The sequence below is a fragment of the Flavobacterium movens genome (assembly GCF_039581425.1).
GTDB classification, from domain to species: domain Bacteria; phylum Bacteroidota; class Bacteroidia; order Flavobacteriales; family Flavobacteriaceae; genus Flavobacterium; species Flavobacterium luteolum.
Genome location: NZ_JBCPXY010000010.1, coordinates 57,672 through 115,342, shown reverse-complemented (window position 1 = coordinate 115,342; position 57,671 = coordinate 57,672). Strand labels below are relative to the sequence as shown.

Below are 57,671 nucleotides of genomic sequence, written 5' to 3'. Positions count from 1 at the left end.
AGATCCATTTGCCAAACGGCCTCGGCAATGGCAATTCTAGATAAAGCTGTTTCTCTGTTCTTCATAAAAAAGATTAAAAGCTTCAGTTCTCTAGACGAAAGATTGAGTTCTTTGCCGTCTCTAGAGGCGCTTTGTTCTTTCATATTAATTTTGATTCCGGCGTAAGATTGAAAATCTAAAACTCCAGAGCTAAATTCAGTGCGACGAAGCTGAGCATTTATTCGAGCCAAAAGTTCTTCAAATAAAAAAGGTTTTGCAAGATAATCATCAGCTCCAGCTTTTAATCCCCTAACTTTTTCTTGCGGAGTATCCAACGCACTTAAAATAAGTATGGGAACAATTATTTTTCGGTTTCTTAAAACTTCACAGACTTCAAAACCAGAAATATCCGAAAGCATAATATCAAGAATGATAATATCATAAGCATTTTCCATTACTTCATTAATGGCATCAAAACCTTTGCTTACATTTTTTACCTGATATAATTGTTCTTCGAGTCCTCTTGTAATAAAAGAAGCAACCCTCGGATCGTCTTCGACTAATAATACTTTATTCATTGTTTTTGAAGTAAATTAGGTAATATAATATTCGTTAGAAGTTTTCTTTTCAATCGTCTTCTGATCGTTTAATTCTAAAAGTGTATTCTCTATCATCAAAGACATTGCATCCAACGGAAGATCATTTGGCTGCACACCAAAAGGCTCTTCCAATTCGTCGGCAATTGCTTCTAATGCTACAAAAGTGTAAGCAATAAAAACGATAACAAACGGTGTAATCCATCCCAAAGTTTCAACGAAACCAAACGGAAGAATAAAACAGTAAATATAAACCGTTCGATGCAACAATACACTATATGTGTAGGGAATAGGAGTGCTGGCAATTCTTTCGCATCCTCCAACAATATCAGAAAGTTTATTTAAGTTTTCTTCAAATGCCAATTGAGCTAGACCATCAATTTTGCCATCTTCTTTTGCTTTTTTTACCCATAAGCCTAATTCTCTTAGGATAATAATGGGCTTAAAATGCACGTTTTTCAGCTGTTCTTTAAAATCTGAAGGAAGCAAACGATTTAAATCGGCTGTAGCATCAGTATTTCTTAACTGATGTTTTAATGCATAAACAAAAGCAATTAATAAATTAATAAAGTTTTGACTTTCAGATTTGTTGTCTTTGGAATTTAAAAGTGTAATGCTTTGTCTTGCAAGAGATCTGGTGTCGTTTAATAAAGCGCCCCACAGTTTTCTTCCTTCCCAAAAACGATCATAGCTGACATTGTTTCTAAAACCGAGAAATATCGCAAGTGCAATTCCGAACAGAGTAAAAATTGCCGGATTTATATGCAGATTATATTCGAGCAGAAAAGATTTGTAATAGACAATAAGAAAAGAAAACAAAAAGAGTAAAAGTAATCGTGGAAGCAGCTGAGGCAAAACAGAACCTTTCCACTCGAAAAGCATTTTGAACCAGTTTTCTTTTTTCTTAATAATCATTATGCAGGATAAATTGATGCATTAAAAGTAATTAAAAGTATTTATTCACGTGAGTTTTTTGAGAATAAATCTTCTAATTAAAAACGCTAAAAGACTCCTCATTCCATAAGGATGTCTGGTTGTTTGATTTTTTTTCAAAATCCATATCGTAAATCAGGTGTCCCTACAGGACACAATGCTATGCGTTATTTTTTTTCTACCGATCAGATATTCCTAGCGGAATATTTTATTTTGATTAAAATGATATTCTTCATTCCGTAGGAATGTCTGATCGGTAGCTCGTAGCGGAATATTTTATTTTAATACATAATTGATTCAGCTAGATTAATGAGTTCATTTTGTGTTTTCATATCAGAATCATTAGCAAATAGAATAATTCCAGAGTTAGTTTCTGGTGAAAAAACAACGTAAGAACTAAAACCTAAACTTCCGCCTGTATGCGAAATTCGTGTTGGACCATTTTGAGGTTTTGTTATTTTCCAATTTAAGGCAATTGCGCCTTTACTAATATCTCCAAAAGTTGGCTGATGGCTCAGTTTGGCGTCTTTATTTTTTTCATTTAAATGATATTTGATATATTTCAGCATATCTGAAGTTGAGGAAGCGATAGAAGCCGCGACCTGCATATCCTCCCAATCTATAAAAGGCATTTTTCTTCCTTTAGCATCATATCCAAACGCCATTGAAGCTGGTATTTTATTCTCGCCCAATAAAACGGTATTTTTCATTTTAAGCGGATCAGTGAATTGCTTTTTTAGCAATGTTGCAAATTTTTCTCCGTAAACCGTTTCCATAATATGTCCCAATAATTGAGCAGCTGTATTGCAATGTCTAGCCAATGTTCCAGGAACCGTATCTAATTTCACTTGGTGCAAATCGGTATAAAATTGCTGTCTACTGTATTTTCTGTGCAAGGCATCCAATATATAAGCAATAGAATCTGGATTGGCTTTTGCAAAAAGATCTTTGTTGTCGGGCATCCAGTTTGGAAGGGCAGAAGTAAGATTGGCAAGGTTTAAAAGCGTAATTGGTGTTCCTTTAAATTGAAGATTTGGATAATCCTGTTTCAAATATTTTCGAATGTCATCTGTCAGATTTACTTTTTTGTTTAGAACAGCTCTTGCCAGTAAAGTTGAAGAAAATGTTTTACTGTTTGAAGCCAGCTCATAAAGTGTATTTGAGGTTGGAAGAACTTGTTTTTCTTTTTGAGTTGAGCCGTAATTATAGTAATATTCTTTTCCGTCTTTGATAATTCCTATAGAAAGACCAACTCTACTATTATTGGACATGAACGGAAGAACAGATTTATTGACAAGTGAATCCAATTTGGTTTTTAATTGATTGTCTGCAGGAACTGAACCTTTTTGAGAATAAGCCATTACATTACATAGAATTAGGCTTAATGTGATTAGAAAATTTTTCATTTTAAAGAAGCTGTTTTTATGTTAGTGGTAATTCGATTATTTACATTAAAGCTTTGGCGGAACTAAATTGTCTAAATCTGAAAGACGGTAGAATTTCAGATCATTTAGTTTCATATATCTGCAGATAAATTCTAAAGTTTCTATTTTGGTCTGATAGTTTTCGGTTATTTCCTTAACAGGTTTGTGACCGCATAGAATTAGAATTTTATTGTTCTTTTTGGCATAATCTAATAATTCTAATAAATAAGGAATGCTAAAATGGATGTGGCTGTTATCTATATCAAAAGCGAATACAATTTTTGAGTTATTAAAATAACTGTCTTGTTTTTCTGGAAGTTCACCACCAAATGCTCTTCCTCTAATAATTTTAAATAGTGGAGACAATGCCTGATCTAGAGAATCTGATCTTTCGCCATAAGGATAAGCAAAAGAAGTAACGTTGAATCCTTTTTTCTTCATAGAAATAATCATGGGATTGATTTCCTGCTTCATGTATTCTTTGACTCCATACTTTTGCGTAAACTTCACAGCGTTGTAATGATGATAACCATGTCCTGCAATTTCATGTCCGTATTTTTGCATTTCAAGCAATGTTTTAATTTCAGGCGCTCCAATAGAATCTATTCGGCAGACATTAAAAGTAGCTTTCCAAGAATATTTTCGTAAAGCTTGATCTGCTTCCGACCATTCGTCGACATAAGCATCATCAAAAGATAAAATGACACCCGCTTTGTAGGCTGGTTTTGCGACTGGTTTTGCTTTTTTATTTTCGCATGAAAACAAAGAGAATAACAATAAAAGTAGTAGGGTTTTGGTAAAAAATATCTTCATAGATCTCAGATTTCTAATGAATTAAACTTAGAATATAATTCAAATCAAATATAAAGAAATTTCTTAATAAGCGATTATTGGGGTAATCTAAATGATTAAAAAGTGAAAGGATATTTTAAGTTCTGAAAAAATAAGAGTTGTTCGTTATTTTACAATTTTCCGTTTTTGCGATTCTCGTACTTTGTCAAAAAATATATTAAAAATGAAAACAAAACTTATTTTAAGCGGATTGTTGATGCTTACCTTTTGGTGTAATGCACAAACTACAGATTCTAATTTGAAAGAAGCCAGAAAGGCAATTGAAGCCAGTAACGCGATTTTTGCAGATCTCGCCAACAAAAACGACGGATCTATTTTGACAAGGTATACAGAAGATGCTTGTCTGTTTCCTCCAAATGGAGAACCAATGTGTGGTGCAGCGCAAATAGCTAATTTTTTTAAAGCTGCTCGGCAAGTTCATGTCAAGTTCACTATTCAGCATCTTTATGGAGATGGAAAAACGTCTGTAACAGAGGAAAGTTTTTATGAAATGACTAATCTTGAAGGCAAGAAGTTAGACGAAGGAAAAATAATTGTAATCTGGAAAAAGACAAAAGACGGCTGGAAAATGCATCGTGATATGTTTAGCAGCAATCGTCCGTCAAAAGCTTAAAAGCCAATATTTACGGCCTGCTGAAAATCGGAACCATTTTGGATAAGTGAATTCCTTGATGAAGAAGGCGTGATTCCCGTAAATTTCTTGAATTCTTTTATAAAATGTGCTTGGTCGTAATAACCGCATTCATAAGCTATTGTAGTCAGCGATTCTTGGGTGTGAAGCACCATTTGAAGGCTTTTGTTAAACCGAACAACAGCGGTAAATGCAGCTGGACTTAGACCAATATTGGCTTGATAGAGTTTTTGAATGTATCGTTCTGATAAGCCTGAATCTTTTGCTAAAGCAGTTATATTAAAAGGTTGGCTATCGGTTAAAATCTGATGGCTTAACGCTTGTACAACTGTTACTTTTTTTAATCGGGTTTCGTTCTTTTTCAGCTGTTGCAGAAAATGAGATTCTAAAAGACTAATCTTGGAGGTAAGTTCTCTTGCCTCCATTATTTTATGATATAAATCTCTATTTTCGCCCAAAGCTACATCGTACATATCCGTAGCATAATTGGTAAATTCAGACAAAGGATCTGAGAAAAACAATGCGCTCGCGTGCGGATAAATGCGTACAATCAATACCGAAGTGCCTTTTGCAACTGTAAGACGTGTTGGCAACGTAAGATGTCCAAGCAATTCTACGGATGGCGTATCTTTTCGTTTTCCGTTTATAATTGTCGCCGCAGCGCCTCCTGAAATATTGATAATTAGATCGACATAACCACTTGGATAGAAAACTTCGTTGTCTAAATTCTTTTCTATAGTAACAACCGTATAGTTTTTTATATAAGGCGCTAATAGTGGCGAAGGCAAAATCTGCATTGGATTCTAGAATTTTATTTTGGAGTTAATTTATTGATTAATAGCGGATTCTAAATTAATAATAAATTCAATATCAACAGAAGCTTGTCGAATTTTTATCTTAAATTTAAGATGAAACATTGGATACTTAAAAATGAAAACAATTACTATCAAGAGAGTTTACAGCCATAAAGAAAAAGACGATACGTATCGAATATTGATTGATCGTTTGTGGCCACGAGGAATTAAGAAAACAGATTTGGCTATTGATGAATGGAACAAAGAGATTGCGCCTTCGCCTAAATTGCGAATATGGTTCGATCATAAAAAAGAACGCTTTGACGAATTTTCTAAATTATACATAGAAGAATTAAAGTCTAAAACTGAAGAAGTTGAGCATTTAAGGAAAATTGCAGAAAAACAGCCATTAACTTTATTGTATGGAGCAAAAGATCCCGAGATCAATCATGCTGTTGTGCTGAAAGAATTTTTACGAAAGGCATGAAAATTATTTATCAATAATCACCCATTTCTCGAACCTTCCGTGATGACTTTTCGAAATATCGTGAAGCGTATTACCCGCTTTCAAATATGGAATTCCGTTTTCGTCTTTTACAATTTTTTCACCAGCAACTTCAATTACATGATCTATGTTTTCTTGATCATCTACTGCGATTGTATGAATACTTTCTAAAGAAAATATAGTTTTAGTATAATACACATTTTCATTACAACTGACTTTTCCAAAAGCCAAATTAGCACTTAAAGTATCCAATGAACAAGAAAGTTTTTTTGGGCTGTATTCCCGAATTTTAGTCTTACGATTGTAAATTTTATAAGCTGCTTCTTTCATGCTCCATAAAAGCCAAACCATCGTTTCGGGTTGGTCAAACTCTTTTATGTATTGTTGCTCATTTACAGTAAAAAGCTTCTCAACAAAACCGTTGCGCTGCCAACGGCTTTCAACGCGTGACTGTGCAAGATCTATAACATCATTGCCAATCATTTTTGAGCGAGTTTTGTTTCAATAATTTCTAGGGCAGTTTTCACATCGAGCATACGCTCCATATCGGCATTGTCAATTACGATATCAAAATTTTCTTCAAGATCCAGTACAATATCAACCAGATTGGCTGAGTTTATATTGAGGTCCTTTATAAAATCGGTCTCTTCGGTTAAAGTATCATAAGCTTCTTGATTGGTAACAAAAGGCTTTATAATTACTTTTAATCTTGCGGTAAGTTCTTTTCTATCCATTTTTAGTTTTCAAATTTTTTAAATAGTATACAAGCGTTTACATCGCCAAAACCAAAACTGGCTTTAGCAATTATTTTTGGGCTGACTTTAATTGTTTTTAAAAGTACTTTTGAAGAATCAATAAGCGCTGCAATTTCAGGATGAAGATCATCGCAGTTTTTATTTCCAAATATAAATCCTTCATGAAGCTGTAGAACCGAAGCAACACTTTCAATACTTCCTGAAGCGCTTAAACAATGTCCCGTTAGACTTTTTAATGAATTGATATACGGAAAATCAGAACCGCTTCGTTCCAATGCTTTTGTCCAATTTTCAATTTCGAGACTGTCTTTTGTGGTAGCGGTCAAATGTCCATTTATAGCATCAATTTCATTTGGGCTCATTCCTGCATTTTCGATTGCCGTTTTAATGCATCTTTGTACGGCTATACTATTAGGAGCGGTCATGGTTCCACCATCTCTTTGTCCGCCAGAATTGACATTTCCGCCTAATATTTCGGCATAAATTGTAGCTCCACGTTCCAATGCAGTTTCCAGATCCTCAATGACAAAAGCTCCAGCACCGCTTCCAGGAACAAATCCTGCAGCCGAAGCGCTCATTGGTCTCGAACCTTCTTCGGGTCTGTCATTAAATCTAGAAGAACAGACACGTAGCGCATCAAAACCGCCCCAAATATAAGGGCCACTATCTGAAGTGCTTCCTGCGAGAACTCGTTTTGCCTGTCCAGATTGTATTCGGTCATAAGCCATTAAAATAGCTTCTGCACCCGTAGTACATGCCGATGAATTGGTTGTAACCTGATTTCCTAATCCGATTTTACCGCCCAGATAAGCACTTACGCCACTGTTCATGGTTTGTGCCACAACTGTACTTCCTAATTTTCGAGTTTGAAGTTCATCAATTTTATAAATGCTTTCGCGAAATTTGTCTATTCCAGAAGTTCCCGATCCAAAAATAGCGCCGCTGTCCCAATCTGGATTTTCATTTATTGGCAAACCAGCATTATTCCAAGCTTCCATGCCTGCGATAACGCCATATAGAATTCCTGTACTATTAAATCCGCGAAGTTCTAGTTCTGTAAAATACTGCAATTTTAATTCGTCAGATATTTGTGGTTGACCCGCAATCTGACAAGAGAATTGCAATTCTTCTAGTTGTGTATCATGGCGAATTCCCGAAAGGCCGTTTTGCAGCGCATGAGTAAACGCAGGAATGCCAACACCGTTTGGCGCCGCGACTCCAAGACCTGTTATTACCACTCGTTTTTTCATAATTTCTTTGTTATCATTCCTGCTAGAACACCACGGCAAACTTCTTGTCCAGCTTCGTTTTTCATGACCGCATTACATTTTAATTTTCCAAAACGGAAAAACAATTTCTCAGAAGTAACGGTTACTTTTTCATTTGGATAAACAGGTTTTAAAAACTCCATATCGGCAGAAGTAAAAGCAATTACAGTATTTTGACCTAAATCATTTCCTAACAAAAATATTCCGAGACAAACCATTCCAATTTGCGCCATTGTTTCAGTCAGAATTACACCAGGAGTTACGGGATTATCTTTAAAATGTCCTTTGTAAAAATCGAGATCTTCGTTGTATGTATAGGTTCCTGTTACGCCGTTTTCATCAGCATGAAGCAGTTCGTCAACAAACAAGAAGGGTTTGCTGTACGGAAGCTGTGTTATAATATCAGTTAATTTCATAAGTCTTCAAATTACCATTGCAATAAAACTCTTTGTGCCGAGAATCCCGGACCAAAACTCAGCATTAAACCTTTTTCTCCTTTTTTCGGATTTCGATTCATGATGTTTTCTAAAACATACAAAACCGTAGCGCTCGACATGTTGCCGTATTCTCGTAGAATTTCTTTAGTATCATCAATATTTTTCTCCAGTCCTGCAAAAAGCGATTCGACCGTTGTTACAATTTTTTTTCCTCCTGGATGAAATATCATATGATCAATATCTTTAATTTCGAGATTATTCTGTTTAAGAAACGGATGAATTATATCGCCAAAATGAGAAGCAATTGTATCTGGAACTTCAATATCGAGAACCATTTGCAGTCCGCCGTTAGTGAGTTTGAAACCCATCATATGCTCAGCGTCATAAAAATGATACATCTGTTCATCAATAATTTCTGGTCCTGAATCTTCCTCTTTTGAAGACAACAAACAGCAGGCCGCGCCATCTCCAAAAATAGCGGCGCTAACAATATTTGGCATCGAAAAATCATTCAGCTGGAAAGTTGCCGTTGGCGATTCTACTGCAATTACTGCAGCTCGTTTGCCTGGATTTGATTTCAGAAAATTCTTTGCATAAATAATTCCCGATATTCCAGCCGCACATCCCATTTCGGTAACGGGAAGGCGAACAATATCTTGTCGTAATTTCATTTTATTAATGAGATAAGCGTCAAGCGAAGGAATCATGATTCCGGTACAGCTTACCGTAATAATATAGTCCAAACTCTGCGGATCCCAGCCTGTTTTTTCTAACGCTTTTTCCAGAACTTGATGTCCTAGAACAATCATTTCACGGCTGTAAATATCATTTTTTTCCTCGAATGAAGTAGCAGTAAAGACCTCCGAAGGTTCCATGATGGAATAACGTTTGTCTACAGAAGCTCCTTCAAAAATCTTTTTTACTTTTTTGACAAAACGTTCTTCCTGACCTTCGAGCCATAGATCGACAAGCGGAAGTATTTCTTCTGTAGTACGGGAATATTGCGGAAGCTGTTTTACAGCTGTAATGATCTTTACACTCATATTTTTGTAATTATCCACTGGTAGCGAAAAGCCCATTTCCAGTTAATGGAGTAGTTTTTTAAATTTAATTTTTCGGATAAATGCTCCAATTCGTTCTTTTTGAATCCTTTCAAAATAGAAATTAATCCGTCGTTGCGCGACATGTCGTTGAGATTGAAAACAACACCAATAAGTTCAAATAATCGGTAAGCAATTTTACTTCGATGAAGATCGTTTACCACAATGCCTATAACAGCATTTTTGTTTAGCGTATGCATTACATCTGCAATCTGGCTTGTTGTAAAATGATGCAACGTTAGTGTACACAAAACAATATCATATTTAAGCTGATTAAAATCGTCACTAAAAATATCCATACAACGATATTCTATATTCGGAAAATCTTTAGAAAGCTTTTTAGCATAATCAATCGTAAAAGCATTGGCATCGACACCAATAAGTTTAAAATTCAGGTTTTGCTTTTTTCCGTATTTAGACAGCATTCGCAACATATCACCATTTCCGCAACCTATGTCAGCAATAGTAATAGTTTGAGCAGTATCGGCTTTTTTTAAAAGCTGTTTTATGCCATGGAGTGTAAGCTTATTACCGCCAAGTAATTGATTGATAGAAGCAATTTGATCTAAAGCGCCACTGAGTTCTTCGCCTTCAAGCGAAAAATCGTCCATTATTTCAATTTCTTCTGTTCTATATTTAGTGTCTACACTCATTTATTCAACTGTTATTGGTCGGCCGTGTGTTTGTTTTATTATAAGAGAAAGTAATGATGGAGCCGAAGCTGCAATTGTGGTCATTACATGTGTGAAATTTTTGAATGTTAAAGCTTTGGCTAATATTCGTCCAAAGAATAATCTTTTGCTGAAATGCTTTTTCCATTCCTGAATGTATTTTTTCTCCAATTCGTGTCTGGATTTTATCTTTCCATAATAAAACTCAAGTATTAGCTCAGAAGCAATTTTAGCGCTATGAATAGCCATTGCCATACCGTTGCCACACATTGGATGAATTAATCCAGCAGTATCGCCAATCATTAAAATATGGTTTTCTACAGGTTCTTTTTTATCAAAAGAAATCTGGCTTATAGTAAGAGGTTTTTCAAATAGGGAAGTGCTATTTTCAAATATAGCTTTCAGTTTCTTGTTTTTATAAAGAACCGATTTTTGGTAATCTTCAATATTCTTATATTTTTTAAAAGTCTCAAAATCGGCTAAATAGCAAATGTTTATAACGTCGTTTTCAACTTTTGAAACTCCGCAATAACCACCTTGAAAGTTGTATAAGCCAACAAGACTTTCATCAAAATTTCCAGTATAATGTCCTTTTACGGCTAACCAAGGTGATTTTTTAGAAATAAATGCTCTAGATAAATCCTGATCGATATTGGATCTTTTGCCATAAGCGCCCAAAACGATTTTTGCTGTAAGAATCTGTTCGGAAGTGTTTACCGTAAAAATATCATTTTGAAAAGAAATATGAGTAACTGTTTCTGTTAGAATTGTACAGCCTTTTTCTTTTGCTTTTCGAAATAGAAAATGATCCAATTCGAAACGGCTGATTCCAAAACCGCCCAACGGAAGTCTGGTCTTTGCCGTTTTTCCGTTTTGTGCCGTAAATTCGAAATTTGAAATCGCAGTAGGCTCAAGTTTCTTAACATCTACATCAAGCCAGAATAGATACGGAAGAATTTCATTAGAAATATATTCACCGCAAACTTTGTGTTTTGGATAGGCATTTTTTTCGATAAGAACAACCTTTAATCCTTTTTTGGATAAGTGCAAAGCGCCTGCCAGACCAGCAAGACCGCCTCCAATAATAAGTACATCAGGATTTGTTCTCATACTACCAATTTAGTTATTAATTTGGAAAGAACTTTATTAAATTCGATAAGAAATTAACAAAATTTCAACCTTTGTCTTAAAAGAGTAAAAATGTTTGGGCAGAGAAAATCCAGAAGAAAAATCATTTAAAAGATAATCTTTACTTTTGCCAAAAAATAGCAGCATTTATAAATGACGATACAGGATTTAGTTGGAACTTTTTCTATTTCAGGAAGTAATCAGGATGAAAGTAATGAAATTACATACAAAGGTGTTTTGACTCTAACTTTGGATAAAAACAACCGAATAAAAGCAGACTGGATTATCAATAGTTCTAAGCAAAAAGGAACGGGTTTTTTTAAGGATAATATTTTAGTGATCAATTTTAGTTATAAAGGAGATGACAATAAAACCTATAAAGGAGTTGCGGTTTACAGATGCATCACAAAAGATGTTCTAGACGGATTCTGGTCAGAAAAACATGGAAATCCGCTTTATTTAGGAAGTGAGTATTGTTTGAGAATGGAAACTACTGAACGATTAAATTAAAGGAAACTAGAAGTCAACTTTGTCAAAGTTCAAAACTTTGACAAAGTTTAGTGTTAAAAGTTTAAGCTGGATTTGCTACTGTCTTGTATTTTCTGTTATAAAGAATAATAAAACCAATCCATATTACTAGTAAAACCGCAATTAAAATAAGTTCTCTCTCATGCAAGCCATCACGGAAGAAATTGTTTAATGAATGTACTCCTGCAACCGCTAGTAAAGAACCTGTAGAAGAATATACTTTTCCGATTCCCCATGTTCCAAAGAAAATAATTCCAAGGAAAATCATATTGTTTGGCGTCGTTTCTAAATTTAAATGCCAAGCAAACCAAAGAACGGCAATAATTACAATAGAAGTAAACTTAGGAAGTGATTTTAGTTGTTCTTGCAAAAAGCCTCGCCATCCGATTTCTTCCAAAAGTCCGTAAACTAAAACAGTAAACATTAATAAAATTGGGAATTTGCCAATTGTAACGTAATATACACCAGCGATTAAAACTGCTGGAAGTATCCAATATACAGCAAAAGGAATTATTGCGTTTTTGTATATTCCTTTTAAGGACATCGGGTTATGCAAAGAGAATATTTTTATGGCAGCCAGAGCGCCTAAAGCTGGTCCAACTCCGCGTAGCAGAATCACTAAATACGGATTTTCGATTCCGGATAATAAATTGGTTTTTACAGCTGCATATCTGCAGATTACTGCGATTACATAAAAAACTATAATAGCTCCAAAGTTGATTTTATTTTTCATGGTTTAAATTTGTTTGGTTTAGTGAAGCAAACTTATGACGCATAAATGAAAATAAAATTGACTTTGGGTAAGAAATCATTTTTCCATAACTCTTTTTCGAATTCGGCTTAAACTTTCTGCTGTTAAACCGAGATAAGAAGCGATGATTTTTAAAGGCGTTCTCTGAAAAATTTCTGGTCTTCCTTCTATGAGCTTTAAGTACCGCTCTTGTGGAGAAAGTGTCAAAAGATTAATCTGTTCTTGCTGTTTGCGTACGTAGAGCATTTCAGAAATGGCTTTTCCAATTCGTAAACCTGTTTCAGATCTTTGATACAATTCATTTAAATCTGAATGAGAAATGGACCATAAAGTTAAATCTTCCAAAGCTTCAGATTTAATAACAGATGGCTGCTGATTTAGAAAAGACATATAATCGCTTATAAAACTATTTTCATACAATAAATTAATGCAAATATCTCTTTTGCCGTCCCAAACAAATAATCCTGCCGATCCTTTAATGATGATGTTAAGGTATTTCTCGACACCATGATAATCTTTTATGATTTCTGATTTCTCAAATTCACGGACTTTAATTTTCTCCGAGAATCCTTTCCAGATAGTCATATCGGCAGTAAAATAATTTTCGAAAATTCTTTTTACTTCTTCAGGAGAGGGACTTTGTGGCATCTTATTAAATTATCAGTTTTGAAATGCCAATATAAGTTTTATCTCTCAAAAGAAAAACAGCTGGGTTATCCTGTTATTTATATTTTTTTAGAAGACTGTTAAGACAACTTTGTCAAAGTTCAAAACTTTGACAAAGTTTGACATTTATAACCACAATAATTGTCATTTCGACGAAGGAGAAATCTTCGCAAGAAACTCCGTTCCTATTGTTGGCAATCTTTGTCGAGCTACTTGTGGAGATTTGCTTCGCCAATTCGCTATCGCTCGAGTCTCCTTCGTCGAAATGACAAAAATGCTTAAACGAGCTCTATAGTTTATCTTTTGGGAAGGCTCATTAAATTAAAGAATTTGGCTGTAATTCATTATCATATTTTTCAGGATCTGATGCAGCATATTCATTCTCTGGCTCTGGAATAACGTGAATTTTAGAATCACTAATCGAAATTACAGCCGAACAGACATAAATGCCAATTTTCCCTTCGTTGTATTTAAAATCCAATAAAGTCAGTTTTACAATGTCATTTATCGAAAGTTCATAATAATTTCCGTAACGGATAATTTTAAAAGAAATCTGTTTTTCTTCACTAATTTCAAACTGATTGGTTTGAATGTTTTCGAAGATAAAATTATTCTTTACGTCTTTTTCATTAAATCCCCAAGCTCTAAATTGAACGAAACCATTTATAAAATCAATCGAAATATAATATCCTGTTCCTTCCTTATCACATTCAATTACGAAGCCCGTTTTTCCCATTCCTTCAACAGACAATGTTCCTTCCCAGACAAAATCGTTTGATGGTTTTTCGAGACCGTAAATTTCATAACCGCTTCGGCATCCAAATCGCCATTTGTTTTCATTTTCCAAAACAAAATCGGCAGTTGGATTTCCTAGAATTGGTAGGGGATGAGGAAGGTCTTTTTGAAATATGGTTTTCTGATATAATTTTTCCCAATAATAATAACTTTTCAATAAAAGACGTCCGTTTTTATCAACATCGAGTTCTTTTGGTGGCGGAATCACACGATGTGTATTGACATTTCCGTCGGCAAAATAGAAATTATAAACCAAGAAATGTTTGCCATCTTTGACTACTCTAGCAGCATAGTTTCCTTGCGGCATCAGAACATTATTATGAAATGCCGAATATTCTCCTCTAAACTCAGGCGAAGACCAATAACGAACTTTAATATCTTCCCTAATTGATCCCAAAAGATAATGTGTTCCCTTTATCTCGAAAACGCACGGACATTCGACATCATCATAAACATACGGAATATGAAGCGGTTTCTGCAGCACATAACCTTCTTTTTCTCTTTTTGCCACACCAATACAGCCTCTTCGGTATGTTGGTCCAGAGGCGCTTCGGGCACAGATTAACAAATAATCTTCTCCTTTGTATTGGTATTTGAACGGGTCACGAAAGCTAATCCATTGTCGCGGATTATTATTCTTTCCTTCATAATGTGGTGCTTCACTTTTAAACGGAAGTCCGTATAAATTTTCCTTTTTCCATGTAAGTAAATCGGTAGAAATTGCACGTCCTACTTTTTGCTCGATTCCTTTATCCTGACGTTTAAGTCCTGTGTAATACATTTCATAACCTTCGCTATCCGATTTTTTGCTGATGTGCATTGTCCATAACATATCATCGTCCCATTCTCCTGGATCGCCAACAAATAAGGCATTTTTTACTCGTTTCCACGAAAGACCGTCTTTAGAAACGGCATGAGCGATATAATCGTGATTGGGAATGATTAAATGAAATAAATGATGAATTCCTTTTTCATCTATAAACACATCAACATCTCCAATTTCCCAGTTGCTAAATCCCGAACCTGAATACATTTTATTACTTATTTTAAACTGTTAGTATATTTTTTTTGCCACGAATGCCACGAATTTTCACGAATTCTAATTTGAAGAACTTTGCCAAAGTTTAAAACTTTGACAAAGTTGTAGTTGTGATATGTCTTAGATTTTTGCATAATTAAAAATTCGTGAAAATTTGTTCAATTTGGGGCTTATTTTTTATGCTCAACGAATGAATTATTTTATGACTTTATAGTGTTTTAAACCTTCCAAAATTCCTTCTGAAGCCGAAGTTTTTGCAACATAAATACTTTTTGTTGTTTCGTAATCTGCCAGTTCTGCGCTTCGGTTACCAACAATAATTCCTTTAACAGGACCTCTAAACATATCGACATCATTTCCTGAATCTCCAGCGGCAATTACATTACTGAGCGGAATAGACCATTTTCGGCATAAAAACTTAATGGCATTTCCTTTTGATGCTCTTTTCGGAATAAAGTCTAAAAATTGTCCGTGACTCGGAATAATATTAACTTTATACCAGCCTGTTCCTAAAACTGCAATTAATTCATCATGATTGTAGTTTTCTTTGTCATAGTAATAAGAGATTTTATACGGATTCTGGGCTTCTTCTTCCTGAAGTTTAATCCATTTAATTGCTTTTAGTTTATTGACAATTTCTTCTCTTTTCCATCTTCCAGAAAGAAATTTTGCCCAACCTTTATCCAAAATATAATCTTTTCCGTTGGTGTAATAAATTTCGGTTCCGACAGAACAGATGATGAAATCGGGTAGGGGAAATTCTTCTTCGTCGATGACTTTTTTCACTAAAGCTAAATTTCGCCCAGAGGCCATAGCAAAAGCCATTTTATCGGTACGATTAACAAGGTGCGCTTTTAGTTCTTTTAAACCTGGATTTGCCAGTTTTGGTTCAATTAAAGTTCCGTCAATGTCAGAAACTAATAAATGATCGATTTTTCTTTTTAATCTCTCGATGTTGATATTTGGATAATGCTGTTTTTTAATTCCAGCTCCCGAAGAAAGGGAAAGGTTTTCTTTTACAAGATCTACATATTGATTGACGTGACTCAGCCAGCTGTAGTATTTCTGGATATTGATGGCTCCATTATTCGAATAATATTTCCATTTATTTTCATCGGTTAAAATATTACGAAGCGCTTTTTTAATCTGACTTTCATCTTGCGGATTGACTAATTCTCCGTTTTGACAGACTGGAATAATTTCTGAAGGTCCTCCGTTTTTAGTTACCACAACAGGAAGTCCAGAACTAGCCGATTCGATAACAGTTAATCCGAAGTTTTCATGTAAAGCTAAATTCACAAAAACGCCTCTTTTTTCTGCGGCATAACGATAAATAATTGATACTTCATTTTCGACATCATGTTTTTTCGGAATGGCCATTTTTCCATACAAATCGTATTTGTCCATCAAAAGAAGCAAATCGGTTAAGACGTTCTTTTCAGATTCGGGCATTTTGGCAATGTCTTTTCGAATACCCGCAAAAATGACCAGATTGGCAATGCTTTGAAGTTCTTTGTCTTTTCCGTAAACTTCAATTAAAGTGTTCAAGTTTTTATGTCGGTCAGGCCTCGAAAGTGCCAGAATAATTGGCTTGTGCGGATTGGTTAGAAATTTCGAAATGCTTTCCTGAACCCAATATTTTCGTTGTATTTCTTCCATGTTTTTCTCAGAATCATTTTCCTGATAGTAATAAGGAACAAATTTTCGGGTATCAATTCCGGGAGAGATGGCGTGGTATTTTCCTAGCTCGAAGTTTTTGTAGGCTTTGTAGGTTTCAATTTCCTGTTCGGTAGAAGTAACAATAAATTCAGCGAGTTCTAGTGTTCTTTCTTCTGCCGCAATTCTGGTGCTGAATTTGAATTTTTTTTCGAGTTCTTCTTCTGTTTCTCCGCCTTCGATTAATTTTTTCTTTTTATAAAACCCTAATGAATGTCCGGTGTGAGCAAAAGGAATATTTAAAACAGCTGATAATTCGGCGGCGGCGTAACCCGCATCGGCGTAGTGGGAATGAATCCAATCTGGGAAAATATTATATTGTTTAATATGTTGCATTGCACCATTTACAAAAAGATCAAGCCCTTCCCAAAGCTGTTCTTTTGCTTTGTATTTTTTTCCTAAAAACGGAATTCTTCTAATGTCTAGTTTGTCATTTATAATCTCAACAGGCACAGCATATTCAGGCGAAAGAGCAGGATCATCGATTAATCTTGTAAAAAGATGAACATGTTCTACATCTTCATGCTGCGATAAAAATTCGGCTAATTCGTAAATATATTTGGTCTGGCCTCCGTTGTCTGCATCTCGTCCGATTTCTAAACCAGAACCTTTTAAAAGTCCGTGAATATTGATAAGAGAAATTCGTAATTTTTTCATCATTCTTCCTTAAATTATTTGAAATCACAAGTTACTGCGCCCATATTGATTAGGAAGAAATAATTCCATTTTAAATTTACATATTTCCCATGTTTGAAAGCAAAAAGGAATGATTTAAGTATAAAAAGGAGAAGGTTTTGTATAAAAGCAATTTTTTCAATTGCCTCCAGCTAAAGCAGGAGGCAATTCAAACACTAACTTTCTATATTTTATAACAAAACCCGACAGGTTTTAAAAACCTGTCGGGTTTGATATTCTATCTAAAAAGAATATTAATTTTTATTAATCAGATTTTCGATATCAGTTATACGAATATCAGGATTTCCGCCTGTCGATCCAGCTACCAAAGCTCCTGTTGCGCAAGCAAAATTTAAAGCTTCTTGTGGTTGTTTTCCGTTTAAAAGCGAAGTGACTAAAGCTCCTAAAAAAGAATCGCCAGCACCAACAGTATCTTCAACTTTCACAGTATAACCTTCATTTTCGTATAGATGTTTATCCCATAATAATAAAGCACCATCTTTTCCTCTTGTGACACAAATTGCAGTAGCATTTGTTAGCGAACAGATAAAATTCATATTCTCTTCTATAGTCGTATAAGGCGAATCTAAAGCGGCACTGATTTCAGTTATTTCCTCATCATTAAATTTGATAAAATTAGCTGACTGCATTAAATGCTGTAGAATTTCGTAATCGTAATGCGGTTTTCTTAGATTGACATCAAAAACTTTGTAGGTGTGCGTGTTGAGCAATTCTTCTAGAGCATTTCTAGAAACTTCATCTCGACAAACTAAGCTTCCGTAGATTAAAACATCAGAGTTTACAACTAGTTCTCTTGCTTCTTCGTTTAAGGTAATTTTATCCCAAGCAGAAGGGTAAAGAATTTCATAAGTAGCCGATTTGCTTTCGTCCAACGTGACATTTACCAATCCAGTTGGAAAATGATCCGATTTTAGAATAGTATCGGTATTCAATCCTAATTTTTTGACTTCGGTTATAATTGCATCTCCGTCTGCGTCGTTTCCTACACAGCTAATCATATTAGAATCGACTCCTAAGGCTTTCATGCGAAGTGCTACATTTAAAGGCGCTCCACCAATTTTTTTCTCATTACCAAAAATATCCCAAAGTACTTCTCCGAAAGCGACAGCTTTTAGTTTTTTGTCGTTGCTCATTTTAGTTTTTCTCTTACTTTTAAAAATTAAATCGAGCGATTAGAGTTTCACACGATTTCATAAAAATAAAAAAGAATAACGGTTTCTGCAACCCAATTCTAAAAATCATAACAATCTGTTCACTTTACGAGGTCTAAAATTTTAATTTATATTTGTTGAAGCAGTAGTCTTTTTTATGAAAATAGAATTTATAGAGGTTAAAACGGGATTAAAAAAGTTTTTTTTCTTACAATCTTATAAAAACTATTTGTAATGAATTTAAAGTGAATCATAATAGTACTATAACAGTTTGCTAATAAAATTTAACTTTCAAAAACTATTTAAAATTTAAATGAAATTATTTTACAAAGTTGAAGACAAGGAACTTCTAAAAGTTAGAAATGAAATTTTCAAAGAAGTGGGAATTCCTTCTTTATTAAAAAATGGTTTTGAACTTTCTCCATTTAAAACTTCATGGCATGGTCAATATGATCGAAGCAGTCGCGGATATACTTATGATTTCAGCAGATTATCATCAGAAAATTATTTGGAAAGAATTTCTATAAGTATACTTACTGGTGAAAAATGGATTCAAATTCATTTGAATATATATGAGCTTAGTCCGACTTTAAACTCATTATTGCTTTTAAAAGATTTTGATGGATTAGAATTTGGAACTCCAGATAAGATTTCGACCAAAATGAGATTGAGAAGTGATGAATATAAAGGTCCGCCATTATTCTACATGCTTTTTTTACCAGAACATAAACTTGGAAAATTTTATACTAAAAGTGGTTACCAAAGTGAAGTCGGTAAACTTACAAAATTGATACAATCTGATATGCAAAACATAAATGGCTTTGTAGAAAAATGGCATAAAATATTTGTTCCGAAGAAGACTGATTGGGAAGGTAATCTTCTATAATCGTAAATCTTTTTGAGACGTGAGAAATCTCCATCTTTGATTTTAATTATTTTTTAAGAAAGTTTTAATCTTTTGCTAAGAATTCAGTTCTCGTTTTTATATTTGTAATCAGTCTAAATAAGGATAAATTACGAATTTTATATGAAAACAATTTTTAAAACACTAAAGGACAAATATTTATGTCAAGTGTTTATTGCTTTTCTGATCATTTTTTTATGTTCAGAACAAGCCTTCTCTCAATCAACTGTGGGTACAATTTCTGGTAAGGCAATCGTTAAAGACGGAAATTATTTACAAGATGCAACAGTTAAAATTTCAGAATTAAATAAAACGACAACTACCGATTCTGATGGTACATATCAATTAAAAAATATTCCGTTTGGAACTTATTTGGTTGAAATAAAACTAAACGGTTACGAATCGACTCCAGCCTCAGTTATTGTGGATCAAAATAATATTGATGTAACACTTGATTTTGAACTGACTTATACTTCTCAAAAATTAGAAGAAGTAATTGTAAGTTCTGGAGGAAATCGATTTGCTAGAAAAGAAAGTGAAGAGGTTTCTAAAATGAAACTGAAAAATATGGAAAATCCGCAGGTTTATACTATTGTAAGCAAGGAATTGATGAAAGAACAAGTTATAACAGACTATAACAGCGCTTTTAAAAACGTTCCAGGTGCTGGTATTGCCGAAGTGAGAAACCAAGGAAGAACAACTAATATTTCGAGAGGATTTGCTACACCGCAGTTAGTAAGAAACGGAGTTGGAAGTTTTACGTATAACTCAATCGACCCATCAAATTTAGAGCGTATTGAGATCATTAAAGGACCATCGGCAACGTTGTTCGGAAGCACGATTTCTTCTTTTGGAGGATTGTTTAACAGAGTAACCAAAAAGCCTTTTAATTTCTTTAAAGGGGAAGTTTCTTTTTCAGCTGGTGACTGGGATTTGAATCGTTTAACGGCCGATATCAATACACCGCTTAATGAAGATAAAACAGCTCTTTTCAGAATCAATACGGCATTGCATAGCGAAAGAAGCTTTCAGGATGCTGGATTCAACAAAAGCTTTTTTATTGCACCAAGTTTTTCTTATGAGGTAAACGAAAGATTGACATTATTGATTGATGCTGAGTTTAGTGCTTCAAAAGGAACTTCGCCAACACGATTGACTCCGTATACAAAAGCAGATGCTACGGCGCATAGCATTGAAGAATTAGGAATTCCGTACAATCTTTCTTTTGCTAATAATACAGTAAATTACACAGGTCAGCAATACAATATTTTTGCGCAATTAAAATATAAAATTTCTGATGAATGGACTTCACAAACTATCGTTTCGCGCACGAGATCTTCATCTGAAGGCTATGTTGTGGCTTTGACTATGTTAAGTAATGAAACATTAAGACAGCAAGTTACCAATCAGGATTATCCTTATTACGGAACCGATATTCAGCAGAACTTTAACGGAGATTTTAAAATCGGAAAATTGCGAAATAGAGTAGTAGCAGGATTAGATTTTTACAGCCTTCGCGCAACTCGTAATGATGCAACGGTAAATATGCCAGCGCTTAATTTTAGAAAACCTGGTGATGCTTATAACAATTTTACTCTAAATAAAATTGAGCCTTTATTTCAAAATGCTACTTATACCAACATGGTGTCAAACAACGAAAGAACTTATAGTGCTTACGTGTCTGATGTATTAAATGTTACCGATAGATTATTGGTAATGGGAGGTGTTAGAGCCGATCGTTATATTAACAAAGGAGTATATTACCCAAGCCGTGATTCTATTGCAGGAAATTACAATCAGACGGCATTTTCTCCTAGATTTGGAGCGGTTTATCAAGTGGTTAAAGATAAAGTATCCGTTTTCGGAAATTATATGAACGGATTCAATAATGTGGGTGGATCTGATTTCTACGGAAATACTTTCAAACCAAATCAGGCGAATCAGTTAGAAGGTGGTGTTAAGTTTGACTTTAATAAAATTAGTGCGACTTTTAGTTATTATGATATTAAAGTTACTAATGTAACTCGCGATGATCCAGATCATGTAAACTTCCAGATTCAAGACGGAACGCAATTGAGTAAAGGTTTTGAGGCAGAATTTATTGCAAATCCGATTAAAGGTTTAAATATCGTTGCTGGTTATACTTATAATGATAGTGAATACACAAAAGCAAACTCGAGTATTAATGGTTTGCGACCTACAACTGCTGGTTCACCAACAACAGCCAATCTTTGGGCAAGTTACAGATTAACTGAAGGTGCGGCTTCTGGTCTTGGATTTGGATTTGGTGGAATTTATGGAAGTGAGTACTATCAAACGAATACTTCAACATTTAAGTTCAGTATTCCTTCTTATACCGTTTTGGATGCTTCTGTGTTTTATGACAGACCAAAATTCAGATTAGGCTTAAAAGTTGACAATCTTACGAATGAGAAATATTGGTCATATCGTTTAGCAGCTCAAAACCCAACAAGAGTTACAGGAAATATTACGTTTAAATTCTAAGAATACAATTCGTCATTTAAAATGATATTTCTACATTTGGATTTTATTGCAAATTATGACCAAAGGTTTTAAAAATACAATTAGACAAATACATTTGTGGCTCGGTTTAGCATCGGGCCTCATTGTTTTTATAGTGAGCATTACGGGTTTTCTTTATGTTTTTGAAGAAGAGATACGTGATTTTGCCAACAAAGAATATCTGCACGTTCCCGGTCAAGAAAAGCCATTTATAGGTTTAAAAACTATAATTGAAAACTATGAAAAACTGGAGCCAAAGCAGAAAATTACAGCTTTAAAAATAAATAAGGAAGAACCAAATGCTGCTGTTGAAGTTTCGACAAAAAAGAAAAAAACGTATTATTTTAATCCGTACGATGGAACTTTAATCAATCAGCAGGGAGCAGATTGGCTCAATACGGTACTAGAAATACATCGTACTTTGTTGTTAGGAGAAGTTGGTGAATTTGTTCAAGGTTGGGCAGTGGTAATTTTTATCATTATGCTGATAACGGGATTAATTTTATGGTTTCCAAACCAAAGACGCGTGCTTAAGCAATCTTTAAAAATAAAATGGAACGGTTCGTTTAAAAGAATCAATTTTGATCTGCATCAGGTTTTAGGATTTTATGCTTCTATTTTTCTGCTTTTAATTGCCTTTTCTGGAACGTATTTTAAATATGATGCGGTTAAAAAAGGAGTTAGTTTAGTAACGGGAACCAAGCTCAGAAAAGGAGATGAAGTGGTTTCTAACGCTAAAATTGATTCGACTACAATTCCAGTTCGATATAATAACATTTACGAAAGTGCAAATGCGAAATATCCAGGCGCAACTTCGGTTTCGTTTTCAATTAGAAAAACAGGAGAATTGCGATTAAGAATGACGTATCCAAATGATTGGGCGAGAAATCAAAATACGCTTTTCTTTGATGGAAAAACAGGGCAGATGCTCAGAACGAAATTATACAAAGACAATAACGCTGCTGATATTTATGAAGCTAGTAATCACGATCTGCATACAGGAGTTTTCTTTGGTTTTACAGGAAAAATAATCTGGAGTTTGGTCAGTTTGATTGGAGCTTCTTTGCCTATAACTGGATTTATAATTTGGTGGAAGAAAGGGAGAAAAAAAACTAAAACTAAGAAGAATAAGGCTTAATATCTCTGAAATCATAAAAAGAAGCGAAAGGTTTAACCTTTCGCTTTTTTTTTATTTACAACAATTAATTTTTTATCTTATCAACAATGCCATAGTGGTCAATTATTTTTTTTCCGTCAGGCATTTCATTATATATTCTGTATAAAACAGCTTTTTTATCTTTGTAAAGACCAGTGAATAATTTGTTTACTTCAGTTTTAACTTTATTATTTTCTATTTTTAAAGCCGTGGTGTCTTTAAGGTTAATATTTGAATAGTAACAAATCATTGGAAAATATCCTTCAGCTGTTACTTGTGGATAAATGCTGCATAGCTTTGGCTTAGATTCAATATTTTCAAAAGTTAATGGTAAAGAGAACTTCGAGTTTACTTCATTCATTAACTTATTATGAAAATCATTTATTTCATTTTCTTTTTTATATTTAAAATTTTCATCTGCTGGTCTCAAGCACTGTTTTGCTAAACTACTATAATTTACGGCATCTATTAGAGATGCTTTTTTATAGCTTTCTTGTGCTAATTTGTAATAATCAGGTGCTGTTTGTTTAAGCAAGCTATATTGGCCAACTCTAAATATATTTATTTTCCATTCATCGTCATATTTTCCATAAATTATGGTAAATAATATTTCATTAGAATGCCCATTAGGTATTAATAGTGATGTATACATGTCTTTATTTAAAGCCAAATAATTTATGACATAATCATTGTCTTTAGACGCTCCAGACAATAAAGTGTTGCTAATATTAGTTGACGAATTTTCAACATTATATTCATCAAGAACTCTATAACTTTCAGATTTATAAGTCGTACTTAGGTCGTTAATCAATTTGTCGATTTTATCTCCATCTTTTTCGATTAGTTTATCGACAAGCAATGCTCTTACACCTTTCACATCATTGCTCATTATTGCTTTAAATAGTTTATCATTCAAAAGTTTTATTTCTTCTTTTTTATCTTTTTCAATGCTTTCGTTTTTCCAGGTTCCAGATGTACCTACATTACAGCTTTGGAGTAAAAAAATAGAAATGAGAATTAATAATGCTTTGCGAATCATAATTTAATGGTTTTTAAATTTAGTTAGTTTTTTGGTTTGTAGCGAATATACTTTAATTTACAATATAGGATTCTAGTTTTTCTGAGATTTTTATTGAATTAATTACTAGGTTTAATTTCACTACAAATTTTTCCTAACTCATTACAAAATCTGAATTTTCACTTTTTATTTTAAGAAATTTTAGATTTTGCTGTATTAAATTTGGTCGAAATGTAAAAATTAAGACCATGCAGATTAGTTCAATTTCAGGCTCATTCTGGGAAAATAAAAAGAAAAGTTCAATTTGGGATCGGTTATTCAGAAGAAATAAAACCGTAACTAAAGCCCTCACTACACCAGAGATTATTGGTAAAAACTGCCAAGGTTTGTTGCTGAAAAATGAAAACATAAAATCATTTCTTTTTTCTACAGATATGGCACTTATCGAAAATAATGATCCCGATAGCGCGGATTTGCAATCCGTGCCCGCAACAATAAGAAACAACACAAATTATCAAGACAGAAGCTACAAAGAATCATACAGCTTTTGTTTTGTATTTAAAATAGAGAACCAAACCGATCTTTGAGGGCACGGATTGCAAATTCGCGCTATCGAGATTTTTTATATTTGTTTACAAAATTGTGACTTAGAAAATTTTCTTATACTTATTTGTTTTTAAAGACAGTTTTGATTCAAGTATTTTTTTCTCAATAACTTTTCCTTTCTTATCAATTTTGAAGCATATATAGATATATCCACTGCCTATTGTCGAATATGAAAAATTATTTATTTCGATTATTACACTTGTATAATTTAATCTCTTTAATGCGACGAACTTAATAGGAATGAGATTTATAAAATCTTTGACAGTAATATTTTTAACATCATAATTATTTATCGTGACAAATGGATTTTGAGAAAATTTTAATTTTTCAAGTAGTTTTTTTGGTAATGACTCTTTATTGCATTCTGAGGTAATTACATTTTCAGTTTTTAGAAAAAAAACAATTTCATTGTTAAACAGATTCTCGTGAATTTGATAAACACTTAAAGAATCATTAATTGCTATTCTACATGATTTTATTTCCTTTTGAATAAAGTAAGATGCATTCTTTTGCGCAATTAACGTATTAAGAAAAAGACAGAAAAAAAACGTTGTAATTCTCATAATTTATCTGTTGAGCTATTTTTAAAACTGAAATGTGTTTGTTTATGGATTATTTTTATCTAATAATGTTCTTATTGAGTCAATATCTGTTCTTTTGAAATTAGAAAGAGAAAAGCTTGTGTCAGCATATTTTAATGTTTTTCTATATTGTTTCTGACCCTATGACTCAACATTTATGCTATCTACATAAAATTCATTAGACTTAAATGAAACATATGTTTTGGTATAAGAACCGTTATTTCCTATAAGATCTTTAAATATAATAAAGCCACTTCTATTAATTTTTATTTCTTCGTAATAAATAGGGGTATTGCATTTTAAAACGTTTTTAAAAATTTTAAAAATTTCACTCTTTTTATTTATCGTTTTGCTTATCAAAAGCATAGGAAAATCAAATTCTGAATTATCAGGAAAACAATTCTCTTTATTGCTTTCATAATAAGGTTTTAAAATAACAATTGTATCTACTGTTTTATTATTGTCAAAATCAAAAGGAATAGGTTGGTCTTTATAATAATTTGAGAATACAATTCCATATTTATCTTTGTACCCAGTTATTTGATCCAAACATTTTTTTTCTGATAAATTGTTTTTTTGTACATTAATGGTATCTTTTGGACTATTACTTATACTTTTATCTACAATCTTAGAACAAGAAATTAAGAATAAAATGATAAAAAATAGATAAAAAGTAAATCTCATAATTCTTTAATGTTTAAATATTTTAGATGAATAATCTTAATTATTAGTCAAAGTATTCTTTTATTTTTCTCCCATCCTTTTTATTAATTACTATAAATTTACATGGTCCGTTTGCTGAACACCCACTTCGAAATAATAACTTATTTGAGTAATCTTTAATTAATTGATAGCCTAATCGATATGTATAGGGATATAGATTTACATCTACTTCATTAATTGCAATTTTAGATTTATGAGGTTTCTCTAGGGTTAGCCATATTCGATCGCAATTAAATTGCCAATAAAGAATATAATTCTTCTGTAGTTTGATTGTATCACAATTTATATTGCTTTCATTCATTAATTTATTTTTATTACAAAAGCAATTTTTATCCTGTGCCGAACAAATACTAATTTGAAATATTATTAAAAATAGTATATTCTTTATCATTTGATAGCTTCTTTAGGTTTTGAAATATTAACTTCTTTCCAAAATATTGTCAGACCATATTGAGCTGTCGACTGATCTTATTTTTATAGATTTTGTACATTTAGATAGTGTTTTTTATTCTTTTTCAGACTAACATAATTAAACGGTTTAATCTAAATTAATTTTAGAATAGCAATCTATAATAGTATCTGTTGAAATACTATCTCTAACTAGTGTTTTTATTTTTTCAATATTTTTATTTTTATAATAATAGTATCTTTTGTAATTAATTTTTTTATTAAAATAGTTGGCTCTTAAATTAATCTCTTGAAATTGTTTTTTTTTATTTTTCATAATTCCAACAGAAATAACCTTAGAATTATCAGGTAAATAATCAATTTTATTTAATTGAGGAAGGATGAAATCGCAATCACTAAAGAAGTCTTCTTCTTCGTTATTCTTCTTAACTTTACAGTTTTCTTTAATAATTTGTTCAATTTCTTTGTCTTTTTTTAAAAAATCTAAATTTATAATAGGTTTTATATTCATGCATCCATCTGAATTTTGGGAATATTTAATATCTGTAATTGAAGTAGTGTAGTTTACATATCGTATATTTCCTCCGTCAATACGTTTTTTTTGCTCTAGACTATATATGAATTGGTTGACTAACAAATCATTGTTATCGATTGTAAATGCAATTGAGTCACTTTCTTTACTATTACCATAAACTCTTGCATATTCTTCATTATTTGCATGAAAATAATGATAGATTTCCATTCCTTTGTTATTAGAGTGAATTACCAGATAATCACTATTAGAAACTTTGCACGAAGTTGCTAATAAAGAGACAAGAATAATAACTAACTTAACTTTTTTCACGTGGCTTCTTTTTTCTTAATTTTAATTCTTTCCAAAAAATAGTGCCTAAATAAACAGCCGTTGATTCAAGTGCTATAGTTTCAGAGGTCGAAAATCTATTTTGAGGGTTGATTCCTGGTGAATATTTCTCTTGAGGTACATTAAAAGTTCCTCCTAGTTTTTCAACACCATCTTTCCATTTTTTGTAATGTTCATCTGAAATAGTCCATCCCATAGTGTTCATATGGATTTCAAATTTACCTGTAGAAAACCGATCATCACTTTCTAGAAATTGTGCTTGTTCGGCTCCATCCCACATAGTAGCTCCGTTACTTGCATCATTTTCAGACGTAAGGGAATATATTAAAGCACCAATAGCTAACTGCATTTTGGTACTATTTCTTTTCTCAATTTCTGTTTTTCTAAACAATTTTGCTTGATCACTATCTATGCCATAAGCAATCTTATTAATCTTATGAACGCTTGCTATCGCAAACATTTCCATTGATAATTCTGTGATAAAACCAATATTATTTCTATAAGCTGAACTTTCTCCATAAATAGTTGAGCTTGAGCTGATAAACTTTTTATGAGTGATATTCACATCATTCTCTTTCAAAATTTTGGCGTTATTATATGTAACAAAATCATCTCCATTTTTGTTTTTCTGAGTAGATTTTCCATCACAAACATAAACATCTTCAACACTTCCTTCAAAATCAGGTTCATTAATTTTTCCCTCAAAAGTTCCGTCTTTATTATAAAAATGACCATTTACATAAACTATCTGATCTTCAAGTAAAAAAGTTGGAGCATCAATGGGGTTTCCGTAAGAATGACTTTCTGCTGTTTCATTAATAAAGCCACCTGCATTAAAAGTAATATTTCCCTGCGAATACATATAGTGATTTCCTTTTGTGTATATTGTGGTTGTCCCTTTAACAATTCTTATTCTGCTCATAATTAATTCTGTCTGGTTTGTTCTCCACTATTATTTTGTATTTCTTTTTGGGCATTTTTATTCAAATCGCCTTCTGTGTAATGATTTAGTCCTTGTTTACTATTATCATGTCTATCTTTTTCTGTTGTAGACTTAAAATTCCCTTCAATGTGCTCCATAAAGTCTCCTGTTACATTCAGCGTACTATTACCTCCAACACTGACATTATGCATCATTCCAATTGTTGTAGATTTATCTACTGTAGCATTTTCAGTAATATTTGCTCCCGCATTCGTCGTAACACTCTCAGAAGCATTTATAATTAGGTTTTTACAGTTAAGTGTTAGGGTTTCAGGTACAGTTATAGTTGTACTTTTAGTTTCCTCATTCAAATGAATTTCATTCCCGCTTGGATCAGAAAGCCAGATGCCTACTTTTTCTATAAACTTGAAAAGCTGTCCAAAAGGGAGTTTCCAGCCTTTAATTCGGTTTTTTGTATCAAAGAAATCGGGCATTTCTTTTCCGTTATAATAGGTGCCAGAAACATACGGGCGTTCTGCATTGCTGCCTTCAAAACTTACCTGAACTTCCTCGCCAATTTCAGGTCTGAAATAAAGCCCTTTTCCTGGACCTGCATAATGCTGTACCACACGCATCCAATCGCTTTTGCTTGCCCAGCCCTTCCAGAAGAAATCCACTTTTATGCGTCCCATTTTTTCGGGGTCATTATTATCAATTACTATTGCGGGCTGGCTTTCGGCGGGAGCAAATGCATTTACGTCTGTGTAGTGTGGCGCTGCCACATCGGCGGGAATAGCTTTGAATTTGCAGGTATAATTTCCGTTTACTTCAGAGCAATGAATAATTTCAATTGCCAGTAAATGATGTTCTACGTTTTTGTTTTCAATAGAAAAAGTCTGTCCCAAACCTATAGGCAGATAGGAGGTGCCGCTGTAGAATATGCTGTTGGCATCGCGTCCTGCAGTCTGCATTTTTACCATTTCATCAATCTCGTCCTTATTCTGAGCATTGCTGGTATATGCGCCGTTTTCGAGCCCGGGTCTTACAATATAAGGCTGTTTAAAAGCGGCTAGAGACGCAAATCGGTCTCGACTTCCTTGAGAGGTTTTTTCTGCACCATTTTTTATGGTAGAGGCGCTATTATAGTCATAACTGCTGAACGAAGTTTTATGTGAAACCAAGTTTGCTTCGATGCTAAAATTATGCAGTGAAGATTCGTTTATAAGTTTTACATTGGTGTTTTTAATCTGACCAAATTGCATACGCATTCCGTCAAAATAGAGCCATTGCGCATGGCGGGCAGAAAGGCGTTTGAGGAAATCAAAGCTTGTTTCGTTGTACTGAGTCTTAAAGCTGAATTCTTTTGTATAGGTAGGCACAATGGCTTCTCTCTGATAGAATTCTCCCGAACTCTCTTCTGCAAAAATTTCGAGCCCAATCTGTTGGAGGTTTTTCTCGCGAAAGATTCTGGATTTTGGCATATCATCAAGGGCAATGGTATGACTTGTTCCTGTTACGTGCAGTCCAGCGGGGCTTCCGTGCAGATCGATAGAACCTAATTTTGTAATTCTGCCTTTAGACATTAAGCGTATTCCGTTTACTTTGAAGGTGAAAATTACCTCGCTGCCAATGTAATCGCTAAAAGCTTTCTCCTGATCTTGTGGTGCAATAATAGGTTTTCCCGTGTATTGCCAAAAGAAAGAAAAATGGTGGTGGTCTGCCATTTTTTGAGAAAGCTCAAGATTGTAATAGATAACATTTTGGGTAAAGCCTTCTACGGTGATATGCACCTGCTCTGTGAATTTTGACATTTTTAATATTTTTAGTTGGTTTATTTGTAAAAATATATTTACAAAAACTAAAAACTTGCACCTAAAAGCCATTTTTGTATCAAAATAGGATACACTTGAAAATAAAAAATCAGTTTATAATTTTTTATCTGATAAACTTTTCAAAATATTCTGTTGCCATTGCTATCACAATTTCTTTAGTGGTAAAAATGTGTTTTGCACCATCACTTCGGGTAATGGTATCGCCAAGCTGCGGATAATAGATTCTCCCATTAATCTCTACAGATTCTGGAATTGTTGACCACGAATCAAAGTTTGCAGCTTTGAAACTATATAAAAAGTTATCATAAACAATAAATAAAGTTTCATTTTCAGTATCAACCAAAGCTTTCTCACGTATTTCATTTAGAACAAAAATTTTTGGACTGTAATTATGAGTCATTATTTCCATAGTATTTCATTTAGTGTTTATGTCTTTTTTTATTTCTAAAACTATATTTACAAAACTTAAAAACATAGACAGAAAAGACTTTTTTGTATCAAAATAGGACACGCTGGAAAATGATCAGTTGCTATTTTTCATACTTCTGGAGGATATATAGAAAGATTTTGTGGAGTTTTTAACGTTCTAAGATGCTAAGTCTCTTCGTTTTTAAACAAAAAAAATGCGGCCAATTTTGGGCAGCATTTTTTATTTGATTTTTTTATATTGAATTAACCATGCGCTTCAACTGAAACATCATTCCATTTTTCCCAGCTTTCCAATCTTTGATCGTAGCTTTGTTTTACAAACGGAAATGCCACTTTTCCTAATAATAGTCGCAAAGGAGGGTTTTCATTTTCTACTAATTTTACCACTATTGGAGCGGTCGCTTCGACTTTACCAAAAATGTTTTCTCTTTCAGCCAAAGCTTTTTTGATTTCGTCATAATATGGCAAACTTTCGCTGGTAATTCCAGTATGCCAGATGTTAGACTCGTAACCGTTTGGTTCCAATAAAGTAACGTTGATTCCAAATTGTTTTACTTCAGAAGCTAATGTTTCGCTCAAACCTTCAATAGCAAATTTAGAAGCGCTGTAAAGTCCCATTCCTGTTGGTAAAGTTGCTAATCCTAAAATAGAAGAAACTTGAATAATATGACCGCTTTTTTGCTCTCTCATTATTGGAATAACAGCTTGTGTTAACCATAATGTTCCGAAGAAATTGGTTTCAAATTGTTCTCTAGCTTCTTGTTCGTTTGCTTCTTCAACCGCGCCTGTAAGCGCATAACCTGCATTGTTGATCAAAACATCAATGGTTCCAAAATGCTGTTTTGCTTTCTGAACTACTTCTAGAGATTCTAAACGATTGTTTACGTCTAATTTTAAAGGTAAAATTGCGCTTCCGTATTTTTCTTTTAAATCGTTTAACGTTTCTAGATTTCTAGCTGTTGCTGCTACATTGTATCCTTTAGCTAAAAAAGCTTCTGTCCAAGCTCTTCCAAATCCTTTTGAAGCTCCTGTAATTAAAATTGTTTTTGACATGGTATTTGTTTTTTATAATTAATTAAAAGTTTATTTATGACCAATCGGTCATTTTTATGGTAAAAAAAATTATATCAATTTTTCAGATATAATTTTTTTAAGCGTTTTCTCTATTGTTTTCATGTTATCGTTATTGCCAGACACTCGAGACATTAGGTGTCCTCCTTCAAGCATGGCAAAAAGTGTAATGGCAAATTCTGATGCATTCCAATCAGAATCAAATTCTTTATTGGCAATTCCTTTTTCTATAATCGAAGTTAAAAGCACTTGTCCGCGTTTGATGGCAGCGTTTACTTTTTCTTTTACAATTGGATTTGTGTCGTCGGCTTCAGTTCCAAAGTTTAGTAAAGGGCATCCGCCTATTACTGGTGGATTGATTGGGTTACTAAAAAAATCGATATAAGCAAAAAGCTGTTCTTTGGCATTTTTACCTTCTCTAAGTGCATTTTCAAGTTTAGAACTTAATATTTTCATATTATGATCTACAGCTGCGCAGGCCAAAACATCTTTGTTTTCAAAATGCACATACATACTTCCTTTAGACAATTTCGTGGCCTCCATAATATCGCTCATAGAAGTGGCTGCAATTCCTTTTGTATTAAAAATAGGAGCGGCTTTTTCTATAATAAACTGTCTGGTTTCTTCACCTTTTGTCATGATGGATTGTATTTAACGATGCAAATATATGACCGATTGGTCATAAAAACAAATAAATAATGATTTTTTTATGTATTTGATTGTTTTTTAAAGAGATAAAACAGCTTCAAACATTTGGAAACGGTAATGTTTAAATCCATTTTGCCTCAATTTAATTTATTGTAAAAAAACTAATTTGCACGATTTCTTTCCTCTTCATTTCCAAAGTTTCTATCCTTAGATTTCACACTTTGGTTCCCGAATTTATAGCTCAAAGCAATTCTAAAAGTTCTTGAATCACCATAGTTTTTCATTGTATTCTTAATTCCATTTGAATAATAAGTAATTAAAGGCTTTTGTGCATTCAATAAATCTTCTCCCGTTAAAGTAATCGAAAGATTCTTTTTTAAAGCTAGAAATTTCACTGAAACATCTAAAATATTTAAAGTCGAGATGTTAAAAACCTGATAGCGTCCTGGCAATTGTAAGCCATAGTTCAGTCCTAAAAATAAAGTTTTTGAATTATTTAGTGTAAAATCATTATTGCTGTAAATATAGCCATTGTTACCATCTACAGAAGCAATTAGATTCGTTCTCGATTTTACATTTTGATAGTTTAAATTGAATCCCATAAAGCTGTTCCACCAAGAATATTTATTGAAATTGTAGTATGTTGAAAGACCGATTTGGTAAGTATCAGCGTAATTGATTGGCGTACTTTTGGTAATATTCGTTTCAGGATCAATAATTGCTAATTCTTGCCCGAAATTAGAAACCTGAGAAAAATAAATTGTATTTACCCATTTTTGATTTCGGATATAAGAAAACTCAAAATTATCTATAGTGGAAGGTTTTAAAAACGGATTTCCCTGAGAATAGTAAAACGGACTAGTTCTAATAACAAACGGATTCAAGTAATCAAAATCAGGTCGGCGGATTCTTCGGCTGTAATTTAAAGAATACGAGTTGTTATCGTTTGCATTGTAAGTCACGTAAGCCGTTGGAAACAATTTAATATAGTTGTTTTTATTGGTTTGGTTTAGATTTTCAGAATAGCCTTCTGTTTGTGTAGCTTCGGCTCTTAAGCCAATTTGTGTTTCCCATTTTTCGCTTAATTTTTTGTTTGCAGAAAAATAGATTGCTTCATCGTATTCTTTGTATGTGAATATATTAGAATAATTGGTATCCAGAATTGGAGTTCCAGTTTCGTTATCAAAAACGGTTAGATTGTTTTTGGTGTTGGTATAAAAACCTTTTCCTCCAAAGCTTATATTCGCCCAAGAATAAGGAAACGAAAAGTCAATTTTTGCCGAGTAATTTTTCAATTGGTTCAGGTTAGAATTAATTGCTGCAAAATAAGTTCTCGGAATATTCTCCTTTTGTTTGTCCAATTCATTACCTGAAAAGCCTCTACAATCATTTTTTTGATAATTGAAATAATCCAAATCAACTGTAATGTTTTTACCTTCATTATTTAAATTGAAAACATTATTCCAGTTTACTGAATTCATTTGCGGTTTGTTCTGTGCATTTACATCAGATAATATATAAGAATTGATTTCTCCAGCAGTATTGTAACGAGTTGTCAACGGATTATTTGCTGCATTTCTGTCATTAAAACTCCCTAAATATTTTATTCCAGAAGTCCATTTTTCGGTCAGTTTATAATCGGCACCAAACCCAATGCTCAATAAATCTGTTTTTGATTTGGTTGCAATATCTTGTTTCCAAAGCTCATTTGGATAATAAATTCTATTATCTGAAGTCGTGCGAAATTGATCTGTTCCTTTATTAATTGAAGCCTGAAGCGACAATTTATTATAATTGTAGATAAATAATCCGTTTATGTTTCCGCTTGCGTAACTTCTTTGTACATAAGTAGAGCCAAGATTTGCAGTCCAAGAATTCGCTTTAGCGGTTTTTAGTTTAATATTGATTAAACCGCTGTTTCCTTCTGCTTCATATTTTGCTGGAGGCGTTGTAATTACTTCGATGCTTTTTATGTTATCAGCAGGAATTGATCTAAGAAATGCAACGAGATCTTCCTGCGTCATTTTGTTCAAACGATCATCAATCATAACCAAAACTTCTCCTTTTCCAACAATAGAAATGGTTTCGTTTTGTACTCGTACTGTTGGAGTAGATTTTAACGCATCCAAAGCAGCTCCGCCAGTTGCAACAACAGAATTTTCGACATTAAAAACCAATCGATCTACTTTTTGTTCTACCAGTTTTTTTCTTGATTTTATAGTTACGCCTTCTAATTGAACCAATTCTTTCACTTCGATTATTGCTAAATCAAGATCTTGATTTACGATTATTTCTTTATTGATGAATTCGGTTCCAAATTGTTCTATAATTAATCTATAGTTCCCTTTTTCAGGATTTAAAATAAAATTACCTAAACTATCAGTTGAAGCTTGTAGATATAAAGTTTTGTCTCCTTTTAATAAAGATGCCGTTGCAAATTCCAGCGGTGTTTTATTCTGATTGATGATTTTTCCTTTTACTGAAAATTGTTGTCCGAATACGTTAATTTGAAATAGAAATAAAAGTGATACGAGAATGATTCTGTTCATGGTTTTGAATTTAATTACAGGGCAAAACTGTTAGAATTAAAATCTAAAAACCACTTTTATCGACAAACCCCTTCGATTAATCTGCAAACCCGTTAAAATGCTTTTTACTGAATGTATATCTTTGTTTTAAAAATATACCGAATGTATAAAGGAACCATTACCAAAAGGCTCGAATGTCTAATTCATATTATTTATTGGCTTTTAATTTCATATTTCACTTTCGTGAAAAATCCGATTGGAGCACGATTTTTTGTACCTGATCTATTTCTTTGCACTTATTTTATTGTTTTCATTATTACGTTTTATTTTCATTATTTGATTGTAATGAAAAAGGTTTTTAAAGCTTTCAATTGGAAAAGGCTTTTTGCGGGAGTTTTCGTTTCATATCTTATTTTTACTTTTCTAAGATTTGTTTTAGAGCAGATCATAACCAAACTTTTGTTTGACAGAGTAAATTATACCGACGTTAATTTTCTGAGTTATATGCTCGATAATTTGCATTATAGCAGTATGGCAATTATTTTGAGTTCGTTTCTTTGGTTCGTGATTTATTCGATTCGTCTTCTGGAATACAACAAGCTCATTTTGGAAGAAAATAAGAATACCGAAATCAAATTTTTGAAAGCTCAGATTAATCCGCACTTTGTATTTAATACTTTAAATAACATTTACTCAATGATTTATTTTCAGTTAGATAAGTCATTGATTGCAATTGATAAATTGAGTCAGATTATGCGTTTTACAACTTACGAATCACAGAAAGAAAAGATTAAACTTTCAGATGAAGTTGATTATATAAAAGCGTATATTGAACTCGAACAATTACGTCATCAAGACAATGTTCGGGTTGATTTTAATGTCGAAGTGAAAAATGAATTTGGAGAAATTCCGCCATATATTTTGTCGCCTTTAGTAGAAAATGCTTTAAAACATGGAGAAGTTTCAGACTTAGAACCAATAGAAATTCAACTAAAAGTTTCTTCTGAAAAATTGATTTTTAAAGTGAAGAATAAAATCGGAACGCAGAAAAAAGATAGTTTGGGCGGAATTGGTTTAGATAATTTGCAAAAGCGTTTACAGATTCATTATCCCGAAAAGCATCAAATTAAAATCACCAAAGAAGAAAACCATTTTACAGCCGAACTTGAAATAGATTTAAAATGAATAAAAAAATAAACTGCATTATTCTAGACGACGAACCTTTTGCTGTAAAATTAATTGCCGATTACGCTTCTAAAATTTCAAGGTTAAATGTTTTGTATGCAGATAGTGATGTCTTTAAAGCGATTGAAGTTTTAAATACAGAATCGGTCGATTTGATTTTTATTGATATCCAGATGCCGCAATTGACTGGAATTGAATTAATGCAGATGTTCAGTCAGAAGTATAATTTTATTATTACATCGGCTTATCCGCAATATGCCCTGGAAGCTTTTCAATTTCATGTGATCGATTATTTGTTAAAACCCATTACTTTTAACCGTTTTTATCAAAGTGTAGAAAAGTTCATTCGCTGGCAGGAAACTTTTCAGGTTACCGAAAAATTGGGTGATGATTACTTATTCGTAAAAGCGGATCGAAAGCATTATAAAATTGCTCTAAACGATATTTTATATATTGAAGGATTACGTGATTATATTCGTATTCATACCAATGACGAAAAGATAATGGCTCTGGAAAATATGAAAGATATTTTGGAGAAACTTCCATCAAATCAATTTATTAGAATTCATCGTTCTTATATTATTCCAAAGGATAAAATAAAGGTTATTGATGGAAACCAGATTATAATGAAAAGCGGAAATGCTTTGCCAATAGGAGAGACGTATAGGAAATTGGTTAGTGAGTGGTTGATGTAACATATTTGTTATACATCTATTTACTCGAACAATTAATTTAGTATGTTTATCCTTTAGAAAAACTATCTATAAAATTTAAATGAAAAAACTTTTCCTTGTATTAAGCTTTCTTTTTTTTAATATAAATTATGGACAAATTAATCTTTCAGTAATAGAAGGATACTGGATAAAGTATAAAGGAGAAATGAAAGATGGTAGTGATCTATCTGACGGATTTACAGAAGATTCAGGTTACATGGAATATAGAATTAATCAAGGGAAATTATGTATTAATTCGAATCCAGTTCATAAAGTAAATGAGAGCTGTTTGGATTTTACATTGCTTAATAATTTTATGAAAACATCTCAATATTCTGGATTTGTAGTTGAAAAAGCAACGAAAGATTCTTTAGTATTATGTGAGAAAATTGATGGACTAGCAGATGATAAACTTAAAAGATCCTATTTTGTTAGACAAGAAGTCATAATTTCAAAATTCAAAGAAGAGAATAAGAATGAGAAAAATATAGTTGCTTCAAAATTATTTTCGCCAAAAACAAATGGCACTATTGAAATAGATTTAAACAAAGCTTTTAAAAATAATTATTCAAATTTTGAGTTAGTTGGAAACTTGAAGATTTATCCTGATAAGAAAAGGATAAAGACAGAAATTACATTTTCAACACAAAAAGATTCGTCAAGGATAAGATTGGTAAAAAAGGTCATTGATGGTTCTTTTGAAAAATGGAATTTAAAAGATTTAAAAGATTATGAATCAATAGAAGTTCCGTTTGTTCTAAAAAGTGAAATTACAAAAACATTTTGGGGAATTTCGGTAATATTTTTCACAACGGATTTAACTGAATTTGATAGAATCTATGGCGTGAAAATGGAAGATATTAGAAAATCATCAGATTACTTTAATAAAGGATTAATTGCTTATGAAGAGAAAAAATATTTAGAATCTATTGCTTATTTTTCAGAATCATATAAATTTAATTCCAAGAATATAGATGCTCTATATAATAAAGCTGCCATATATTTTGAATCTGGAGATAAAGAAAATGCATGTAAAGTATGGCTAGAAATTTCTATACTTGGTCAAGCAGAAGGAAAACAATTGTTCTTAAAAAATTGTGAATAATTTTATATTAGACTAAAATTTCACACCAGCGAATGCTTTTTTGTGATTGGAAAATTTAGGTATATTTACAAAAGAGAAATCCTGTTACTAATTTTAGAAGACAGATTTTAATTTATTTATATTAATAGTACCAAATGCATATTATCTATCAAAGCCCCAAAATAATTATACGCGAATTTTTGCCTGAGGAAAAACAGACATTCTTAGATCTTTTTGAAGATAATCAAGTGACGCAATATCTTCCTGATACTTCACCTGAGAGATATGTCGAAATGTTTAGCGAACTCCTAGAAAATTATAAAAATAAAAATCTGAGCCGATGGGCGATATTTGACCCTGCGGATAATGGTTTTATAGGAATGTGTGTTGCCCGTATTTTTGTGCAAAATACAGATAAGGTAGAGATAGGATATGTGCTTAGTAGGGCATACTGGGGAAAAGGCATTGCTACAGAAGTATGCAGGGCTCTAACTCACTATTGTTTTGAAAATACAAATACAAACGAAGTGGTTGCCATAACAGATCTTGAGAACACTGGATCGCAAAATGTGTTGCAAAAAGTAGGGTTTAAGCGATCAAGCAATCTGATAAGAAATGAGGAGGAAATTGCTTATTTTAAAATAGAGAGATTATAATTTCATTTATGATGGTATTAAAACTTTAATTTGATTCAAATGACTTTATAAGATAAAAACAGCAGTAAAAGTATGTATTAACATGTTGGATCGAATTCTGCCTCATCGAGGTAAATAAAACAAAGAAAAGCCTGAGATTATAAAGTCTCAGGCTTTTTTTATGCTTGGAAAATCTTTTCGTATTTTTTGTTTTTACAAAGTCGTATTGCTTTTAGTGGCAGTCCTGTTCATTTGTTTTCTTGAATACAGGCTAAAATTACAAGTAGTAAACTTAATATTGAGAAAACGGTTCTTATGTTGTTCCAAAAATTCCAACGTTTTTCAAATATATTTCGCATTTGCTTTGTGGCTATTTCTGTCGAACTTGAAATGTCGAAAACTTCTAGTTTGTTGTTCAGCGGAACGTTTGCAAAAGCCGTTACCAGAAAAACACCTAGTAAATACATCAATGTTGCGGTAATCAAAAATATAAATGAGTTTTGATTGTAACGTGAAATACAAGCAATAACAAGCATTATTAAAGCACCAAAAAAACAAGTGAAAAATAATGGATTTTGAATTTCTTTATTTATGTGCTGCATAGCACTAAGAAATTCTTTATCGTTCAATTTTCCTAAACCTAACGTAACAGAAACAGAGTAGGAAAAGAAAAGACCAGCCATTAAAGCAGTAAAAGTTGCCGCAATAATAAGTATAATGTCAGTGAGTTTCATAGCCCTTAATTAGAAATGCTAACTGCTTTTTTCAAATACTCTTTTGCTAAAACCTGTTGCAGCATGAAGTTCGCAACATCTGCGCGGGAAATTTTCAAATTGAGCCCTTTTAGATTTCCATCAAACCCAATTTTAAATTGGTTGGTAATTTCTCCGTCTGTGAAAGCACTTGGTCTTACAATGGAATAATCCAAATCGCTGTTTAAAATATAGTGCTCCTGTAATTTATGATCTGCAAAAGCTTTTTTTAGCAACATTCCAAACATGATGTGTTTCCAGACAAAATTTAGGTTTGCGTAACTTTCACCCATTCCTAATGTAGTTTGGCAAATCAATCTTTTTATTCCAGTATTTCCCATTGCCTCAATGATCGTTTTGGTTCCCGCAGCTCTGATTGTTCCTGTTCTGCCATCACCTAAGGCGCACAAGACCGCATCTTGATTTTTTAATGCGTTTTCTACTTCTTTGCTATTCAATACATCTCCTTTGTATAGCTTTAAATTAGTGTTGTCTGCATGCTGCATTTTTTCAGGATTACGAACAAAGGCTGTAACTTGATGGCCTTGTGCTATTGCCTGTTTTACGAGTTCTTGACCTACTGTTCCTGTTGCTCCAAAAATTATAATTTTCATTTTATATCATTTTTAAGTTAATGATACAAAGGTGCGACAGGGACTTTTTAGAAAATAGAATAAAAACGACAGTACCGCTATTGGCTGAATTTTTTTGGTGTTTTGCCTGTAAATGCTTTAAACACTTTGATGAAATGCGATTGGTCTGCAAAGCCGTTTTCGTAAACGATGTCAGTCAATTTTGTGTAATTCTTTATGGATAATTGTTCCAATGAAGCTTGAAATTGCAATATTTGCGCAAACTGTTTAGGCGAAAGTCCTGTTTCTTTTAAAAATCTCCTTTCAAAAGTTCGCAGATTGATTTTTTGCTTCTCAGCAATGGCTCGAATAGGCACTTGTCCCTTTGCATCTATAATTTCTGCAATTGCTTGACGTATTTCTAGATCGAGATTTTGTTTTTTGGTTTCAAAATAATGTAAAAGTAGGTTAGAAATAGTGTCAATTTTTTCTTTTACAGTTTTGCATGAAATCAATTCCAGATTAAGTGCTGTAATTCTGTTGTCTGCATTGTCTAAATAATAGCAGTTGTCATTTATGCTTTGTGGAAGAATATCAAAGAAGGTTTGCAACACAAAAGGATACAGCTGAAAAACGAGAATAGAGTATGATCCTGAAATTTCTAGCACAATTGGATTGATGGTTTGCCCGTAAACAAAAATTTCAGGCATTTTTTTATCGTGAGGTTTCACCGTCAATCCATTTTCGGACTGATGGAACATCAAACCTGGAAAACCATCTGCAAAAAATGGCAAACTCGTTGTAGCGTTGTTCTCTTCGCTTTCAAATACCCAAATATTTTTTACAAAAAGCGAAATAGATTTATCTGGTATTATGGTTTGAAAATTCATTTTTGTATTTGTAACAAGGGTTTCGTAGAATAATTGCGAAGGTTCTTATGCTAAAAAAACAGTTTGTACCTTATGTTTATTCCAAATTGGCTCACCATCAAAAATAGCCATTTTGATTTAATTCTACCACTGTTAGTTTTCTGTTTGCTATAATATGATTATAATTAATTATTTGTAAATAATTGAAATATAGTATATTGATTACTTTTTTTGACTAAATTTATATAAAAAATGTAATATGGTTACAGCTATACTTAGAGAACATCCTGAACTGGCACTTTTTTTATGCCTAGCTCTTGGATTCTTAATCGGACGCATTAAGATAGGAACATTTAAAATAGGTGTTGTATTAGGGACTTTATTTGCTGGAGTGCTAATTGGTCAGTTGGATATTGAAATCCCAGGTATTGTAAAAACCATTTTCTTTGATTTTTTTCTCTTTTCTACAGGGTATAAAGTTGGACCTCAATTTTTTCAAGGTTTCAAAAAGAATGCATTTCCACAATTATTACTCACTTTGGTAATTTGTTTGTCGTGTCTTTTAGTGGCATATTCAGTTTCTACTTTTTTAGGTTATGATATAGGAACGGCGGCTGGATTATTAGCAGGTGCGTTTTCTGAATCAACCGTGATTGGTACCGCTTCAGATGCTATCAGCCACTTAAATCTTGCTGATGCAGAAAAAAGCAGATTAATCAATAATATTCCCGTAGCCTATTCTGTAACTTATCTAGTAGGAGCAGCGTCTTTTGTTTTCTTTTTAACCGGAATTGCTCCAAAACTGCTTGGGATTAATTTAGTTGAAGAAAGTGAAAAGCTGGCAGAAACCATTTCTGGTGAAACTGAGTATGGTCCAGGAATGAAAAGCGCCTATCAGAGATGGATTATCCGAGCCTACAGAATAACCAATGAGAAATGGATAGGAATCAGTATAAGCGAGTTTGAAAGATTAATATCTAACAAGAATATTGTGATCCAAAGGATACGCCATAAACATCAATTGCTAGACCCAAAACCTGATACTATAATTTATAAAGATGATGTTTTGGTTATTATGGGGCAGCACGGAATCATTTTAGACAGTCTCTTTTCTATTGGGCCAGAAATCTTAGATGAAGAATTGTTAAATTTCCCATTAGCACATTTAGATGTTACAATCACCAACAAAGCAATTGACGGGATAACAGTAAAAGCTCTTCGAAAAGCCAGTTTTTATCATGGATTAATGCTAAACAAAATAACGAGAGAGAATCATGAAATACCGCTTGAGTCGAGAACGGTTTTAAACAGAGGTGATATTTTGAATCTTTCAGGCCGACCTGCGAAACTGGAGGAAGCAGCGAAGGAAATAGGCTATCTGGATCGTTTAACTCCGGAGACCGATATTATTTTTGTCGGTTTAGGTATTGTTCTTGGCGGACTTTTAGGTTTGCTTTCGGTAACATTATTTGGAGTTTCGGTAACTTTAACAACAAGCGGTGGCGCGTTGGTAATGGGGCTTATTTTTGGCTGGCTGCATTCTAGAACTCCAGTTTTTGGCAGAATTCCAGAGCCTGCCTTGTGGATTTTTGACAACGTTGGTCTTGCCGCGTTTATTGGTCTTGTAGGTTTAGCTGCCGGGCCAAGTTTTATTTCTGGTCTTAAAGAAACGGGCTTCGGTATTTTACTTGCTGGTGTGGCCGTTGCAATAATTCCTCATATCATTGGGCTGTATTTTGGAAGGTATATATTAAAAATTAATCCTTTAATCCTACTTGGAGCACAAACAGGAGCAGGAACATCAACAATCGGATTAAAAGCTGTTCAAGATGCATCTGGAAGTAAATTTCCTGTTTTAGGCTATACTATTCCCTACGCATTAGCTAATATACTACTGACTGCTTTTGGGCCTATACTTGTGGGAATGATGTCTTAACTAAATAAACCAATCGAATGTTGGTATGAATTTTTAAATTCCACCATAACGAATTGTTGACCCTAAAACCAGCATTGCAACACCTATTGAAGTAACCGTTAATATAATAACAGCCATTTTATTGATATTATTGGGGCTAAGTTTTGGAATAATAAAAAATTGTGCACAGACCGCGCAAAAGAAAGTACAGAAAAGCAATATCAGTTTTATTGAAACTACTTTTTCAAATCCGCTGGAAAAGTGAAACCAGGTTTCGGCAGTGATGCCAAAATCATAAGCCATCCATATTCCAGTTATGATAAGTAAAGCGAGAGAAGACATACCGAGTTTTTCGTATTTCTTTTCAAAATTTAAAATAATCTTAGGGTCTTTTTTCTTCAGTGCTGTCGGAAGATAGCAAATAGCCAAAAGTAAATGACCGCCAACCCATATTGTGGCCGCCAATAGATGGAGTATTAGTACAAAATGATGCAAAGTCATAACGTGTACATTTTGAATTATCAATCTCTAAAAATAACTTTTATTTTTGGAGTAGAGAAGTTTTTAAGTTGTATTTCCTTGTTTGAAACGTCTAGTTTTGAAAGCGTTGGCACATTATTCATAAAATGCTGTACATAATAATTTCCTTCAAAATTCTGATTCTCTAAGTATTCAATCATTTTTGCAAAATCTTTTTCATCAATCAAAGAAGAATGAAAAGTGGTACGAACTTCAAATGGAAGGTTCGAGTGAATCAAAAGCTTTAAACTTTCTTCAAATTCTGAAAATAAGCCTGATTGCGTTAGGTGTTTAAAGGTATGAGGAAGACTTTTGAAATCTAACGCGACATAATCAATTAATTGATCATGAATCAGGCTGTTCAATATTTTTGGGCTGGAACCGTTGGTGTCTATTTTCACCGCAAATCCCATTGTTTTGATTTCTTTTATAAAATCAATTATTTTTTTGTGTAAAGTACATTCGCCACCGCTTAATACTACACCGTCTAATAATCCTTTTCTAGTTTTTAGGAATGAAAGAACAGAATCAAAATCTATTTTTCCTTTTCCTAAAACAATATCTGGATTATAGCAGTATAAACACCGCATGTTACAGCCTGCAAACCACACAATGCAGGCCGTTTTATGCGGATAATCTAATAAAGTAAAAGGCGTGAGGCTAAATATTCCTTTAATAGATAATGGTTTCTTCGAAATGTGTACGCTGTTGGTGTTCACCTTTTTTTCCAATATTAAAACTTTCTACAGGTCTGTGATATCCCATTACACGTGTATAAACCAAACATTTACTTCTTTGGGATTTGTTCTCTTCTAGAATTTTACGCGTTTTCGTTTTCATAAGCCAAGTGTTTTTGATTGTTTTTATTGAGTAAAATTTCATCGCATTTTGGACAGTATTCATGTTCACCATTTAAATAGCCATGAATAGGGCAGATGCTGAAAATTGGTGTTACGGTTATATAGGGCAGTTTAAAGTTGGTGAGAACTTTTTTAACGAAGTTTTTACAAGCTTCTGGACTGCTTATTTTTTCTCTCATATAAAGATGCAAAACTGTACCTCCAGTATATTTGCATTGTAATTCATCTTGAAGTAATAAGGCCTCAAAAGGATCGTCGGTATGATCGACTGGAATTTGTGAACTATTGGTATAGTATATATTTTCATTTTGTCCCGCTTGCAGAATTTCTGGAAAACGTTTTTTGTCTTCTTTGGCAAAACGATACGTTGTTCCTTCTGCTGGAGTTGCTTCTAGATTGTAAAGGTTTCCAGTTTCTTCTTGAAATTCTTTCATTCGCAGTCGAATATGATCGAGAATTTCGGTTGCAAAATGAATTCCTGAGGTATCCGTTATATTTTGTTTTCCTTCAGAAAAATTTATAACCATTTCGTTCATTCCGTTTACGCCAATGGTGGAAAAATGATTTCTAAAATGTTTCAAATAACGCTGTGTATACGGATAAAGTCCGCGGTCGTACATTTGCTGGATGAAGATTCTTTTCTTTTCTAAAGTCGATTTAGCTATTTGAAGCAATTCATCTAAGTGTTCAAATAAAGTAATGATGTTTCCTTTATGCAAATATCCGAGACGCGCCATGTTGATGGTTACGACGCCAATACTTCCCGTCATTTCGGCACTTCCAAAAAGACCATTTCCACGTTTTAGCAATTCTCTTAAATCGAGCTGTAAACGACAGCACATACTGCGTACCGCATTTGGTTTGTAAGCATCTGGATTTTCGATTCGATTTCCATTTTCATCCAAAAGGTATTGACTTCCAATAAAATTCTGGAAATAAGATGAACCAATTTTAGCTGTGTTTTCAAAAAGCAAATCGACATTTTCTCCATTCCAGTCAAAATCTTCTGTAATATTTACTGTTGGAATAGGGAACGTAAACGGCTGTCCGTTGGCATCACCTTCTGTCATAATGGTGTAATATGCTTTGTTGATAAGATTCATTTCTTTTTGAAAATCAGCATATTTTAAATCTATCAATTTTGAAACGCCTCTGTTTTTAGCTTCCAGAATCAGATTTTCATCAGTGATCTTTAAAAATAAATGTTCGTCATTTCGGGTCGGAATCTGTTCTTTTAAATCTTCTGGTACATTCCAATCCAAAGTAATATTCGTAAAAGGCGATTGGCCCCAGCGTGCCGGCACATTTAGATTGTAAACAAAACTTCTAATTCCTTTTAAAACTTCATCATAAGAAAGCTGATCTTTAAAAACATAAGGAGCCAAATAGGTATCAAATGAACTGAAAGCTTGAGCACCAGCCCATTCGCTTTGCAGAATTCCTAAGAAATTAGCCATTTGCCCTAATGCTTCTCTAAAATGAGAAGGAGGTCTGCTCTCGACACGGCCACGCACGCCATTAAAACCTTCATTTAACAGCACACGCAAGCTCCAACCAGCGCAGTATCCGGTAAGACAATCCAAATCATGGATGTGTATGTCGCCATTCCTATGAGCAGAACCTTCTTCTTTATTATATATTTTATCCAGCCAATAATTGGCGATTACTTTTCCAGCGGTATTGCTGACTAGTCCTGCGTTTGAATACGAAATATTCGCATTCGCATTAATTCGCCAATCTGATTGGTTGATGTATTCTTCAACAGTTTGCGTACTGTCTATGTAAGTGGTGTCATCGTTTAAACCATTAATATGTTCTCGCTGTAATTTTCTTGTATGGCGATAAATTATAAACGAACGCATAGCCTGGAAATATCCATTTTCAAAAAGTACTCTTTCTATGATGTCCTGAATTTCTTCTACAGGCCACGAGTATTTTGCCTCAAGACCAAAAAGAACAGTTTTGAAAATTCTTTTGTCGACAGGCTGACCGACGCTCTGAAAGGCTTTTTGAATGGCATCCTGAATTTTATAAGCTTCAAAAGGCTTATAATCTCCATTACGTTTGATTACATATTTTTCCATGGTTTCATTTTTATTTATGACACTTTTTCAAATGTTTTTTCGAGCTCAATTGCTTTTGGAAACAAGATGTTGTTTTCCAGATGAATGTGCTTTTTTAAATCTTTGTCAAATTCTTCTAACATTAGAAAAGCTACTTTATAAGTGTTGCATGAGTCAACAGGCGGTGTGTAATTATTGGTTAATGCCGCAATTCTTCTAAAGCGCTGCCCTTCTGTAACATGATCATCTTTTAAGGTTACAATTGGCGCTTCAATAGATAAAAAAGGCGGTGTTTCCAGTTCTGTACCTTTACTGTGTGCGGCTTTCATTTTTTTAATAAAAGGAAAAACAACCAACTCTTCTCTTTTCATATGAGCCGTGAGATCCAAATACGTTTTTGAAAAAATAGTATGAATTTCATGTAGCTCAGGATGAATCGCACCGTGAACACCGCATAATTTATTTAAATATTCTAAAATGATAGGAGACTTTTCTGTAACATATCTATGATGAGTTTTTGTTATATAATCTGCAATCATGTCTGCAGACCAGCTTTTATAATCAAAAGACTGATTGGCAGAACTGCTTCTTGCTTTTTCAATATGCTCTATAAGAACACTTTCTTCTATATCTCTTTTTTTGCAAACTTCTTGGATAGTTCGGTATCCTTTGCAGCAAAAATCAATATGAAATTTTGTAAAAATGGCTGCTGTTTTGAAATCATCTGCGACGATTTCACCAATGGTTGTTTTGCTTGTTAGTTTCATAATGGTTGGGGTATAGATTAATTTTGGTTTCAGCATATTTTTTGGTCTGCTGCAGCTTTACATTGTTTAATGATCAATAAAGAAGCCGCAATCATGTTTGAAAATTCGATAAATGGAATCGTAATTTCGTGTGCTTCTGTAAGCGAAACGGCATAATTATGAAGCTCTTTTATTTTTTCAAAAGCTAATTCAGCATCACGTTCTTCACTTGTATAAAATGAAGTAACCAGTTTTTGCAATTCTTTTTTAAGTATTTCAAAAGCAAGATAATCATCAACTTGATGTGCCTTTGGAAATTTCGGAATTAGTATTTGTGATGAAAAGATAAATTCGGCAATAGTTTTATCTACATTTTCTGAAGCCTGATGTGCAAAGACCAAACCTTCAAGAAGAGAGTTTGATGCGAGACGATTTTTACCATGAAGACCTGTTCTAGCGCATTCCCCAATTGCGTAAAGATTTTTTATTGACGTAACTCCATTTTGATCTACTTTAATTCCACCACACTGATAATGTGCTGCAGGAACAACAGGAATCAGATCTTTTTCTGGACGAATTCCTAACTCATTGCAATGAGCTGTAATTACAGGAAATTGATTTGAAAAAGCTTTTGGATCTAAATGTCTGCAATCTAAATAAACATGACTTTTTCCGCTTATTTGAAGTTCTTTACTAATGGCATTTGAAACCATATCTCGCGTAGACAATTCACCTCGGATGTCATATTTGAATAAAAATCTTTTTCCTTCCTCATTTACAATATGTGCGCCAAAGCCTCTAACAGCTTCAGAAATCAAAAACAGCGGATTTTCTTTTCCTGTATATAAAGCTGTTGGATGAAACTGAATGTACTGCATATCGACAATTTCTGCGCCAGCACGAGCCGCAATTGCCAATCCGTCTCCTGTTGCTATTTTCGGATTTGTTGTGTTTTCAAAAAGCTGACCGCATCCGCCTGTGCATAAAACAACAGTTCTTGCTCTAATGTATTTAATTCGATTGTGTTTCTTTTCAAAGAAAAATGCCCCGGTACAAGTAGTTTTAGCTTTTTTTGTTTCGGTATTTAAGTCAATGACCATATGATTCTCTAAGAGCTCAATATTGGGCATTTTCTTGATTATTTTGAGCAGTTTCTGCTCGATTTCCTGTCCGGAGCTATCTTTATGATGCAATATTCTGTGTTGTGAATGCCCGCCTTCTAAACCCAGATCCCATTGTCCTTTTTCATTTTTATCAAAAGAAGCGCCTATTTCGATTAATTCTCGAAGTCTGTCAGGAGCTTGTTTGATAACCATATTAACTACTTCTTTGTCACATAGGCCGCCTCCAGAACGAAGTGTATCATGTATATGTTTGTTAAAACTGTCTTTTATAAGGTCTGTTACTACGGCAATACCGCCTTGAGCGAGTTGCGTATTGGTATTTTTGGCTGTTTCTTTCGTCATTATAACAATAGATAAGTCTGGACGTTTTTTTGCCGTTTTCATAGCAAAAAATAATCCTGAAATACCAGAACCGATGATAAGTATATCTGTTTTAAGCATGTTATTTTGATTTAAGGTTATTGCGTATTTTATGATAATTCGAGCATTCTTTTAATAGGCTTTAAGGCTTCTATTCTCAGCTCATCTTTAATTAGCATTTCTGGCCTTTCATTTTTGAGGCACAAATACAGCTTTTCGAGTGTATTCATTTTCATATAGGCACATTCACTACAGGCACAGGTATTATCTTCTGTGGTAGGAGCCGGAATCAGCGTTTTATCAGGTACAGCTTTTGAAAGCTCATGCAGGATACCGGCTTCTGTGGCCACAATGAAAACGGCAGCAGGATCCGTTTTAATGAAATTAATAATTCCCGAAGTTGAGCCAATGTAATGTGCTGCTTTTAAAATATGGTCTTCAGATTCAGGGTGTGCTGCAATTTTTGCAGTCGGGTTTTTGTTATATATTTCAATTAGTTTGTCTAATGAAAAGGCTTCATGTACAACACAAGAGCCTTTCCATAAGACCAGTTCGCGTTTGGTTTCTTTTTGAAGATATTTGCCCAAGTTTTCATCTGGAGCAAATATGATTTTTTGTTCTGCTGGTATAGATTCGATTATCTTTTTTGCATTTGCCGATGTGCAGACTAAATCGCTCATAGCTTTTATTTGGGCAGAACAATTGATGTAAGTAACCACAATATGATCGGGATGCTGTTCTTTGAATAATTTAAATTCTTCAGGCGGACAGCCATCAGCAAGCGAACAGCCAGCGTTCCAATCGGGCAGTACTACTTTTTTGTTTGGGTTTAAAATTTTTGCTGTTTCTGCCATAAAATGAACTCCTGCAAAAACAATAATATCTGCATTTGTATTTTGAGCTTTTTTTGCCAGTTCAAGACTATCTCCAATAAAATCTGCTATTTCCTGAATATCCTCATCTTGATAATAATGAGCTAGGATAACAGCATTTTTTTCCTTTTTCAATCGGATTATTTCCTGTACTAAAAAGTTCTTGTTCATTTTTTTTCTTTGTATTTTCGGCTTTGCCAACCTATAAAGCTGTTGGGTATTTATTTTTTTAAGCTTGTATCAAAATATATTTTAATACATAATTTTAATAGGGTAAATATATTATCATCATTTTTTTCAAAACATGATTCTAATCATACTGTTTTACATTTGTTTTTATATGTTAACCTGATTGATTGGATTTTAATGAAAATTGAATGTGAGATTTACAAAGACATTTCGTCCCATTCGCGGAATTTTATTCCAGTCGGCATAAGTGGTGTAATATTTGTCAAAAATGTTTTCTACACCAGTTTGTATTTTTATTTTGTTTTGGCTCCAATTGAAAGTATAGCCTGCATTAAGTCCAAAAATAAGATAATCTTGAGTTTTAGTTTGTCCGTACACTTTTGCAAATTCATTTTGAGCCAGATTTCCTAAAACATTAATTCCAGCATTAAAATTTTCTTTCTGAAAATCGATTCCAGCGCTGTATTTAATCGGACTTATAAATGGCAAATTATTTCCTTCATTATCTTTTCCAAAACTATAAGTCAGTTGCGATTTGAATTGCCAATTTTCCAGAAAATCATAAGTCAGATTAAAATCAGTGTTGAATATTTTGGCATTGTCAATGGCTTCATATCTTTTTACTCCAGAAGCACCAATAGTCATAGGAAGTGTATTAGGATCAATTTTACCTATTATATAGTTTGAAAAATAGAAGTAGGATCCTGTGATTTTTGCTTTGATTTGCGATGTTTTATACCCAACAGAAAAGTTTCCTTCGAGAGCATTTTCATTTTTTAGATTGGGATTTCCGATATAATCATAAAAATCACTGCTATTATACAGATAAAATCCGTAGCCTTCAGAAACCGAAGGAGCTCTTTCGGCATAAGCCAAACCAAATCCGAACTCAAGCTGTCCTTCATTTTTGGTATAATTTGTGGCAAAGCTTTTTAGAAAACGGTTTTTTGAAGCATCCATATCAGGGTAAAAAATTCGGAGACTCGCTAATCCGAAATCATTTGCTACGGTATTATTCTGGAATCCGAGATTTGCGCCAATTCTCATATGATCTTTTTCGGAAATAGTAATATTATCTTCTAAAGACAATCCGTTGTACAAAGTTCTGACATCCGGCCACGTATACATAAACATCAGATTTTCGTTAGGATCTGAAGGATACATTGTCATCTCTGCAATTGACTTATTGTAAAAACCATTCAAGTCGGCTAGAAAACTATGGTTTTTAATTTTTCCGTTAATTCTCGAATAATAACCATAAGTATCAGACCATCCTGGCATATCCATGTGTATCGGTACGCTTGGTCTTTTGGTATCGTCCATTTTGTGGGTTATAGAATTGAAATATCCTTTTGTTTCCCAGTTTGTTATAAGGTTAGATTTTGGAAGATATTTATAACTTAGAGATACAATTTTAGCTTCGGCGAAAGAAACATCCATAGGAAGGGCAGGGTAGCCCACATTTGTCGCTTTGTCATAAATTACAGAAGCTTCCAAGAGATTTTGTTTGTTAATAAAATATCCTGCACTGGTAGAAATATTGTATTTGGTAAATTGAGAAAAACTGATTTCTTTATTGCCTCCTGCTTTATAATTATCGGCATCACGATGCATAAAATCGATATGGGTATAAAATCTAGAATCATTATAGCCTAAAGACGCACCAATAATTTTTTGAAGATTATTGCTTTCAAAACCAGAATTTAAACTGCCGTTCCAGCCTGTATTTTTATCACTAAACTGATTGCGTTTTAAATCGACAGATCCGCCAATTCCGGCACCGTGACAGCTTGCCTGCTGTCCAGATGCTACGCTGGCTTCGGCCAAATTTGAAACCTCAACATAAGAAGTAATCGGATCCATTTTGTCGGTACAGGCGCCAAATATGCGCATTCCGTCAATCGTAATCACGGTACGTTCTGTAGCCATGTTATTTATAACAGGTTCCCAGGCATACGCCCCTCTTTTAATCATATTTACTTTTGATGATTTTGAGAGATACTCTTCTACAGAGGTTAATGATTTTGATTGTTTTAGATGTAAAGAAGGTTTACTTCCAATGACAATTATTTCGTTAAGCTTTACGGTTTCAATACTATCATTTGGTTTTTCCTGCGCCCAGCATATTGTTGAAAATACAGCCAAGAAGGTTGCTGTTAGATTTTTCATCATTTCTTACTTTAATAGAAAGAGACAAATTGTTTTATGTCTCTTTCTGATTGTTTTTTTTAGATTTAAAATTCAATTTCAAAATAGAGACTACTTTCTGTTTTGTCAGCAGTAATAGCTTCTCCTTTTAGAATTTCATCTTTTTCATTGAGAACCTGCAGATTTATTTTCCAATATCCTGTCATGGTTAGAGATAGTTTTCCTTTATAGAATCCATTGGTTTCAGATTGAAGCAAATCTGTATTGTTTGGAGAACCATGATTACCCATACTTGGCATTCTTGGATCGATTTTGATTTTGAAATTATTTACAGCCTCAAAAGTCATCATATCCTTCATTTTGTAAATTCCTACTGTCATGTCGTTTATTGCCACTTTTGGAGAAGATGGTGCGATATAGGCAATTACATAATTGCTTCCGTCGCTTCCTTTAAAAGAGCTTACAGTTCGTTTTGCCGATGCAGGAACATTTATTTTGTCTGCTGCAGTATACGCAACATTATTAACGGTGTAATTAAAACTGAGTTCCCAATACTCTGTTGCATTTTGTGCCATCTGAAAAATGATATCGCCTTCGTACAAAGTCTTTTTGTCTGATGCTTTAGTAACAACTGATTTAGGACAAGAATGCTGCATCATGCTCATGTGCATAAGCGGTGCCCATTCAAGTTTAGCATCGGTAATATAAGTACTGGTTTTCTTGTCTTTTATTCGAAGTGAAATATGATTGTAACCCTGCACCAAAGAACCTGTTGATGAGAATAATTCTATTATATGAGTGTCATTTGCGATTTCCTGTATTTTATGAAGTCCGCTTGTTTCATCAACTGGAGTTGAAGAAGAATTGTCGTCAGAAGAGCAAGAGAATGAGGTAATTGCTAGAAATAAAATGGCTGTGTATTTTAAAATTTTCATGAGATTTTAATTTAAATAATGATAATAAAAGGTCTGCCGAATGAATTCGATAGAAGGAAAAGAATGAAATAAAAATCAAATGAAAATTGGAGGGCGCAAGATATTGACAGCCTCTAAATGAGAATATAAGTTGTTGTAAAATGCATTTACTATAAAAGTAGGAGCTCTATTTTTTTCAAAAGAAAATACTGGGATTTTTACAATAAGCAGAACCACAGTTTCTGTTGTTTCACTTTTCTTTTCGTTAGAAGCTGGTGTGTCATTTTTATAGCTTTTTGCTAATTCTTTTTTCAAATGACATTTTCCGTTACAATGAAGTTCAGGGGCATTTTTGTTTTCGCATAATTCAGTTGCAATGTAATGGTAGTTGACCACATAATCCAGAAATGGAAATGCTGGACGAAATACCACTGCAAACAAAAATATGTAAATGCAAAATTTCATTGCTTGTTGATTTTTGAGAATACGAAGGTATTATGAACTTTTTTTTGAGGATATGATTGTAATCATACTTTGAGAAAAACAAGTTTTGGAATTTTGATCAAAAGTTTAACAAGTAAAAAACAAAGTAATGAACAAACTATTCTTATTAACAATGTTTGGTTTTGTCCTGCTAACATCATGCGGGAAAGAAAAGTCAAAGACCGATCAGGATTTTTCTACTCCAACTGCAGCTGAGAAAACAGCTGAAAAAACAGCTGATGCAGAATCTTACGATCCAAAAAGAGGTCTTGGGAAGTATGAAACAGTTGAATTAGGAGCTTCTTTGGATAAAGTATTAGCTGAAAAAGGGCTTAAGACTGCCGAAGTAAAATGTACCTCCTGTCATAAACCAACAGATGAAAAATTAGTTGGTCCGGGATGGAAAGGGGTAACAGAAAGAAGAACACCTCAATGGATCATGAATTTTATTACCAATCCAGACCCAATGATTGATAAAGACCCAGAATTGCAAGCGCAATTAGAGCTTTGCATGATTCGTATGCCTAACCAAGGGTTAACAGAAGATGAAGCAAGATCTATTTTGGAATATATGCGCCAGAATGATGGAGTGAAATAATTAAAAGGAATCAAAATCAAAATAATAGCCTTATGAAAAATAAATTTTTAAAATCGATTTTCGTTGTTACGTTAGGGTGTGCTTTGTTTGTTTCGTGCAAACCGAAAGATTCTACAGATGCTGTTGAAGGCGATGCGGCCCAAAAAGTGTATGTAGCACCCGGAAAATATGATGAATTCTACAACTTTGTATCGGGCGGTTTTAGCGGTCAGGTCAGTGTTTACGGACTTCCGAGCGGAAGATTGCTAAAGGTAATGCCGGTTTTTTCTCAAGATCCGCAAAGCGGTTATGGTTACAGTGAAGAAACAAAACCAATGTTGAATACTTCACATGGTTATGTGCCTTGGGATGATCAGCATCACTTAGATTTATCACAAACCAATGGAGAAGTAGATGGACGATGGATTTTTGCTAATGCGAATAATACGCCACGTATTGCGCGTATTGATTTGAAAACGTTCAAAACAGCAGAAATTATTGAGCTTCCAAATTGCGGAGGAAATCACTCTTCGCCATTTATTACCCAAAATACAGAATATGTGGTAGGAGCCAGCCGTTTTAGTGTTCCTGCGGATAATGACAATGGAGATGTTCCAATTAATACGTACAAGAAAAACTTTAAAGGATATTTAAGTTTTGTGAAAGTTGGAAAAGAAGGAGAATTGGATCTTGCTTTCCAAATCGTAGCTCCGGGTGTTAATTTTGACCTTAGCCACCCTGGTAAAAAAGAATCTCATGGTTGGTTTTTCTTCTCATGTTATAATACAGAACAAGCCAATACCTTATTGGAAGTTAATGCTTCTAAAAATGATAAGGATTTTATCATGGCGGTAAACTGGAAAAAAGCAGAAGAATATATTAAAGCTGGAAAAGGAAAACGAATTCCTGCAAAATATGCCCACAATACTTGGGATGAAAAAACTCAAAGTGCTAAATCTGAAATTAAGAATGAGGTTCTAACTCTAGACGCTTCAGAGCTTAAAGATATCTGTTACATGATTCCATGTCCGAAATCACCACACGGCTGTGATATTGATCCAACAGGAGAATATATTGTAGGTAGTGGAAAATTAGCAGCTTTAATTCCTGTATTCAGTTTTACAAAATTAAAAGACGCGATTGCTAAAAAACAGTTTGATGGCAATTATGCTGGAATTCCGGTTGTGAAATATGAAGCTGCTCTTCATGGAGAAGTTCAAAAACCTGGTTTAGGACCTCTTCACACAGAATTTGACGGAAAAGGAAATGCTTATACCACAATGTTCGTTTCGTCTGAAGTGGTTAAATGGAACATCAAAGACTTAAAAGTTTTAGACAGAAAAGCAACTTATTATTCTCCTGGACACTTAATGGTTCCTGGTGGAAATACAGAAAAACCATTTGGAAAATACATGGTGGTTTACAATAAAATTACCAAAGACCGTTACTTGCCAACTGGTCCAGAATTGGCACAAAGTGCTCAGTTGTTTGACATCAGCGGAGATAAAATGAAATTGCTTCTGGATTTCCCGACTATTGGAGAACCGCACTACGCACAAGGTATTCCAGCAGATAAAGTTAGAAATAATGGACAGCTGAAATATTATGATATTGCAGCCAACAAACATCCTTTTGCGACTAAAGGTGAAAAAGAATCTAAAGTGGTTCGAGAAGGCAATAAAGTGCATATTTATATGACTTGTATTCGTTCGCACTTTGCCCCAGATAATATCGAAGGAATTCGTGTAGGAGATGAAGTATATTTCCATGTTACCAACCTTGAGCAAGACTGGGATGTTCCTCACGGATTTGCCATAAAAGGGGCAAACAACGCTGAATTGCTAATCATGCCAGGAGAAACCTTAACATTAAAATGGGTTCCTGAGAAAAAAGGAATCTTCCCATTCTATTGTACAGACTTCTGCAGTGCACTGCACCAAGAAATGCAAGGATATGTGCGAGTTTCGCCAGCAGGAAGCAACGTTCCGATTACTTACAGCGTAGGTACCAATTTACCAAAAGAATAGTCAGTAACCATAAGGGAACAAAGTATTCTTTGTTCCCTTTTATTTTGAATTATTATGAAAAATAAAAAACTATCCCCTTTTTCCAGAATAATGCTCTTTTTATCAGGACTTTTATTGATTGGCGCTATTTTTTTTCCAATCTGGAAAATCGAGCTTACAGCACCACAATATCCAGAAGGTTTGGTTTTAAAACTTCATGCTTCTAAAATTTCTGGTGATGTAGATATTATAAACGGATTGAATCATTACATTGGAATGAAAACTCTGCATACAGAGGATTTTATTGAGTTTAAAGTGCTGCCTTTTATTCTTGCAGGATTAGGAATTGTTTCAATTGCTTGTGCATGGAAATCAAATAGAAAAGCACTCTTTATTTTCTTCTTTTCTTTTGTGATTTTTGGAATATTATCTGCTTGCGATTTCTACAGATGGAACTATGAATATGGACATAATCTAGATCCGAATGCTGCTATTAGAGTTCCTGGAATGGCATATCAGCCACCAATGCTTGGCTACAAACAGCTGTTAAATTTTGGTGCTTATTCAATTCCTGATATTGGAGGTTGGATGCTGATAGCAGTGGGAGCTTTGCTGTTTGCTGCTATTATAAAGGAAAAATATACTAAACCCTCTGGTCGGCTCTTGGGCGTTTTGCTGGTTCCTGCTTTTCTTTTTTCATGTTCTGGAGACAAGGCTGTTCCTATTAAACTAAATACAGATAATTGTGATTTCTGTATGATGGGAATTAGTGACGGAAGACATGGAGCCGAAATTATTACGGAGAAAGGAAGGGCGTACAAGTTTGATGATATTGCTTGTATGGCACATTATGGTAAAGAGCACAAAGACACCAAAATAAAAGCATATTACGTACACGATTACAACAAAAATAATGAACTCATTAAGGCAGAAAATGCCTTTTTTGTTTCGGGTGGCACGATAAAAAGTCCGATGAACGGAAATATTGCCGCTTTTTCTAATAAGAGTGAGGCAAAGGCTTTTGAAGCACAGTCAAAAGGACTTGAAATAGAATGGACGGCAATTTTGAATAACTAGAAAACCGAAGCTTCGGGAATATGTTTCTATGTCTTGAAAATAATGATTCCTAAAAGGGCGTCTTAATTAAAATCTTAAATCATGAAATTTCATTTTTGCCTTTCATTCCTATTGTTTTTTAATTGTCTCTGGTCTCAAAAGATTGAAGTAGGTTCAGATAAGTCAGTTAAAACAATTAAAAAGGCAATAGAACTTGCCAAATCTGGTGACACCATTATAGTCAATAAAGGCATTTATCGAGAAGGCAATATTATTATAGATAAAAAATTAATTCTACAAGGAAAAGACTTGCCAGTTCTGGACGGACAGCAAAAATATGAAGTAGTTTCAATAAAAGCCGACAGCGTAATTTTTTCTGGATTTAAAGTGATCAATTCAGGATATGCTTCCCTTAATGATCCCTGTGGAATAAAAATATATGATAAAATCGGAGTTGTCGTAAAAGACAATTTTTTAGAGAATAACTTTTTCGGAATTTATGTTCAGAAAGGATCAAACTGCATCGTAAAAAATAATACTATAAAAGCCTATCAAAAAGAAGAACAGCGTATCGGGAATGGTATTCATTGTTGGAAAAGCGATAGCATGCAGATTATAGGAAATAGAATTTCGGGACATCGTGACGGAATTTATTTTGAGTTTGTTTCTAATTCTGTTATCTGGCGAAATGTATCTAAAACCAACATTCGTTACGGATTGCATTTTATGTTCTCCAATGATGATGCTTACATCGGCAATGTTTTTAAAAATAATGGCGCTGGAGTGGCGGTTATGTTTACTAGAAATGTAAAAATGTTTAACAATTATTTTGAAGAGAATTGGGGTGATGCCGCTTATGGTTTATTGCTCAAAGAAATTTCAGACAGCTATATTGTTGGAAATAAATTTATCCGAAATACTTCTGGAATTTACATGGAAGGAACAAGCCGTGTAAAACTGGAACGAAATATTTTTAAAGACAACGGCTGGGGAATGAAAGTACAGGCAAGCTGTATGGATAATGTAATTTCGTTTAATAATTTTCTTTCCAATACTTTCGATATCAGTACTAATGGAAGCCTTGTTCTAAATCATTTCAATAATAATTATTGGGATAAATATGAAGGCTACGATTTAAATCGGGACGGAATTGGCGATGTGCCTTTTCATCCGCTGAGTCTTTTTGCTGTTATTACAGAAAACAATCCGTCGGCTATGCTTTTGTTCCGAAGTTTTATGATTACGCTTTTGGATAAATCAGAAAAAATCTTGCCCAGTATAACACCCGATAATTTTGTCGATGAATCTCCCGAAATGAAATCTTTTGTACTATGATTACTTTAAAAAATATAAATAAAAAATTTGGAAGGCTACAGGTTTTGCAAGATGTTAACCTTGAGTTT

General features: G+C 33.4%; 57 protein-coding genes (2 of these 57 cut by a window edge). 17 read left to right on the top strand and 40 right to left on the bottom strand.

What is annotated here, in order from left to right; genetic code table 11:
* From AAYQ05_RS17515 to AAYQ05_RS17500, 4 genes are all read right to left on the bottom strand, one after another.
* Nucleotides 1-557: the 5' portion of a response regulator transcription factor gene (locus AAYQ05_RS17515; protein WP_343544679.1), read on the bottom strand. 142 nt of this gene lie to the left of the window's left edge; only the first 557 of its 699 coding nucleotides appear in the window; the start codon lies at nt 555-557; its stop codon lies beyond the left edge, outside the window.
* A gap of 15 nt (nt 558-572) precedes the next feature.
* Entirely contained in the window at nt 573-1,490 is a 918-nt protein-coding gene (locus AAYQ05_RS17510) for a bestrophin family protein (RefSeq protein ID WP_343544678.1), read from the bottom strand.
* A gap of 299 nt (nt 1,491-1,789) precedes the next feature.
* Nucleotides 1,790-2,914 (bottom strand): serine hydrolase domain-containing protein, encoded by a 1,125-nt coding sequence (locus AAYQ05_RS17505; protein ID WP_343544677.1) that lies wholly within the window; start codon nt 2,912-2,914, stop codon nt 1,790-1,792.
* Between the two features lie 45 nt (nt 2,915-2,959).
* Nucleotides 2,960-3,745, bottom strand: a complete 786-nt coding sequence (locus AAYQ05_RS17500; RefSeq protein WP_343544676.1) for a polysaccharide deacetylase family protein — start codon at nt 3,743-3,745, stop codon at nt 2,960-2,962.
* Between the two features lie 202 nt (nt 3,746-3,947).
* Between AAYQ05_RS17500 and AAYQ05_RS17495 the strand changes: the two genes are divergently transcribed.
* A complete protein-coding gene (locus tag AAYQ05_RS17495) occupies nt 3,948-4,397 on the top strand; it encodes a YybH family protein (RefSeq protein ID WP_343544675.1) in 450 nt (149 codons plus the stop codon).
* On the opposite strand, the gene AAYQ05_RS17490 is transcribed toward AAYQ05_RS17495, so the two are convergent.
* Nucleotides 4,394-5,212, bottom strand: coding sequence for a helix-turn-helix domain-containing protein (locus AAYQ05_RS17490; RefSeq protein WP_343544674.1), 819 nt, complete (start codon nt 5,210-5,212; stop codon nt 4,394-4,396). The two genes, AAYQ05_RS17495 and AAYQ05_RS17490, sit on opposite strands and share 4 nt — an antisense overlap.
* Before the next feature lie 133 nt (nt 5,213-5,345).
* On the opposite strand from AAYQ05_RS17490, the gene AAYQ05_RS17485 reads away from it, so the two are divergent.
* Nucleotides 5,346-5,696, top strand: a complete 351-nt coding sequence (locus AAYQ05_RS17485) for a DUF488 domain-containing protein (protein ID WP_343544673.1) — start codon at nt 5,346-5,348, stop codon at nt 5,694-5,696.
* A gap of 3 nt (nt 5,697-5,699) precedes the next feature.
* Here AAYQ05_RS17485 and AAYQ05_RS17480 read toward each other — a convergent pair whose 3' ends face one another.
* Genes AAYQ05_RS17480 through AAYQ05_RS17450 form a run of 7 tightly spaced genes read right to left on the bottom strand, consistent with a single transcriptional unit; the run spans nt 5,700 to nt 11,055 of the window.
* A complete protein-coding gene (locus tag AAYQ05_RS17480) occupies nt 5,700-6,197 on the bottom strand; it encodes a 4'-phosphopantetheinyl transferase superfamily protein (RefSeq protein ID WP_343544672.1) in 498 nt (165 codons plus the stop codon).
* Complete coding sequence (locus AAYQ05_RS17475) at nt 6,194-6,448, bottom strand: acyl carrier protein (protein WP_343544671.1); 255 nt, start codon at nt 6,446-6,448, stop codon at nt 6,194-6,196. The genes AAYQ05_RS17480 and AAYQ05_RS17475 overlap by 4 nt, the downstream gene beginning before the upstream one ends.
* Before the next feature lie 2 nt (nt 6,449-6,450).
* Nucleotides 6,451-7,719, bottom strand: a complete 1,269-nt coding sequence (locus tag AAYQ05_RS17470; RefSeq protein WP_343544670.1) for a beta-ketoacyl-[acyl-carrier-protein] synthase family protein — start codon at nt 7,717-7,719, stop codon at nt 6,451-6,453.
* Nucleotides 7,716-8,153 (bottom strand): 3-hydroxyacyl-ACP dehydratase FabZ family protein, encoded by a 438-nt coding sequence (locus AAYQ05_RS17465; RefSeq protein WP_343544669.1) that lies wholly within the window; start codon nt 8,151-8,153, stop codon nt 7,716-7,718. Before AAYQ05_RS17465 ends, AAYQ05_RS17470 begins: the two co-directional genes overlap by 4 nt.
* 11 nt (nt 8,154-8,164) lie before the next feature.
* Nucleotides 8,165-9,217, bottom strand: coding sequence for a type III polyketide synthase (locus AAYQ05_RS17460; RefSeq protein WP_343544668.1), 1,053 nt, complete (start codon nt 9,215-9,217; stop codon nt 8,165-8,167).
* Entirely contained in the window at nt 9,214-9,927 is a 714-nt protein-coding gene (locus AAYQ05_RS17455) for a methyltransferase domain-containing protein (RefSeq protein WP_343544667.1), read from the bottom strand. Before AAYQ05_RS17455 ends, AAYQ05_RS17460 begins: the two co-directional genes overlap by 4 nt.
* Nucleotides 9,928-11,055, bottom strand: a complete 1,128-nt coding sequence (locus AAYQ05_RS17450; RefSeq protein ID WP_343544666.1) for an NAD(P)/FAD-dependent oxidoreductase — start codon at nt 11,053-11,055, stop codon at nt 9,928-9,930.
* 171 nt (nt 11,056-11,226) lie between these two features.
* On the opposite strand from AAYQ05_RS17450, the gene AAYQ05_RS17445 reads away from it, so the two are divergent.
* Nucleotides 11,227-11,583 (top strand): hypothetical protein, encoded by a 357-nt coding sequence (locus AAYQ05_RS17445; protein WP_343544665.1) that lies wholly within the window; start codon nt 11,227-11,229, stop codon nt 11,581-11,583.
* Nucleotides 11,584-11,644: 61 nt separating this feature from the next.
* Here AAYQ05_RS17445 and AAYQ05_RS17440 read toward each other — a convergent pair whose 3' ends face one another.
* The 5 genes from AAYQ05_RS17440 to AAYQ05_RS17420 all read right to left on the bottom strand — a co-directional run bounded on the left by AAYQ05_RS17440 (nt 11,645) and on the right by AAYQ05_RS17420 (nt 18,397).
* The gene (locus AAYQ05_RS17440; RefSeq protein WP_343544664.1) at nt 11,645-12,334 is read right to left on the bottom strand and encodes a CPBP family intramembrane glutamic endopeptidase; all 690 of its coding nucleotides are present in this window, start codon (nt 12,332-12,334) and stop codon (nt 11,645-11,647) included.
* Nucleotides 12,335-12,409: 75 nt separating this feature from the next.
* Nucleotides 12,410-13,000, bottom strand: a complete 591-nt coding sequence (locus AAYQ05_RS17435; RefSeq protein WP_343544663.1) for a Crp/Fnr family transcriptional regulator — start codon at nt 12,998-13,000, stop codon at nt 12,410-12,412.
* Between the two features lie 334 nt (nt 13,001-13,334).
* Nucleotides 13,335-14,846, bottom strand: coding sequence for a glycoside hydrolase family protein (locus tag AAYQ05_RS17430; protein ID WP_343544662.1), 1,512 nt, complete (start codon nt 14,844-14,846; stop codon nt 13,335-13,337).
* Nucleotides 14,847-15,047: 201 nt separating this feature from the next.
* The gene (locus tag AAYQ05_RS17425; protein ID WP_343544661.1) at nt 15,048-17,228 is read right to left on the bottom strand and encodes an HAD-IIB family hydrolase; all 2,181 of its coding nucleotides are present in this window, start codon (nt 17,226-17,228) and stop codon (nt 15,048-15,050) included.
* Nucleotides 17,229-17,497: 269 nt separating this feature from the next.
* Nucleotides 17,498-18,397 carry a carbohydrate kinase family protein gene (locus AAYQ05_RS17420; RefSeq protein ID WP_343544660.1) on the bottom strand — a complete coding sequence of 300 codons (900 nt, stop codon included), beginning with the start codon at nt 18,395-18,397 and terminating at the stop codon, nt 17,498-17,500.
* 331 nt (nt 18,398-18,728) lie between these two features.
* Between AAYQ05_RS17420 and AAYQ05_RS17415 the strand changes: the two genes are divergently transcribed.
* From AAYQ05_RS17415 to AAYQ05_RS17405, 3 genes are all read left to right on the top strand, one after another.
* Complete coding sequence (locus AAYQ05_RS17415) at nt 18,729-19,301, top strand: hypothetical protein (protein WP_343544659.1); 573 nt, start codon at nt 18,729-18,731, stop codon at nt 19,299-19,301.
* A 141-nt stretch (nt 19,302-19,442) separates the two neighbouring features.
* On the top strand, nt 19,443-21,824 hold the full coding sequence (locus tag AAYQ05_RS17410; protein WP_343544658.1) for a TonB-dependent siderophore receptor: 2,382 nt from the start codon (nt 19,443-19,445) through the stop codon (nt 21,822-21,824).
* 55 nt (nt 21,825-21,879) lie between these two features.
* Nucleotides 21,880-22,980: a PepSY-associated TM helix domain-containing protein gene (locus AAYQ05_RS17405; protein WP_343544657.1), complete on the top strand. Its 1,101-nt coding sequence runs from the start codon at nt 21,880-21,882 to the stop codon at nt 22,978-22,980.
* Nucleotides 22,981-23,044: 64 nt separating this feature from the next.
* Here the strand turns inward: AAYQ05_RS17405 and AAYQ05_RS17400 are convergent, their stop codons facing one another.
* A complete protein-coding gene (locus AAYQ05_RS17400) occupies nt 23,045-24,037 on the bottom strand; it encodes a hypothetical protein (RefSeq protein WP_343544656.1) in 993 nt (330 codons plus the stop codon).
* Between the two features lie 227 nt (nt 24,038-24,264).
* Here AAYQ05_RS17400 and AAYQ05_RS17395 point away from each other — a divergent pair, with 227 nt between their 5' ends.
* Complete coding sequence (locus AAYQ05_RS17395; RefSeq protein WP_343544655.1) at nt 24,265-24,603, top strand: hypothetical protein; 339 nt, start codon at nt 24,265-24,267, stop codon at nt 24,601-24,603.
* A 60-nt stretch (nt 24,604-24,663) separates the two neighbouring features.
* On the opposite strand, the gene AAYQ05_RS17390 is transcribed toward AAYQ05_RS17395, so the two are convergent.
* From AAYQ05_RS17390 to AAYQ05_RS17350, 9 genes are all read right to left on the bottom strand, one after another.
* Nucleotides 24,664-25,185, bottom strand: a complete 522-nt coding sequence (locus AAYQ05_RS17390; RefSeq protein WP_343544654.1) for a hypothetical protein — start codon at nt 25,183-25,185, stop codon at nt 24,664-24,666.
* 159 nt (nt 25,186-25,344) lie between these two features.
* Nucleotides 25,345-25,887 carry a hypothetical protein gene (locus AAYQ05_RS17385; protein WP_343544653.1) on the bottom strand — a complete coding sequence of 181 codons (543 nt, stop codon included), beginning with the start codon at nt 25,885-25,887 and terminating at the stop codon, nt 25,345-25,347.
* A gap of 577 nt (nt 25,888-26,464) precedes the next feature.
* Nucleotides 26,465-27,178 (bottom strand): hypothetical protein, encoded by a 714-nt coding sequence (locus tag AAYQ05_RS17380; protein ID WP_343544652.1) that lies wholly within the window; start codon nt 27,176-27,178, stop codon nt 26,465-26,467.
* Nucleotides 27,165-28,118, bottom strand: coding sequence for a hypothetical protein (locus tag AAYQ05_RS17375; RefSeq protein ID WP_343544651.1), 954 nt, complete (start codon nt 28,116-28,118; stop codon nt 27,165-27,167). The genes AAYQ05_RS17380 and AAYQ05_RS17375 overlap by 14 nt, the downstream gene beginning before the upstream one ends.
* 2 nt (nt 28,119-28,120) lie before the next feature.
* The gene (locus AAYQ05_RS17370) at nt 28,121-29,929 is read right to left on the bottom strand and encodes a type VI secretion system Vgr family protein (RefSeq protein WP_343544650.1); all 1,809 of its coding nucleotides are present in this window, start codon (nt 29,927-29,929) and stop codon (nt 28,121-28,123) included.
* A gap of 124 nt (nt 29,930-30,053) precedes the next feature.
* Nucleotides 30,054-30,359 carry a hypothetical protein gene (locus AAYQ05_RS17365; protein ID WP_343544649.1) on the bottom strand — a complete coding sequence of 102 codons (306 nt, stop codon included), beginning with the start codon at nt 30,357-30,359 and terminating at the stop codon, nt 30,054-30,056.
* A gap of 263 nt (nt 30,360-30,622) precedes the next feature.
* Complete coding sequence (locus tag AAYQ05_RS17360) at nt 30,623-31,432, bottom strand: SDR family NAD(P)-dependent oxidoreductase (protein WP_343544648.1); 810 nt, start codon at nt 31,430-31,432, stop codon at nt 30,623-30,625.
* Between the two features lie 69 nt (nt 31,433-31,501).
* Entirely contained in the window at nt 31,502-32,089 is a 588-nt protein-coding gene (locus AAYQ05_RS17355; protein WP_343544647.1) for a TetR/AcrR family transcriptional regulator, read from the bottom strand.
* 170 nt (nt 32,090-32,259) lie between these two features.
* The gene (locus AAYQ05_RS17350; RefSeq protein WP_343544646.1) at nt 32,260-34,647 is read right to left on the bottom strand and encodes a TonB-dependent receptor domain-containing protein; all 2,388 of its coding nucleotides are present in this window, start codon (nt 34,645-34,647) and stop codon (nt 32,260-32,262) included.
* 141 nt (nt 34,648-34,788) lie between these two features.
* Between AAYQ05_RS17350 and AAYQ05_RS17345 the strand changes: the two genes are divergently transcribed.
* From AAYQ05_RS17345 to AAYQ05_RS17330, 4 genes are all read left to right on the top strand, one after another.
* Complete coding sequence (locus AAYQ05_RS17345) at nt 34,789-35,811, top strand: sensor histidine kinase (RefSeq protein ID WP_343544645.1); 1,023 nt, start codon at nt 34,789-34,791, stop codon at nt 35,809-35,811.
* Nucleotides 35,808-36,506 carry a LytR/AlgR family response regulator transcription factor gene (locus tag AAYQ05_RS17340; RefSeq protein ID WP_343544644.1) on the top strand — a complete coding sequence of 233 codons (699 nt, stop codon included), beginning with the start codon at nt 35,808-35,810 and terminating at the stop codon, nt 36,504-36,506. The genes AAYQ05_RS17345 and AAYQ05_RS17340 overlap by 4 nt, the downstream gene beginning before the upstream one ends.
* A gap of 79 nt (nt 36,507-36,585) precedes the next feature.
* A complete protein-coding gene (locus AAYQ05_RS17335; protein WP_343544643.1) occupies nt 36,586-37,629 on the top strand; it encodes a tetratricopeptide repeat protein in 1,044 nt (347 codons plus the stop codon).
* Nucleotides 37,630-37,763: 134 nt separating this feature from the next.
* The gene (locus AAYQ05_RS17330) at nt 37,764-38,264 is read left to right on the top strand and encodes a GNAT family N-acetyltransferase (RefSeq protein ID WP_343544642.1); all 501 of its coding nucleotides are present in this window, start codon (nt 37,764-37,766) and stop codon (nt 38,262-38,264) included.
* Between the two features lie 227 nt (nt 38,265-38,491).
* On the opposite strand, the gene AAYQ05_RS17325 is transcribed toward AAYQ05_RS17330, so the two are convergent.
* The 3 genes from AAYQ05_RS17325 to AAYQ05_RS17315 form a co-directional block, all read right to left on the bottom strand.
* The gene (locus AAYQ05_RS17325) at nt 38,492-38,977 is read right to left on the bottom strand and encodes an anthrone oxygenase family protein (RefSeq protein WP_343544641.1); all 486 of its coding nucleotides are present in this window, start codon (nt 38,975-38,977) and stop codon (nt 38,492-38,494) included.
* 5 nt (nt 38,978-38,982) lie between these two features.
* Nucleotides 38,983-39,609, bottom strand: coding sequence for an NAD(P)-dependent oxidoreductase (locus AAYQ05_RS17320; RefSeq protein ID WP_343544640.1), 627 nt, complete (start codon nt 39,607-39,609; stop codon nt 38,983-38,985).
* Nucleotides 39,610-39,686: 77 nt separating this feature from the next.
* Nucleotides 39,687-40,457: a helix-turn-helix domain-containing protein gene (locus AAYQ05_RS17315; RefSeq protein WP_343544639.1), complete on the bottom strand. Its 771-nt coding sequence runs from the start codon at nt 40,455-40,457 to the stop codon at nt 39,687-39,689.
* Between the two features lie 238 nt (nt 40,458-40,695).
* Between AAYQ05_RS17315 and aspT the strand changes: the two genes are divergently transcribed.
* Nucleotides 40,696-42,372 carry an aspartate-alanine antiporter gene (gene aspT, locus AAYQ05_RS17310; RefSeq protein ID WP_343544638.1) on the top strand — a complete coding sequence of 559 codons (1,677 nt, stop codon included), beginning with the start codon at nt 40,696-40,698 and terminating at the stop codon, nt 42,370-42,372.
* Nucleotides 42,373-42,405: 33 nt separating this feature from the next.
* Here aspT and AAYQ05_RS17305 read toward each other — a convergent pair whose 3' ends face one another.
* The 10 genes from AAYQ05_RS17305 to AAYQ05_RS17260 form a co-directional block, all read right to left on the bottom strand.
* Nucleotides 42,406-42,852 (bottom strand): copper resistance protein CopD, encoded by a 447-nt coding sequence (locus AAYQ05_RS17305; protein WP_343544637.1) that lies wholly within the window; start codon nt 42,850-42,852, stop codon nt 42,406-42,408.
* A gap of 20 nt (nt 42,853-42,872) precedes the next feature.
* Nucleotides 42,873-43,589: an anaerobic ribonucleoside-triphosphate reductase activating protein gene (locus AAYQ05_RS17300; protein WP_343544636.1), complete on the bottom strand. Its 717-nt coding sequence runs from the start codon at nt 43,587-43,589 to the stop codon at nt 42,873-42,875.
* Entirely contained in the window at nt 43,543-43,710 is a 168-nt protein-coding gene (gene nrdD / locus AAYQ05_RS17295; RefSeq protein ID WP_198858071.1) for an anaerobic ribonucleoside-triphosphate reductase, read from the bottom strand. The genes AAYQ05_RS17300 and nrdD overlap by 47 nt, the downstream gene beginning before the upstream one ends.
* Nucleotides 43,691-45,814, bottom strand: coding sequence for a ribonucleoside triphosphate reductase (locus tag AAYQ05_RS17290; protein WP_343544635.1), 2,124 nt, complete (start codon nt 45,812-45,814; stop codon nt 43,691-43,693). The genes nrdD and AAYQ05_RS17290 overlap by 20 nt, the downstream gene beginning before the upstream one ends.
* A gap of 14 nt (nt 45,815-45,828) precedes the next feature.
* A complete protein-coding gene (gene ric / locus AAYQ05_RS17285; protein ID WP_343544744.1) occupies nt 45,829-46,560 on the bottom strand; it encodes an iron-sulfur cluster repair di-iron protein in 732 nt (243 codons plus the stop codon).
* 29 nt (nt 46,561-46,589) lie between these two features.
* A complete protein-coding gene (gene nadB / locus AAYQ05_RS17280) occupies nt 46,590-48,104 on the bottom strand; it encodes an L-aspartate oxidase (RefSeq protein WP_343544634.1) in 1,515 nt (504 codons plus the stop codon).
* A 29-nt stretch (nt 48,105-48,133) separates the two neighbouring features.
* Nucleotides 48,134-49,066 carry a quinolinate synthase NadA gene (gene nadA / locus AAYQ05_RS17275; protein WP_343544633.1) on the bottom strand — a complete coding sequence of 311 codons (933 nt, stop codon included), beginning with the start codon at nt 49,064-49,066 and terminating at the stop codon, nt 48,134-48,136.
* Between the two features lie 192 nt (nt 49,067-49,258).
* The gene (locus AAYQ05_RS17270) at nt 49,259-51,256 is read right to left on the bottom strand and encodes a TonB-dependent receptor (RefSeq protein ID WP_343544632.1); all 1,998 of its coding nucleotides are present in this window, start codon (nt 51,254-51,256) and stop codon (nt 49,259-49,261) included.
* 62 nt (nt 51,257-51,318) lie between these two features.
* Nucleotides 51,319-52,167, bottom strand: coding sequence for a hypothetical protein (locus tag AAYQ05_RS17265; protein ID WP_343544631.1), 849 nt, complete (start codon nt 52,165-52,167; stop codon nt 51,319-51,321).
* Between the two features lie 75 nt (nt 52,168-52,242).
* Nucleotides 52,243-52,611, bottom strand: coding sequence for a hypothetical protein (locus AAYQ05_RS17260; protein WP_343544630.1), 369 nt, complete (start codon nt 52,609-52,611; stop codon nt 52,243-52,245).
* Nucleotides 52,612-52,738: 127 nt separating this feature from the next.
* Here AAYQ05_RS17260 and AAYQ05_RS17255 point away from each other — a divergent pair, with 127 nt between their 5' ends.
* The 5 genes from AAYQ05_RS17255 to AAYQ05_RS17235 form a co-directional block, all read left to right on the top strand.
* Nucleotides 52,739-53,227 (top strand): c-type cytochrome, encoded by a 489-nt coding sequence (locus AAYQ05_RS17255; protein WP_343544629.1) that lies wholly within the window; start codon nt 52,739-52,741, stop codon nt 53,225-53,227.
* 32 nt (nt 53,228-53,259) lie between these two features.
* On the top strand, nt 53,260-55,233 hold the full coding sequence (gene nosZ, locus AAYQ05_RS17250; RefSeq protein ID WP_343544628.1) for a Sec-dependent nitrous-oxide reductase: 1,974 nt from the start codon (nt 53,260-53,262) through the stop codon (nt 55,231-55,233).
* 90 nt (nt 55,234-55,323) lie between these two features.
* Nucleotides 55,324-56,289, top strand: a complete 966-nt coding sequence (locus tag AAYQ05_RS17245) for a nitrous oxide reductase accessory protein NosL (protein WP_343544627.1) — start codon at nt 55,324-55,326, stop codon at nt 56,287-56,289.
* An 81-nt stretch (nt 56,290-56,370) separates the two neighbouring features.
* Nucleotides 56,371-57,603: a nitrous oxide reductase family maturation protein NosD gene (locus AAYQ05_RS17240; RefSeq protein WP_343544626.1), complete on the top strand. Its 1,233-nt coding sequence runs from the start codon at nt 56,371-56,373 to the stop codon at nt 57,601-57,603.
* Nucleotides 57,600-57,671, top strand: partial view of an ABC transporter ATP-binding protein gene (locus AAYQ05_RS17235; protein ID WP_343544625.1) — the start only. The gene runs 651 nt beyond the window's last position; only the first 72 of its 723 coding nucleotides appear in the window; the start codon lies at nt 57,600-57,602; its stop codon lies off the right edge, out of view. The genes AAYQ05_RS17240 and AAYQ05_RS17235 overlap by 4 nt, the downstream gene beginning before the upstream one ends.

Excerpts from the sequence above, each read along its gene's own strand:
- AAYQ05_RS17400 (WP_343544656.1), bottom strand. The coding sequence starts at position 24,037 with ATGATTCGCAAAGCATTATTAATTCTCATTTCTATTTTTTTACTCCAA.
- AAYQ05_RS17435 (WP_343544663.1), bottom strand. The coding sequence starts at position 13,000 with ATGCCACAAAGTCCCTCTCCTGAAGAAGTAAAAAGAATTTTCGAAAAT.
- AAYQ05_RS17490 (WP_343544674.1), bottom strand. The coding sequence starts at position 5,212 with ATGCAGATTTTGCCTTCGCCACTATTAGCGCCTTATATAAAAAACTAT.
- AAYQ05_RS17330 (WP_343544642.1), top strand. The coding sequence starts at position 37,764 with ATGCATATTATCTATCAAAGCCCCAAAATAATTATACGCGAATTTTTG.
- AAYQ05_RS17405 (WP_343544657.1), top strand. The coding sequence starts at position 21,880 with ATGACCAAAGGTTTTAAAAATACAATTAGACAAATACATTTGTGGCTC.
- AAYQ05_RS17270 (WP_343544632.1), bottom strand. The coding sequence starts at position 51,256 with ATGATGAAAAATCTAACAGCAACCTTCTTGGCTGTATTTTCAACAATA.
- AAYQ05_RS17350 (WP_343544646.1), bottom strand. The coding sequence starts at position 34,647 with ATGAACAGAATCATTCTCGTATCACTTTTATTTCTATTTCAAATTAAC.
- AAYQ05_RS17265 (WP_343544631.1), bottom strand. The coding sequence starts at position 52,167 with ATGAAAATTTTAAAATACACAGCCATTTTATTTCTAGCAATTACCTCA.
- AAYQ05_RS17395 (WP_343544655.1), top strand. The coding sequence starts at position 24,265 with ATGCAGATTAGTTCAATTTCAGGCTCATTCTGGGAAAATAAAAAGAAA.
- AAYQ05_RS17345 (WP_343544645.1), top strand. The coding sequence starts at position 34,789 with ATGTATAAAGGAACCATTACCAAAAGGCTCGAATGTCTAATTCATATT.
- AAYQ05_RS17390 (WP_343544654.1), bottom strand. The coding sequence starts at position 25,185 with ATGAGAATTACAACGTTTTTTTTCTGTCTTTTTCTTAATACGTTAATT.
- AAYQ05_RS17335 (WP_343544643.1), top strand. The coding sequence starts at position 36,586 with ATGAAAAAACTTTTCCTTGTATTAAGCTTTCTTTTTTTTAATATAAAT.
- AAYQ05_RS17290 (WP_343544635.1), bottom strand. The coding sequence starts at position 45,814 with ATGGAAAAATATGTAATCAAACGTAATGGAGATTATAAGCCTTTTGAA.
- ric (WP_343544744.1), bottom strand. The coding sequence starts at position 46,560 with ATGAAACTAACAAGCAAAACAACCATTGGTGAAATCGTCGCAGATGAT.
- AAYQ05_RS17495 (WP_343544675.1), top strand. The coding sequence starts at position 3,948 with ATGAAAACAAAACTTATTTTAAGCGGATTGTTGATGCTTACCTTTTGG.
- AAYQ05_RS17445 (WP_343544665.1), top strand. The coding sequence starts at position 11,227 with ATGACGATACAGGATTTAGTTGGAACTTTTTCTATTTCAGGAAGTAAT.
- AAYQ05_RS17245 (WP_343544627.1), top strand. The coding sequence starts at position 55,324 with ATGCTCTTTTTATCAGGACTTTTATTGATTGGCGCTATTTTTTTTCCA.
- AAYQ05_RS17450 (WP_343544666.1), bottom strand. The coding sequence starts at position 11,055 with ATGAGAACAAATCCTGATGTACTTATTATTGGAGGCGGTCTTGCTGGT.
- AAYQ05_RS17500 (WP_343544676.1), bottom strand. The coding sequence starts at position 3,745 with ATGAAGATATTTTTTACCAAAACCCTACTACTTTTATTGTTATTCTCT.
- nadB (WP_343544634.1), bottom strand. The coding sequence starts at position 48,104 with ATGCTTAAAACAGATATACTTATCATCGGTTCTGGTATTTCAGGATTA.
- AAYQ05_RS17480 (WP_343544672.1), bottom strand. The coding sequence starts at position 6,197 with ATGATTGGCAATGATGTTATAGATCTTGCACAGTCACGCGTTGAAAGC.
- AAYQ05_RS17260 (WP_343544630.1), bottom strand. The coding sequence starts at position 52,611 with ATGAAATTTTGCATTTACATATTTTTGTTTGCAGTGGTATTTCGTCCA.
- nosZ (WP_343544628.1), top strand. The coding sequence starts at position 53,260 with ATGAAAAATAAATTTTTAAAATCGATTTTCGTTGTTACGTTAGGGTGT.
- AAYQ05_RS17315 (WP_343544639.1), bottom strand. The coding sequence starts at position 40,457 with ATGAATTTTCAAACCATAATACCAGATAAATCTATTTCGCTTTTTGTA.
- AAYQ05_RS17360 (WP_343544648.1), bottom strand. The coding sequence starts at position 31,432 with ATGTCAAAAACAATTTTAATTACAGGAGCTTCAAAAGGATTTGGAAGA.
- AAYQ05_RS17430 (WP_343544662.1), bottom strand. The coding sequence starts at position 14,846 with ATGTATTCAGGTTCGGGATTTAGCAACTGGGAAATTGGAGATGTTGAT.
- nadA (WP_343544633.1), bottom strand. The coding sequence starts at position 49,066 with ATGAACAAGAACTTTTTAGTACAGGAAATAATCCGATTGAAAAAGGAA.
- AAYQ05_RS17485 (WP_343544673.1), top strand. The coding sequence starts at position 5,346 with ATGAAAACAATTACTATCAAGAGAGTTTACAGCCATAAAGAAAAAGAC.
- AAYQ05_RS17510 (WP_343544678.1), bottom strand. The coding sequence starts at position 1,490 with ATGATTATTAAGAAAAAAGAAAACTGGTTCAAAATGCTTTTCGAGTGG.
- aspT (WP_343544638.1), top strand. The coding sequence starts at position 40,696 with ATGGTTACAGCTATACTTAGAGAACATCCTGAACTGGCACTTTTTTTA.
- AAYQ05_RS17365 (WP_343544649.1), bottom strand. The coding sequence starts at position 30,359 with ATGGAAATAATGACTCATAATTACAGTCCAAAAATTTTTGTTCTAAAT.
- AAYQ05_RS17410 (WP_343544658.1), top strand. The coding sequence starts at position 19,443 with ATGAAAACAATTTTTAAAACACTAAAGGACAAATATTTATGTCAAGTG.
- AAYQ05_RS17460 (WP_343544668.1), bottom strand. The coding sequence starts at position 9,217 with ATGAGTGTAAAGATCATTACAGCTGTAAAACAGCTTCCGCAATATTCC.
- AAYQ05_RS17420 (WP_343544660.1), bottom strand. The coding sequence starts at position 18,397 with ATGAGCAACGACAAAAAACTAAAAGCTGTCGCTTTCGGAGAAGTACTT.
- AAYQ05_RS17370 (WP_343544650.1), bottom strand. The coding sequence starts at position 29,929 with ATGTCAAAATTCACAGAGCAGGTGCATATCACCGTAGAAGGCTTTACC.
- AAYQ05_RS17255 (WP_343544629.1), top strand. The coding sequence starts at position 52,739 with ATGAACAAACTATTCTTATTAACAATGTTTGGTTTTGTCCTGCTAACA.
- AAYQ05_RS17470 (WP_343544670.1), bottom strand. The coding sequence starts at position 7,719 with ATGAAAAAACGAGTGGTAATAACAGGTCTTGGAGTCGCGGCGCCAAAC.
- AAYQ05_RS17385 (WP_343544653.1), bottom strand. The coding sequence starts at position 25,887 with ATGAGATTTACTTTTTATCTATTTTTTATCATTTTATTCTTAATTTCT.
- nrdD (WP_198858071.1), bottom strand. The coding sequence starts at position 43,710 with ATGAAAACGAAAACGCGTAAAATTCTAGAAGAGAACAAATCCCAAAGA.
- AAYQ05_RS17340 (WP_343544644.1), top strand. The coding sequence starts at position 35,808 with ATGAATAAAAAAATAAACTGCATTATTCTAGACGACGAACCTTTTGCT.
- AAYQ05_RS17320 (WP_343544640.1), bottom strand. The coding sequence starts at position 39,609 with ATGAAAATTATAATTTTTGGAGCAACAGGAACAGTAGGTCAAGAACTC.
- AAYQ05_RS17440 (WP_343544664.1), bottom strand. The coding sequence starts at position 12,334 with ATGAAAAATAAAATCAACTTTGGAGCTATTATAGTTTTTTATGTAATC.
- AAYQ05_RS17240 (WP_343544626.1), top strand. The coding sequence starts at position 56,371 with ATGAAATTTCATTTTTGCCTTTCATTCCTATTGTTTTTTAATTGTCTC.
- AAYQ05_RS17425 (WP_343544661.1), bottom strand. The coding sequence starts at position 17,228 with ATGATGAAAAAATTACGAATTTCTCTTATCAATATTCACGGACTTTTA.
- AAYQ05_RS17475 (WP_343544671.1), bottom strand. The coding sequence starts at position 6,448 with ATGGATAGAAAAGAACTTACCGCAAGATTAAAAGTAATTATAAAGCCT.
- AAYQ05_RS17325 (WP_343544641.1), bottom strand. The coding sequence starts at position 38,977 with ATGAAACTCACTGACATTATACTTATTATTGCGGCAACTTTTACTGCT.
- AAYQ05_RS17465 (WP_343544669.1), bottom strand. The coding sequence starts at position 8,153 with ATGAAATTAACTGATATTATAACACAGCTTCCGTACAGCAAACCCTTC.
- AAYQ05_RS17415 (WP_343544659.1), top strand. The coding sequence starts at position 18,729 with ATGAAATTATTTTACAAAGTTGAAGACAAGGAACTTCTAAAAGTTAGA.
- AAYQ05_RS17455 (WP_343544667.1), bottom strand. The coding sequence starts at position 9,927 with ATGAGTGTAGACACTAAATATAGAACAGAAGAAATTGAAATAATGGAC.
- AAYQ05_RS17505 (WP_343544677.1), bottom strand. The coding sequence starts at position 2,914 with ATGAAAAATTTTCTAATCACATTAAGCCTAATTCTATGTAATGTAATG.
- AAYQ05_RS17355 (WP_343544647.1), bottom strand. The coding sequence starts at position 32,089 with ATGACAAAAGGTGAAGAAACCAGACAGTTTATTATAGAAAAAGCCGCT.
- AAYQ05_RS17375 (WP_343544651.1), bottom strand. The coding sequence starts at position 28,118 with ATGAGCAGAATAAGAATTGTTAAAGGGACAACCACAATATACACAAAA.
- AAYQ05_RS17305 (WP_343544637.1), bottom strand. The coding sequence starts at position 42,852 with ATGACTTTGCATCATTTTGTACTAATACTCCATCTATTGGCGGCCACA.